This is a genomic window from Rhodococcus sp. PML026 (genome assembly GCF_000963615.1).
Lineage (GTDB): Bacteria > Actinomycetota > Actinomycetes > Mycobacteriales > Mycobacteriaceae > Rhodococcoides > Rhodococcoides fascians.
This window is the reverse complement of sequence record NZ_KQ031370.1, coordinates 57672-115022: the sequence shown is the minus strand read 5'-3', so window position 1 is coordinate 115022 and position 57351 is coordinate 57672. Positions and strand designations below refer to the sequence as shown.

Genomic DNA, 57351 nt, shown 5'->3' with positions numbered 1-57351 from the left:
CCGGAAGACGACTGCACCGGAGGTCAAACCCCAGAAAAATCATGACGCCCACGTCTGAAATCGATAGGCAGTCCGCGCCGTCACCACCGCAACCCGGGCGCACTGGCATCATTGAGACTGGACGCCTTCGCCCCGTGTCATGTCCGCGAAGCCCTCCCATGAACATGCACAGCAGGCAGCGTAGTCATTGGTAACCTGTTCGTGGTTGGACAGAGTGCGCCGGACCCTTTCTGCGGTGCATTTATTGCCGCAGGCCGGGCATCGTCTCCAGAAGTCGCTGGTTGGAATCGTCCAGTACTCGAGCACGGCACTTCACCTCCACTGTCAATCAAAACGTTTGCGTACAGCAGTACGGCTCATGCTCAGCCGCTGGCAGGCGCGCTGATGTGGGCCTCGAATGCTGCGAACCGGAGGCGTGCGGCCACTCAGGCCCGATCGGCGAGCCAAAGAACGTGCCACACGAGCCGGAAGATTCGACGGGTCGGCGGCGCGCACGACCCCCGAAACGACGGGCCCGTCGGCCGAGGTGTGACAACGGGGCCCGTCGATTCGGGTGCGCTCTCGATGCTTGCTACTCGACTACCTCCGAACGCGCCGCTTCCCGCTCGATATCTTCCTGCTCGCGTTCGCGAATTGTTTTGTCTGCGTTGCCTTTGCTGTAGGTGAAGTAGATGACCACACCGATTGCCATCCAGATCACGAACCGCAGCCAGGTCTCGACGGACAGGTTGACCATCAACCACAGGCACGCGATGACAGCAACGATAGGAATCCACGGCATCAGCGGTACTTTGAACCCGCGCTTCAAGTCGGGGCGGGTTCGCCGGAGGACGATGACGCCGATCGAGACCAGCACGAAGGCGAACAGCGTTCCGATGTTGACCATCTCTTCGAGTACGCCGATCGGGAAGAACGCGGACAGAACTGCGATAACGAATCCCACGATCAGCGTGATGCGTAGCGGCGTGCCGCGCTTGCCGGTACGGGCCAGACTGCGGGGCGCCAAGCCGTCGCGCGACATCGCGAACAACACGCGAGTCTGGCCCAGCATCATCACCATCACCACGGTCGTCAGGCCGGCCAGTGCGCCGAACGAAATGACGTTCTTCACCCACGTCAAGCCGTTCAGCTCGAACGCCGTCGCCAATGTGGAGTCGTCTCCGGCCAGTTCGGTGTAGTTCACCATTCCGGTCAGCACGAGGGTGACGGCGACGTAGAGGACCGTCACGATCGCCAGCGAGCCCAGGATCGCGCGGGGTAGAGCCTTTTGCGGCTCCTTGGTTTCTTCGGCCGTGGTCGCCACGACATCGAACCCGATGAACGCGAAGAACACCAGGCTCGCTGCGGCTAGGAGGCCGTACCACCCGAATGTGCTGCCGCCTGCACCTGTAACGAAGGAAAAGAGCGACTGGTGAACGCCTTCCGTCGTCGTCCCCCCCTCAGCGGGCGGAATATACGGGGAGTAGTTCTCGGCTTTGATGTAGAACGCGCCGACGACGACGACCAGTATCACTACCGCGACCTTGATGGCGGTGATGATCAGCGACACGCGGGAGGACAGTTTGGTACCGCTGGCCAGAAGGCCGGTGATGATGACGACGATGAGTAAGGCACCCCAGTCGATGTCGACACCACCGATCGTCACGATCGGCGACGCGGAGCCGAGAACTTCACCGAGATACAACGACCAACCCTTCGCCACGACGGACGACGCGAGGGCGAACTCCAGAATGAGATCCCATCCGATGATCCAGGCGACGAACTCACCGAATGTCGCGTAGGAGAACGTGTATGCGCTGCCGGCCACCGGAACGGTGGAAGCGAACTCGGCATAGCACAACGCGGCGAGTCCGCACGCTATCGCGGCAAGGACGAATGCGAGAGATACCGACGGACCCGCCACGTTGCCTGCGGTTCTCGCGGTGAGCGTGAAAATGCCCGCTCCGACGACCACGGCTACGCCGAACACCGTGAGGTCCCAGGACGACAGGTCCTTGCGGAGCTTGGTGTCGGGTTCGTGGGTTCCCGAATGGACTGCTCGACCGATTTGGTTCGAAAGATCCCGGTCTTTCGGGCATAGCTCGACGGACGCTTCTCATCCACTGTTGTGTTCTACCTGTCGACTTCGAGTTGTTCGAGCACCTGGTCCACGCGGGTCTCGCACGGCATCCACTCGAACTGTGTTGGTAATCACATTCTATCCGACTTCCGTTCTGATGCAATGCTTTTCGAAGAAACCAATAGATTTCAGCGGGCGGCGAGGCGCTCCTGGACGATGCTGTGCGCAGCATGACCCGCCAGCACTCCCTGATCGCGCTGGCGACGCAGAATTTCGGCGACCGTCGACCCGACACGTTCGACCCGGGCCGTGATCTCGGAGCGCGAGCTACCGTCGATCTCGCCCGCTACCTGAATGAGACCACCGCTGTTCGCGACGTAGTCGGGAACCCATACGACCCCACGCTGACGCAGTGTCTCCTCGACGCCTGGCTGTATGAGTTGGTTGTTCGCTGCGCCGCATACGATTACAGCGTTCAGGGCGCGGACACTCTCGTCCGTCAGCGTCGCTCCCATCGCACAGGGTGCGTAGATCTCGATATCGGTGTCGATGACCCGATCGGCGATCCGCACGTCGGTGAATTCTGCTTGCACATGCTGCAGCACAGCGGCATTCACGTCGGTCGCAGTGACGGTCGCACCGGCCTCGACCAGTAGCTTGATGAGGTTGTAGCCGACCTTCCCGGTGCCTTCGACGCCCACGCGGCGGCCCCCGAGATCCGTCGATCCCCAGTTGGCCTGGGCGGCCGCACGCATGGAATGAAACACACCGAGTGCGGTCAACGGTGCGCTGTCGCCCGATCCCCCCGCTGCCGTCGTCCGAGACACCACGTGATCGGTCGAGCGTCCGATGACATCCATATCGTCGGAGGTGGTTCCCACATCACCTGCCGTGATGTACCGGCCGCCGAGCGTCTCGACGAATCGGCCGTACGCTTCGAGCAGCTCGGGCGTCTTGACGGTCGCGGGGTCGCCGATGATGACTGCTTTGCCGCCGCCGAGATGAAGGCCGGCAGCAGCCGCCTTGTACGTCATGCCGCGCGAGAGCCGCAGCACATCGGTCAGAGCCGACTGCTCGTCCCGGTACGGGAAGAACCTCGTCCCACCCAGGGCATTGCCGAGTGCCGTCGAGTGAATGGCAATGATGGCCTTCAAGCCGGTTGCGGCGTCCTGACAGAACACCACCTGCTCGTGCGGCGAATCGTCGGCGAAATCGGGACGACCGAATACTCCCGTCGATCCGAAGGTATTCGTGCGGTGATCGTCGATCAGTGTCATGATTCCTGTCCTGTGTCGGTGTACTAGCGGGTCGTCGGGAGAGCTGTTGTATCGATGGACAATTCGGTGAGGCGGGCGCGGTAACGATCGACGTTCCCGAGCTTGACGTCCTCGTAGCCGCGCACGATGTCCGCTGCCACCGCGGCCTGGGTTGCCGCGTCGTAGTTCTGTTCGGTGAGATGATCGGCGGCGTCGAGCACCATCGACTCGTAGTGGTCGATCAGTGCTCGTTCCAGCCGCCGAACGTGTGCGTACCCGAACGGGTCGAAGACCGTGCCGCGCAGCTTCTTCCCCTTGGCGAGAACGCGCATGGGTAGATGCAGGTTGGGGCCGAGCCCGATCTTCTTGGTGCGTCCAAGGGCCTTCAGCGCAGGTGGATGCAGCTTGTAGGTGAGCTTCTCTCCCCCGGGCACCTCCGACGACACCGACGCGAGGAACGCCGGGTCGGTCAGCAGCCGGGCCACCTCGTACTCGTCCTTGTAGGCCATGAACTTGAACAATCCCTGTGCCACGGCCTCGCTGAACTCGGTGCGGTCACCGACCGTGCGCTCCTTGGCCCATACCTGCTCGACGACGGCCAGATACCTGGAGGCAATTTTCTCGCTCTGGTAGGCGACGAGCTCGCCGGCGCGGCGCTCGACGAGTTCGCGAACCACACCGTCGACAGTGATCGAGTTCAGTAGCCGCTCCGGCGCCGGTGTGATCGTCCGAGTGGCCAGGGGAGCCGCCTGCGTCATCGCGGCTCGGAACGCTGCAGGATCGTCGGCGGCGACGCGACCCCAACGGAACGCAGCGTGGTTCGCCTGCACCGCAACACCGTTGATCGCAATGGCTTCTTCGATAGCGTCGGCCGGGATCGGCAGTCCGCCGACCTGGTAGGCCGCTCCGACGAGGAGGAAGTTCGCTGCGGCGGTATTGCCGAACAGCGTCTCCGCAGCCGCCAGCGCATCGAAGCTCACGAGCTGCTTGGACAGCACGTCCAGTCGGTCGAGCAGACCGCTCTCGTCCGGGTACGAGACGGACGGGTCGTAGACCATCTCGCCCGTCGCCGTCCGGCTGGTCGATGCAACCGTGACCGTCCGTGCGGGATCGGCGACGCCTGCGTTCTTGCCATCGGCCGCGGTGAGCAGATCGAACGCCAGGATGCAGTCCGCCGAGGCGGGGCTGATGCGATTGGACGGTTCGGCGCGGTGTGGACTCAGTCGCAGGTGCGAGGTGACCGGACCTGCCTTCTGGCTCAACCCGGTCTGGTCCAGCCCCTCGACGTGCAGACCCGAGCGCAAGCCTGCCATGCCCAGCACCTGGTTGACGGTGACGATGCCGGTCCCGCCGATGCCGGCGAGGAAGATGTTGTGCGTCGCCTCGACTGTCGGGAGCACGACGTCCGATACCGACGGCGGCTGTGCCACAGCCTTCTTCACCGTCGCCACCGGCGACTCGGGGAGCTCGACGGTGACGAACGACGGGCAATCGCCATCGAGGCAGGAGTAGTCGGTGTTGCAACTGCCCTGATCGATACGGGTCTTGCGGCCGAACTCGGTGTCGACGGGTTGCACCGAGAGGCAGTTGCTCTTGACACCGCAGTCGCCGCAGCCCTCACACACGGCCTCGTTGATCACCACGCGCGTCCGTCGCGCCGGCAACGTGCCCCGCTTGCGTTTACGACGCGCCTCCGCGGCGCACTGCTGGTCGTAGATCAAGACGGTGACACCCGTGGTGTCCCGCAGGAGCCGTTGCGCCTCGTCGAGCCGGTCCCGATCCCACAGCACGGTCCCGACGGAGAACGACGCACCCCGGTGGCGCTCGGGTTCGTCGGCGCAGACGATGATCTTCGCGACGCCCTCGGCGGCGAGTTTGTGGGTCAGGTCGGGCACGCTCAGACCCGCCTCCGCGTCCTGAGCGCCGGTCATGGCGACGGCGGAGTTGAACAAGATCTTGTAGGTGATGTTCACCCCGGCGGCGATGCAGGCCTGCACAGCAAGCTGCCCGGAGTGGAAATACGTTCCGTCACCGACATTCTGAAAGATGTGCCCGACGTCGGTGAACGGGGATTGTCCGATCCACTGCGCCCCTTCGCCGCCCATCTGCGTCAGACCTGTCACCTGAGAGTCGGTACGCGAAGACATCGTGACCAAGGTGTGGCAACCGATTCCGCCGCCTGCCAGGGAGCCTTCCGGAACAGCCGTCGATCGGTTGTGCGGGCACCCCGAACAGAAGTACGGGGTCCGCTTCGAAGACAGAACGGTCAGCTCGAGCGGCGGCGGCGGTGGAACGATGATCTCCACACGACCGGACAGCAGCGTGCGCAACGGCTTTCGCAGCCGCGCAGCGGTCAGCTCCCCGTCCGCGGGGATCAATACGGTGCCGGAGGACGCGCGTTTGCCGACGACTGCCGGGGCATGGCCTGAGCCGTACAGCGCATCCTTGACCTGTGCCTCGACGAAGGACGTCTTGTCCTCGACGACGAGCACGGTCTCGACGCCACGTGCGAGCTGCCGGACTTTCGCCGAACCCAGCGGGTACGGCATTCCGACACGCAGAATGCGGATCCCGGCGTCGACGAGCTTGTCGTCGTCGAGACCAAGTTCGCGCAGGGCCTGTCGAACCGAATCGTAGGCGGTTCCCACGGCAACGATGCCCAGCCACGCGTTGTCCGGATCGATCTCGATCGAGTCGACGTCGTTGGCGGCGTTGAATGCTTCGACCATCGCCCACCGCGGGCCGTAGAGGTCGGCTTCTGCGAGAACGCTGTCCGGCGGCGGACCGGGAACACGTTGACGGTAGGTCCACGGCCGCCCTTCCCACTCGATCGACGGGGAGACGATCTCGAAGTCGGAGAAGTTGCGATCGAGCGTCCACAACCCGTCGGCGACGTCGGCGTTGATCTTCATGGCCGACCAGCAACCGGACAGCCGGGACAGGGCGACGCCGTACAACCCGAAGGCGATGATCTCTTCGGCGTTGCGCGGGAAAAAGATCGGCATGGACAGTGCAGCGAGCGAGCGTTCACTGGCAGCGGGGACGGTCGACGACTTGGCCGCCGGGTCGTCGCCCACCAGTACCAACGCACCTCCGGCCGGGTGTGCGCCGTACATCGCGCCGTGGCGCAGTGCGTCGCTGGCGCGGTCGAGGCCAGGGCCTTTGCCGTACCAGACGCCGACGACGCCGTCGTGGGTCGCGGTTCCGCTGGGGAGCTCGAGTTGGCTGCCCCACACCGACGTCGCGGCGAGCTCTTCGTTCATGCCGGGTACGAGCCGGACGTCGTGGACCGAGCCGAGCTCGGGGATGCCGGCGAGCAGTCGATCCAGGCCGGCCAGCGGACTGCCCTGGTAGCCGGAGACGAACGTCGCTACCTTGCGGCCGGCCCGCTGGTCGCGGGCGTGCTGCTCCACCAGCTGCCGGGCGATGGCCTGAACACCGGTCATGAGTGTGGGCCCGGAATCGGTCCGGTAGCGATCCGTGGGATCGAAATCAGGCTGGACCGTCGTTACGTCGTCGAGCTGGGTCATCGAACGGTTACCTCACATCTGGCACAAGAAGCTGCTCTAGTTGACCTATCGGTCCCGCAACCATGTACCTGCCCAGCACCACGGTCAACTGATGCGAGTACAACTAAGCAGAACGCGCAGACAGTGATCTGGAACACCTTCGGAGGTCTACGAAATGCTCACCATCGACCAGTTGGACGCCAAGCTCATCGGGCTTCTGACGACGGACGCCCGCGCCGGGATCGTGGAGCTCGCGGCAACCCTCGGAGTCACGCGCAACACCGTTCAGTCCCGGATCAAGCGGTTGGAGGACACCGGGCTGATCCGGAGCTTTCGGCCCGAGTTGAATCTGGCTCTGGCCGGGATCGACGTTCAGGCCTTCCTCGCGCTCGAACTCGAACTCGAACAGGGGTATCTCAGTTCCGTCGTAGCGGCGCTGAGGGATATCCCCGAAGTGCTCGAGATCCACGCGACGACCGGGAGGGAAGATCTGCTCGTTCGCGTCGCGACGCAGGATCACGCGAGTCTGCAGGAGCTCATCGAGAAGGTGCTCGGCATAGTCGGGGTGTGGCACTCGAGCACCACCGTGGCGCTGACGACGCCCCTCCCCTACCGCACTCAGCCACTGCTGCAGGCGATCACGAGCGACGCCGGGTGGGGGCGATCGACACCGCGGGCATAAGACTATGCGCGGGATCCCCAGATAAAGGCTTACCGACATGCTCTGGCGAATTGGGTGCGGCCTTGTACCCCAGGCCGGGGTGTAGCTCCCCCGCGTAATCTGTCGCTTCCACCGACCGCGAAATCGAACAGCAGGATGGGCAGAATCCCGGCGTTCGAAGACCCCGTCGGCCCATTCCGAGTCCCAGCGGCGCGCTCGCGTCGTCTGCCAAAGCCGAAGTCGTTCCCCGGAAGCAGGCCGCGCGGCGATACTCGGACAACGGCGTCGTCGGACAGCTGAATATGAACGACCCCGCGCCGCGTGTTTCGACTGAGAGACTCTCTTTATGTCGTACGTAAGTGGCTCATCCCAATCGGGGGTGTAGGAGTTGGGGTCTGAATCCGCCGGTCTCGAGCAGGCTTCGGGCGATGTAGTTGGTCAGGTTGCGGAACCCGAGTGCGGAGCCGCGCAGGTGTTCGAGCCGTCCGTTGAGCGCCTCGGTCGGCCCGTTGCTGGTGCCGGGTCGTTCGAAGTAGGCGAGCACGTCGGCGGCTCGCTTCTTCAGGGTCCGGCCCAGGGTGGTGAGCTCGGTGAGCACCTTGGGGACGCCGGCGCTGAGGTCGGTGATCAGCTTCTCCATGAGCTCGCGGCCACGTTGCCGGTCCTCGTGGCGATAGGCGGCGATCATGCGCTGGTAGACACCCCAGGTCGCCTCGACCTCGACGTGAGCGTCATCAACGAACAGCGCGCGTAGCCTGTCGCTCTGCTTGTCGGTAAGCAGGTCCGCGCCGGTGTGCAGCGTGCGCCGCGACTTGTAGAGCGGGTCGTCCCTGAACCCACGGTGCCCGTGGATCGCGAGTTGGACCCGGCGCCGACACCTGTCGAGGGCGTCACCGGCCAGGCGCACGACGTGGAAGGGATCCATCACCGTGACCGCGTCCGGGATCTCCTCCGCAGCGGCGGTCTTGAACCCGGTGAAGCCGTCCATCGCGACCACCTCGACCGCGTCACGGAAGGCGTCGTCGCGGTCGGCGAGCCAGGTCTTGAACGCCGCCTTCGACCGGCCCTCGACCATGTCCAGCAGCCTTGCTGGGCCGGCGCCATCGCGGACCGGGGTGAGGTCGATGATCACGGTGACGTACTTGTCGCCACGCCTGGTGTGGCGCCAGACGTGCTCATCGACGCCAATGACCTTCACGCCCTCGAACCGCGTGGGGTCGTTGATCAGCAGCCGATTGCCTTCGGCCAGGACCGCGTTGTTGGCGGTGTCCCACGCGACCCCGAGTCCCTCGGCGACACGGGCGACGGTGAGGTGTGCGACCACGATCCCTTCCAGCGCCCACCGCAACCCGGTGCGCGAGAGCTTCGCGCGTGGCTCCGCCGCGGCGCTGGTGTCTTGGCGCCACACGTGTCCGCAGTCGGCACAGCGGTAGCGGCGCACTACAACTTCCAGCACGGTCGGTCGCCAGCCCAGCGGCTCGTGGGCCAACCGCCGGATCACGGTGTCACGAGCAGCGCCTTCGCTGCCGCACCGTCGGCACCACTGATCTGGTTCCACCACGCGGCACGCGAGGACCGCACGATCCGGTTCAAGTCGTTGCCCGGTCACGCTCAGACCGAGGCCGTCGAGTCGAGCGAAGGCGGTCAGGTCAGGGCGGCCGAAGCCGGCCGGCGGGGTAGCGTCGGACACGTCGAGGTCTTTCGGATGGATGGCGTAGGAACCTCCATCGTCGGGAGACCTCGACGTCTATCTGCGGACCGACGCGCCCGGCCGACCCACACCCTCATCTGGGAAGAGCCCTGAGAGACGTCTTCGACGACGACGGGACCGGCGAGGAGCAAGGCGCGGTGAGCTAAAGAATGGAGCTTGCTCGGCTTCGACGCCGCCGCGAGCTCCGGTGAAACTCCGGTAAAACGGTCGGTACTGGTCGGTCGTCGTCGGTCACCACCGGATGGCAGCGTCCCCCACGCTCGGCGTTTGTGCAGGTCAGCGGCTCGTTCACCCAGTGGGCGCATCAAGCGATAGACGCAGAGCCGACGTGATTAGGTCGTCGGTTCGGTTCTGGTGGTCGCGCGATGCGCTGGCCTCACGGCTCTGCCCGACACCGACGTCGCTCTCCTCTGCGACGGACCCCTCGCCGGCTGAGCGCTCGCGGCCGGCATCCTGTCCGTGTGCCGAAAGGCCTCGCTCCGCTCGGCAACGCAGCGTGGCGTTGTGTCGCGACCTGGACGTGCGAGGTGTCAACGGTGCGTCGGCGCAACGATCGTTGTGTGCGCAGCGAGATGCTCCATGCCGCACGCGCGGCGCGCACGAACGCAACGCCCCGGAACGCCAACGACCCGTCATCGCTGCGACGCGCAACGCGTCTCCCGTCACGGCAACGGATCGCAACCACGACCCCGCCCACGGCGCCTCGCGGGACGGAGGGCAAGTTGACACAGTTGCGCTGCCATGGAGCCGCGCTGGCTCTCTCGATGACCACCGGTGAAACAGTGCCGCTCCAGGCTTGCGCCTGGTGTTGCCTGGCCTCCTCGTGATCGGCCCGTCGGGGATCGTCAACGTGGTGCGGGTGTCGAGGCGGTCGGGTCCGACGGCTCGGCGGGGCGCGATCGTCTCGTGCGTTGGCGGACTACGGGAGCTTGGACGCGAGGACGTCGGCCGCCAGGATCTCGGGTGCTGCGCCGAGGAGGTGCTGGTTGGCCATCAGGGCTGCGACGATGGCGCCGTTGGCGTGGGCGTCGCGAGCGGCCTCGTCGGGGAATGCATCGAAGATCCAGAAGGTGTCGGCGTGGGTCCTAGCCGCGAACCAGACAATCGTTCCTACTTCTTCGTTGGCGAGTGCGACAGCGCCGGCGAGCAGAACGGCGAGCGCGTCGTGCTGTCCATCGGCCGCGACGATCTTGGCGACGAAGGCATACGGAAGTGATGCGGGTGTGGACATGAGGGGTTCTCCTTGAAGTCGGGGTTCTTCGTGGGGCGAGTTCAGCGTATGACGAGCGAGGGCCGGTGGGGAGTGGCGTATACGACAGTATTGCTATTGTTCGCGCCATGCGTATCGGACTGATCGCGATCGACGGCTGCTTCGGTTCGGCTGTCGCGTCGGTCATCGACATCGTGCGGGTGGCCGACGGAGCCCGCGGCGATGTCGACCCGCGGATCGACCCGATCGAACTCGCCATCCTCGGACCGAAACGGCGAGTGACCACGACGGCATCGATGACCCTGTCGGTAGACCACCCGCTGTCGGAGTCCGGAGAGTTCGACGTGGTCGTCGTCCCTGCGCTTGGAACCCTCACGGCCGCCGCTACCAACGACGCCCTCCAGAGCCGAGATGCACGTTCGGTCATCGCCTCACTCGGGCGCCTCGACGACGCGACCACCCGGATCGCCGCGGCGTGCACCGGCGTGTTCGCCGTCGCCGAGACTGGACGGATGCATCATCGGCGAGCGACGACCAGCTGGTTCCTGGGGCCGGAGTTCCTGAAGCGCTATCCGACCGTCGCCCTCGATCTCGACACCATGGTCGTGGTCGACGGGAACCTCGTCACCGCCGGCGCCGCGTTCGCCCACATCGACCTCGCGCTCTCACTCGTGCGATCGATCAGCCCCGACCTGGCCCAACATGTCGCCAAGCTCCTCATCATCGACGAGCGTCCGTCGCAGGCGGCCTTCGTCGCCTACGAACATCTCCGGCACGAGGACCCGATCGTCGTCGAGTTCGAACGCTTCGTGCGCGCCCGCCTGGACGAACCGTTCAACGTCGCCTTCGTCGCGCAGTCGCTCGGCACCAGCCGGCGCACCCTCGAACGACGAGTCCGTGCGGCGCTCAACCTCACTCCGCTCGGCTTCGTCCAACGGCTTCGCATCGAACGAGCGCGGCACCTCTCAGCAACCACGGACCTCACCTCCGCCGAGATCGCGCTACGGGTCGGCTATGCGAACGCCGAGACTCTGCGCTCCCTCCTGCGCAGGGAGCGACGCCGTTCCTGACCTATCGCCATGCCTGTAGCCGGTGTCCTAGCGCTCGGTTGGAACCACCTCTCAGCACGTCGCGTCGACTCTCCTGCGTCGCCCCTGGACGACCCACTCGACACGCCCGCAGCACAGGCCATGTGACGTGCCCCGGCTTCCCGGGCGGTCGGGGTTGGGTGGCTGTGATGTCGCTGCGTTCTCGTCGAGGGGGTCAGCAGACCCGATCAGGGTCGATTGGGATGAGCCGCGAAGGCGGTCAGGTCAGGGCGGCCGAAGCCGGCCGGCGGGGTAGCGTCGGACACGTCGAGGTCTTTCGGATGGATGGCGTAGGAACCTCCATCGTCGGGAGACCTCGACGTCTATCTGCGGACCGACGCGCCCGGCCGACCTACACCGTCATCTGGGAAGAGCCACGTAAGTGCACATGATTCTGACCTGCACGTCACTTAGTGGCAGTGTCGATGCACCGTCCGCTTTCGACCCAAATGGCGCGCCAGGAGATCCGCCAGTAATCGGTCGCACGGATTTCGACGTCGGCGAGGGTGGATCAGGCTCTGATGATTGTTGACTCCGCCTGCACCCGTAACCTGTGCTGGTTCAATCGGAAACCATCGTCGTCGATGTCTGTCCATTTCCTCAGAATTGAGCAGCGCAGGCTATGGACCTTGTTCGACCGGATGGCTACCATTCCTACGCAACAGATCACAAGTCTGTGTTTCTGCGCCGGCGAACCACCTGCGTTCCGGTCGCGACAAGCGTAAGACGAACATGACGGTATGACTCCGGCTTTGTGGGCCGAGCCGCTTCATCGAACTTGAAGTAGCTGTGAGGTCGGCACAGGCGGGTAAGAGCCTTGCTCCACCTGTGCAGTCGGGGTTGCGCATCGACCGGACTGGGCCTTCTAGTGAAGCTGGCAACGGTCGACGGAATGGGGATGGGTGCATACGATCCGGTCGCAGCGTTACGGTGAGCCACCGCGGTCGGGTCGGCATCGCAAGAGCTCTTTCGGCCGAGCCTCCGCGGCACTGTCGGACTGGTTCACGCAACCGTTCGACTACGACTGGATAGTACTTCATCACTCCACCCGTCATTTGCGCGGACTTCTCGGTGGGGTCATCGCAGCGGGGACTCTGTCCATCGCTTTTATCTCGACGGTCATGTTGTTCAGTTTCCATGGTCCCACGAGCGAGAGCGGTAGAACCTGGATTGTCGTGATGCTGGGAATTCAGGTCGCGGTTGCAGGTGCCTGGCTGGTGCTGCCTCTGCCCAATGGTCGGAAAAGGCTGGTACAAGTCTTTGTTATGTTCGCCATTTTCGGGGACGTAGGATTGACCTCCGTTCTGGCCTTCTACGATGATTTCGGGCGTTTGACCGGGTGTGTTCTCTTCTCGGTGACGGGGGCGTTTGTTGGATATCTCATGAGCCCGCGATGGCTGGCGGCGCACCTCACATGGTCAAGTGTTTTTACACTAATTTTCGGCTATCTGGCATATCTTGGTCAAAATGAGGACCCAGCAACGATTCTAGCTACGACATGCACCGTACTCGTGGCTACCAACGGCACACCGGTATTCGCTCAAGTTGTGTGGACCCTGATCTCGCGCGACGCCCGGCAGTCGACACTCGACCCCCTCACTGGCGTCTTCAACAGGAGAGGCGCAGACAACGCACTACTCGATTTGTGGGCGGAGGCCGAGGAAAAACAGCTTTCTCTTGTAGTTCTCGTAGTCGATATAGATAAGTTCAAACGGGTCAATGACAATCATGGGCATGCCCGTGGGGATGAGGTCATTCAACTGGTTTCAAATCGTTTGGCCGCACTGGCAGGTAGACGAGGCGTTGTGGCACGAACGGGCGGCGAGGAATTTCTGGTGGCGTCCACTGGCGCGGAATGCGATCTGCATGAATTGATCCATCTGGTCAAAACAGGGTTGTATCATCCGACAGATCCGGTACCTGTGACAGCAAGCATCGGCGCAGCAGTGCTCCCAGTCAGTTCGATGTCGCCCGGTATCGGGGCCTCGACCATTGTGCGAATGGCCAGAACGGCGGATGCTCACATGTATCGCGCAAAGGAGTCGGGGGGAAACAATGTTTCGATGACGGTGCTGTGAGTACGCCCGACGACCACCTCGAAGTGTGCGAGCCGGGTCCGAACTGACGCGTGCCGGGTCAGTGTTGCTGTTGCCCAGGCCGAATCAGGCCCCTGGACGTTGCTGCTGCCACGGCCGAGGTTCGTGAGTCGACGCCCAATTTCGGGTAGATGTGGGCCAGATGGGACTTGACGGTGGCCTGACTCAGGAACAGCTGCTGGCTGATCTGCACGTTGGAATGTCCGTCTGCCACCAACTGCAGCACTTCGATCTCACGCAACGTCAGTGTGCTGCCGGGTGTCCGCATCCGGTCCATCAACCGCGATGCGACGGCAGGCGCGAGCGCCGACCCTCCTGCTGCTGCCGTGCGCACCGCTGCAGAGAGATCATCGGGCGGTGCGTCTTTGAGGAGGTAGCCCACCGCGCCGGCTTCGATGGCAGCGAGAATGTCGGCATCGGTGTCGTAGGTCGTCAATACCAGGACATACGGTGCGCTGGGGAGGGCGGCAATGCGGGCGATGGCGTCGACGCCGTGCATTCCGGGACCGAACTGCAGATCCATCAGCACCACGTCGACCTCGAGCTCGGCTGACAGTTCGATCGCCTGCTCGGCTGTCGTCGCTTCGGCGATGATCACGAAGTCCGGCTCGGTCTCGAGTACCGCGCGCAATCCTGCGCGAACTATCGGATGGTCGTCGGCCATGAGGAGGCGGATCATGTTCGCACCTCCAACGGCACAGTGATGGCGATGGCTGTGCCCTCGCCAGGTTTCGATTCCACCGCCAGGGTGCCGCGCAGTGAGTCAGCGCGAGCCCTCATCCCGGGCAGCCCGAAACCACGATCCCCAGTGCTGACGGTGTCGGGATCGAAGCCCCCACCATCATCGACGACGTCGAGCGCCACCTCGGTGTCCATGTAGCTCAGGGTGACCGCCACCCGGGTGGCATCAGCATGCTGCGTGGCATTCGCCAGAGCAGACTGAGCGATGCGCAGCAACGCAACCTCGTGTGCTGTCTGGAGAGGTACCGGAACACCCGACAACTGCCAGTCGACCGGTAGTCCGGTAGCTGTAGAAGTGCGGGCGCACAATCGTTCCAACGCCGAGGGAAGTGAGCGGTTCTCCAGATCCGGCGGTGTGAGCGCACGAACGAAGCGGCGGGCCTCTTCGAGGTTGCTCGACGCTGTCTCTCGGGCCTGGACGACATGCCTGTTCGCCTCGTCGGAACCCGCCGGGAGCAGGCGCTCGGCCGCGCGGAGCAACAAATGGATGCTGGACAACCCCTGAGCCAGGGTGTCATGAATTTCACGGGCCAGCCGTTCACGTTCAGCGAGGACCCCGGCCTCGTGTTCCGCCGCCGCCAGTTCTCCGCGGGCAGCCGTCAGCTCCTCGATGAGCGCGCGCCGCTGTTCGCTCTCTCGATAGAGCGCCTGGTAGCCGAGTACGACCGCGATTGCGACCGCGGCACCGAGCGAGGGTCCGATTACCGCTCCGACCGCGAAACCTCTCTGATGCCAGCTGAACCCAGCGATCGCCGTGATGGTCGTGACGACAACGGCCGTCATGCCCCACTTCGTCTGCAGGAGATGGAGCTCGAGAAAGAACAACGGGAACGCCAGGTACACGGCCTCGGGGCTCACCACGAGCAACGCCGTCCACACCGCCCAGACAGCCACGAGCCATCCCGCGGCGATCGACCCGGAGTGACGCACTCTCGGCCAGGTTGCGCCCACCGCGTACACCACGCCCAGGACCACGGCAAGAACGACGACCGCCATCAGGTGCGGTACGCGCTCCTGGACCGCACGCACGATCGACAGCGTCAGCAATGCCCCCAGCAACAGATGTAGGCAGCCGCGCAGGATGCGCATGACAGGGGTGAGCGACGACGGATCCATATCAGTGTCCAGGCTATGCGGTTCGCACTCGGCCGGCATCGGCCGAAAGGTGTAACCGGCTCTGATCCTTCCGGCTCTCAGGATGCACTCTCCCGGTCGATGCCCCCGCACCCAGGCAGCGGCGAGAGTTGGACTCAGTCACCGGGTACTTGATCCGGTCGTCTGCAAGAAAGGCAGAAAAGACGTGTTCGTCGCTTGGAGAGACCTACGATTCGCCAAAGGGCGGTTCGCCCTGATGGGAACCGTCATCGTGCTGATCACCATGTTGGTCGGCCTGTTGTCCGGACTCACCGCAGGATTGGGCAGAGAAAGCACGTCGGCTATCACCGACCTGCCGGCTGACCATCTGACATTCTCGGCACCGACAGGGGGCAAGGCGGTGTCGTTCACCGACAGCACCGTCACCGAATCCACCTGGCAGCAGTGGGCACAAGTGGATGGAGTTCAGCGAGCCGAACCACTCGGCATCACGACCACCAAAGCCGAGGCCGGCCCGCGCAGCGCCTCGATCTCCGCGTTCGGCGTGCAGCCAGGCTCGACTCTGGCACCGGAATCGGACCGAATCCGCACCGGCAGCGCAGTACTGTCTACGTCGGCCGCCGACGAGCTCGACGTCGGAGTCGGCGAAGACTTCGTCCTCGGTGGACAGCGGCTGACGGTCGCTGGTGTCGACGGCGACGCCTCCTACAGCCACACCCCGGTGATCTACATGGACTTGCAGGCCTGGCAGACCCTGTCCGGCGGAGCGTCCGACGGCCCGCTGCGAGCGACAGTGGTCGGGTTGAGCACTGTCGCCGACGCCGACCTCCCTGCGGCCGACGAACGGATCGGCACCGACACGGTGCCCACCGCAGACGCCAAGTCCGCAGTCGGCTCCTACAGCTCGGAAAACGGCTCGCTGCAACTGATGCGCGCCTTCCTCTTCGCTATCTCTGCACTTGTCATCGGGGCGTTCTTCACCGTGTGGACCATCCAGCGCAGCGGCGACGTCGCGGTACTCAAAGCTCTCGGAGCATCCACCGCATATCTGCTTCGAGATGCGCTCGGTCAAGCCGTCGTACTGCTGACCATCGGCACCGTCGTCGGAACGGGGTTGGCCGCAGGAGTGGGCGCACTCGTCGGCGGCACCGTGCCGTTCGTGCTCGACATCGGCACCGTGGCGCTACCCGCGCTGATCATTATCGTCCTCGGCGCAGTCGGCGCCGGACTATCCATAAACCGAATCACCTCCGTTGACCCCCTCACCGCACTCTGGAGCGCACGATGAGCCTGCATCTGACCAACATCACCCTCACTTACCCCGACGGCGACGCCCGGCTGACCGCGCTGGACAGCGTCGACCTACACGTCGAGAAAGGCACGATGACTGCCGTCATCGGCCCGTCCGGCTCCGGCAAATCCAGCTTGCTCGCCGTGGCGGCCACCTTGATCACACCCGATACCGGACGCGTCGTCATCGACGGAACATCCACTGTCGCAATGACCCGCGGACAATTGACGACATTGCGGCGCACCAAGATCGGGACGGTCTTTCAACAGCCCAATCTGTTGCCGTCGTTGTCCGCCGTTGAGCAACTGCAGGTCATCGCCCACCTCGATGGGCACTCTCCCCGCGGCGCAGCAATGCACGCGCTCACGCTGCTCGACGCTGTTGGCCTCGGCGATCACGCGCACAAGAGGCCGCATCAACTCTCCGGTGGGCAACGACAGCGGGTCAATATCGCTCGAGCCTTGATGAGCAACCCCGCGGTGCTGCTGGTCGACGAACCCACCAGCGCTCTCGACCACGAGCGCGGAGCGGCGATTCTCGATCTCATCACCACTCTGACCCGCACCAACGGCACTGCGACGGTGGTGGTCACCCACGACCGCGCACATCTCTCCGACATGGACGATGTCGTGGAAATCGTCGACGGCCGGTTACTGGTCAACGCTCAGGCCAGGTGAGCCGGCTCGGCCAGTGGACACACTGTGCGTACGTCGCCGGTGTCACCGCATTCGTCATGGAAGCACCCACCGGCCGTGCGGCGAGACCACAACTGGGATGATTGAGATGGCTGATCCGTTCGAGGACGAGGTGCACATTTCCGCCGGCGCACTCGTGTCCAAACGGATCCACCCGAATGATGCGGTAGTCGGATGCGAAAGAGAAACGACGCGGTCGAACCAGTGAACGGATCGGGCGAACCCCCTGAATGTCTGTATGGGTGTCGATGACGCACCGATGGTTGGTGATGTCGGACTAATTCATCGACGTCTTCTCCCCCGAAGTTCGCGAGTCTGACGTAGGCAGAGGTGGCTGGAAAGACTGCACCTGTGGGCAACCGCACGTCTGTCTTCACGCGTCCACATCGAGATGGGGACTCGCCATGGGCAGCTGCTTGTCACTCGATGAGATCGGTCAGGGCACTACCCGTCTCTGACCCGATGAACTCGAGAAGATCCTCCAATAAGGTATCCGCACGAGCCTCGACGTCGGCGAGGGTGGAATCGATGTCTCCGAGAAGGTCGTGGGCGTTTCTGCGTGCGCGTGTTCCGCGTTCGTAGTAGCCGGGGTCGAGTACGACCGTCGATGCGGGCTCTGGTGCGATGCACGAGTCTGAGAGCTGTGTCCTCACCCGGGAGCGTGTGTGGTCAGGTGCGCGCCCGTCCAGGTGCAGTCGCACGATGTCGGCTATTGCACGCGCGGTGAGCGGGGTCATGGGCAGCGGGGTGTGGCCCCACCGGTCTATCGGAGTCAGCAGTGGCTGTTCACCGTCCGGATCAAGATACTGCTCGTATCCGGTGAGTGCAGTGCCGGCCACCGCGTCGATGGCGTCTGCGAGCATGCGGTTGCTCGGATAGCGGTCATGGTGGCCCAACACCTCGCACCAGCGTCGATACACCCGCTTTGGGGACGCGCCTGCTTCCCCGGGTTCCTGTGCGGTGCTGGTGCGGATGCCGTCGTCTGTCTCTATGCGAAGGGTATCGATCTCAAGGTCGGCGGTGATGTCGCATACCCGCAGGGCTGCAATCTGCGTGTAGGGCAGGCCGGTCGACGCCAGAGTAAGGATCAGTGCGTCTCGGCGCGCGAACAGTGCAGCTGGCCAACCGGATTCGGGCAGACTGGCGATGATGCCGCCGGTCAGGGCAGCGAGACCGTGCAGGCGTGTGGTGCGGGCTTCGTCGAGAGCAGCTCGTACGGTCTCTGCGCGTCCCGGTGGCGGTAGGGCGTGCCGGTGGTGGGCGGCGTCGATGACCGCGATACGGCGGCGTTGGGTTGCCGGCGCGGCAGGGTGAGCACGGAGGAACTGCGCGAGTGATTCTGGTGGGGCCGGTAGTGCCAAGTGATCGTGGGCGGTGCACCAGTCCTCGAACAGTGACCAGATGTGTCGATCCCGCTCCGGTAGAGCTACTTTGATGGTGTTCGACGCTCGTATCGAACGGCCGCGGACGTCGTGGTCAGCATCTGGGTCGATCCCCGTCGGCCCGCCGCTCGCTGGCCCATCCGCGTGACTGGCGGAGTGTCGATATTCAAAGTTGCAGTGTTCGGAAACGGTGACACTTCCTCCCCGGTTTGGCTGTTACAACAGTTTAGGCACCGCTCGCCCAGCCTTGGTGACGTCGAGCCGAGGTGGACGCCCCCGTAGCCCAAGCATCTTCAGATCTGCCCGCCGTCCGCCAGCGGGCGCGAAACCGTTCCGTACGAGCCCGTCCATTCGCACCGTCACGTCAATCGGAGGCTCGTTGCGGCGGTGGACGTGATCGAAGGCGGATGTTGAACCGGCTAGCCATACCGTATTGTGATACGGTATGGCTATGAGCGAAGCCGCAGTGCGCAACCGACGAGCAGGTGGCCCCAAGCGTCTCCTCGTGCTCGATCAGGTGATATCGACTATGGCGGTCCGCGGATACAGCGGCACCAGGTACGCAGATATCTCCGAGGCCTCCGGTATCGCAGTAAGCACCTTGCAGGGCTACTTCGGATCTCGCGAGGACATGTTGATCGAAGCTTTCCAACGCGCCACTTCCGTTGCCGTTGAAGCCATGCGCGAATTCACGGCGCAATTCGATGACCCATGGAAACAACTGGTGGCGATGGTGGACCGTGGCCTTGCAACGGATGTTCCGACCTGGCGGATGCTCATGGAATTCTGGACGGCAGCCGCCCACGACACCGAACTCCGGCAGCACGCCACAGCATTGGCGACCCAGTACCGAGAACCCTTCGCGGACGCTGTTCGTCGAGGAGTGGAGAGCGGTCAATTCGACCCGCGCTTCGATGTCGAGTCCATCGTCGAAGTCGCAGTGGCAAACATCGTCGGCGTGCTGTACCCAACGGTACTCGGCCACCTGCCTCTTCCTGCAACGAATTACCGCGACGTAGTCATCTCCCAGTTGGCGTACGTCCTCCAAGTCGATACCCACGAAACTTCCGGCAACCCGCCGGCGCTCGGCGATCAAGAAGGGTGACACCCATGTCCCACTCAGTCATCAACCCCAGTGAGCTCCACGACCCAATTCCCTACGGCTACAGTCACACTGCGGCAGTGCCGGCCGGTACTGGCCTAGTGTTCGTCTCCGGTCAGTACGGATCCGGAAAGGACGGCATGGTCGTCTCTGCCGACTTCGCCGGCCAAGTGAAACAAGCATTCGCCAACCTCGGCGTGGCCCTGGCTTCGCACGGGCTCGACCACAGCAACATCGTCCAACTCAGAACCTACGTCGTCGGCCCGGATTTCGAGAAGCTCGGAATCATCGGAAGTGTTGTCCATGACAGCTGCGGGGAGCTGCCACCGACACAGACCGTAATCGGTGTGTCGGGTTTGGCCATGCCCGACATCCTGTTCGAGGTCGAAGCAGTCGCTTCCTACCCAAGCGCCGAATCGTAGACGCAACCCCATTTGGGGGCCACCGGCGACGTAACCTGCCCACTCGTCGGTGTATCCGAAAACAGGGACAGGTAGTCGAGACCCGATGCCCGGATCGAACCTGGTCGAAATGCTCGATGGTAGGACCTTGAATGTGTTGTGTAAGTGCACATTCACTGTTTCAGCTTGGCGTTCATGATTCGTCTTGTTGCTCTTCGGAACGAGCGAGCAGGTAGTCGGCCCAGTCTCTGAAACTGACATCACTCGTGTCAGTTTCAGAAGTCAGCTGCACTTGTTCAGAAGTGGGTGTCATACAGCCACTGTTAAAGGTAGACCTGCAGTCCGTCTCGAGCAGTCGCGGTCTTCCTACACGAAATGCGAACGTTCCCCTTTCGCCCGCGGCGGTGAACCTTCCCATTCATCACCCTCGCATCGATGATTTATACCCCTAGGGGTACTTGCATACCCCCCTAGGTATATGCAACAGTAGGTACACCCCGCCAGGAAGGATTGCCATGTGCTACCCCGTCGCATGCCCGACATGCGGTAAGACCACCTGGGCCGGCTGCGGGCGCCACATCGACAGCGTCATGAAGAATGTCCCACGGCCGCAGCAGTGCACCTGCTCGTCGAGCGAGGCACCCGATCCAGCTAGGCGCACCGGCTTTTTTCACTCCCTGTTTCATCGCTGACACCTCACCTTTAAGTCTTCGAGGAAGCTTTTGGGCCTTCGTGGCCTTGTCATATACCCCCACCCGTATTTAGGAGAATGCTATGTCCGTTCCCGCTACCGCGGCGGCTACCGACCGACACGACCGTGACCGGCCACCTGCACCTGGCGCACTCGGCCGCCTGGGGAGCGCGATGGTCACGCGTCGCCGCTGGGTGTTCGGTATCTGGCTGATCACCCTAATCGCCCTTGGATCAGCTGCACCAACGGTGTTTTCGTCGTTGGCCGGGGCCGGCTGGCAGGCCAACGGATCCGAATCCGTCCAGGTACGCGAACTCGCCCAGCAGCATTTCGGCGGCAACTCCTCTGCAGCAGTGCAGGTCGTCGTTCACTCCGACACCGCCTCGATCGACGACCCGGCGATGCAGCAGACACTCACCGACGTCGCGGCTGTGTTCGACAGCGACACCCGCTTCGGCGAGATCGTCGCCCCCCAGCCGGGCATGACCATCAGCCCCGACCGTCACACCGGCATCCTCATCGCCGGCGCAGACGCGAGTACCGACGACATGGTCAAAGCCGTCGACGAGGTCAAAGGCGAGCTGACCGCACTGTCCGGCAACGGTATCGAGATCTACCCCACCGGGTCGTCAGCACTGTGGTCGGACTTCAACAAAGCCAACCACGACGCCATGATCCAGGCCGAATTGTTCTCCTGGCCGGTCACTTTGGCGATCATGGTGCTCGCGTTCGGCTCTCTCGTCGCCGCGGGATTGCCGCTGCTACTCACCGTCGCCGGCCTGGTCGCATCCGCAGGCGGACTTGTTCTGCTCAACGGCGTCACGCCGATCTCGGTGTGGGCGATGAACTTCGCGATGATGTTCGCCCTCGCCCTCGGAATCGACTACGCCCTGTTCATCGTCGCCAGGTTCCGCGACGCACTGCGCAACGCCGATCCACGGGCTGCGGTCGCCGAAACCATGGACACCGCAGGCAAAGCCGTGGTCCTATCCGGTCTGACGGTCCTGGTAAGCCTCTCGGCCGTCCTGCTCGTTCCCGCACCGGCGGTGCGCACCATGGCCGTCGGCATCATGCTCGCTGTCACGTTCGTGCTGATCGCCACCATGACCCTGCTCCCCGCAACCCTGGGTGCACTCGGACCCAAGGTCAACGCCGCATCCTTGCCCTACGCCAAGCGCCAGCAGCACCGCTCCCCGAAATTCGCAGCCTGGGGCGAACTACTCCACAAGCACCCCTGGCCGTTCGCTCTGGTCTCCGTCGGCATCCTCATCGCGCTGGCTCTTCCGGTCCTCGGACTGAAAGTGGCAATGCCCTCGATCTCCGTCGTCCCAGAAGACGCACCGGTTCGGCAGGGCTACGAACTCGTCCAGGCCCAGTTCGGTGACGGCGCGCCCGGCGCACTGCAGATCGTCGTGCCAGCGTCGGATGCGGCCGCGACCGCCACCGCAGCCACTACCGTCGACGGAATCTCGATGGTCACCCCGCCTCAACCTGCGTCCGATGGCTCGAACTATTCACTGCTGCAAGCACTTCCCACCGTGGACCCTTCGGACGAGAGAATGGGCGCCATCCTCGGTGACCTGCGCGCGCAGCTGCCGGAGTCGGCGTTGGTCGGCGGTGCGCCGGCGGAGAACCTCGATCTGCAGCAAGCACTGAACGACTACCTACCGCTGGTGATCGGCATCATTTTGGCGCTCGGTTTCATCCTGCTGCTCGTTGCGCTCCAAGCACCGCTGATCGCGATCCTCGGCACCGCCGTCAGTCTGCTCTCGACCGCCGCAGCGTTCGGGGTCGCGAAGCTGATCTTCCAGGACGGGCACGGTGCGTCACTGCTCGGCTTCACCCCACAAGGATTCCTCGACGGCTGGGGTCCGGTGTTCTTCTTCGCGATGATCTTCGCCATCGCCATGGACTACACCGTGTTCCTCCTCGCCACCGCGAAAGAGCACTACGAGAAGACCGGAGACCCGAAAGCCGCTCAGGTCGACGGGCTCGCGCACTCCGGCCGGGTCATCTTCGCCGCCGCCGCGGTCATGGTCGCAGTGTTCTTCACCTTCGCACTCTCCGATCCGCTCCCACCGAAAGAAATGGGCATCATCCTCGGTGTCGCAGTACTGCTCGACGCCTTCCTGATCAGACTGATCCTGCTGCCGGTCCTGCTGCGTCTGACCGGGCACGCCGCATGGTGGTCACCGGCTTGGCTACGCAAGGTGCTGCCGTCGATCAGCTTCTCGCACTGACACCCCACCGCACCGAAAGGAGCACTCATGACCGACCCCAACACCACCCACTCGTCCGCGTTCGCGGGATGGCCGATCGAACGTATCGTCCCCGCCCTCGCTGCCGGTGTCACCGCCACCGGCCTGGCCCTCGGCGAACTCCACGCACCGCAGTGGCGACTGCTCAGCGCGTTCGCTGCCGCGAACCTCGCCCTCTACGCAGCGGTCGGATGGTGCCCGGCCAGCGCACTCCTCACCAGGGTGGGCGTGCCGAGTATTCGCCGTCCCCGAATCGGGTAGGCACACATCACCGCAGTTCTACGACCGAAAGGAACTTCCCTCATGAACATCGCACTCTCGACCACCCTGACCGACACCGACTTCCACACCGCAGTCGACGCCGTCAAAGCCTCCCTCGCAGATCAGGGCTTCGGTGTTCTCACCGAAATCGACATGCAGGCCACGCTGAAGGCCAAACTCGACGAGGACATGGAGCAGTACCTCATCCTCGGTGCCTGCAATCCCACCCTCGCGCACCGCGCCGTCGGAGTCATGCGCCAGATCGGCTTGCTGCTGCCGTGCAATGTCGTCGTCCGCGCCGACACCGCCACACCCGGATCGGTCATCGTCGAAGCAATGAACCCCGACATCATGGTCCAAGCCACCGGCGAACCTGCACTCTCCGACGTCGCCGCAGAGGCCACCACCAAGCTCCAGGCCGCCATCGACGCACTCGGTGGCCAGGACACAGCCCACAGCTGATGACCCTGACGCTGGCCCTGGTCCTCGGCGTCGCCGTCGGCATCCTGCTCGGCCTCCTCGGCGGCGGCGGGTCAATCCTCGCCGTCCCGGTTCTTGTCTACGCCCTCGGAATGGACCTGTCGGAGGCGATACCGACATCGTTGCTGGTGATCGGTGTCGCCTCGGCGACCGGGGCCATCCCCAAGGTGCGGGCGAAGCTCGTCGAATGGCGACTGGCTGCGATTTTCGCCGCCACCGGTATCGTCGGCACCCTGGTCGGCAGCACCCTGGGCAAGCATCTGCCCGAGGCCGCAGTGATGATCGGCTTCGCGATCGTCATGATCATCGCCGGGGCGCGGATGCTGCGCAGCACCGACGATGTTGGAACCGCCTGCAAGACAGGAAATTCCGGGATCGACTGGCGACGATGCGCACCACGGTCCATACCGACCGGGTTCGGTGTCGGTGTTCTCACCGGACTGTTCGGCGTCGGCGGAGGATTTCTGATCATCCCCGCTCTGGTGCTGCTGCTGGGAATCGAGATGAGTGTCGCTGTCGGAACGTCGCTGGTGGTCATCGTCGCCAACTCCGCCGCCGGACTGATCGCTCAGGCCGACGGGCTCGGCGGAAACTGGGCACTGACAGCCACGTTCGCCGGTGCTGCGATCGCAGGCTCGCTGGTCGCCGGAAAACTGAGCACACGCATCGACACCGACAAGCTGCGAACGTGGTTCGCCTACCTGGTGTTCGCCGTCGCAGGCTACGTACTTGTCGACACCCTCGTTCTGTCATGACCGACTGCACACACCGAACCGATGCCCCCGGGGGTAATCTGGAACGACTACCACCATCACACACCCTCAGGAGACCGCAATGATCGGCGACGAAGACAGCATCGCATTGGTACTCAACCGTCTGCGCCGCGCACACGGCCAACTCGCCGGGGTGATCGGCATGATCGAGAACGGACGCGACTGCAAAGACGTCGTCACTCAACTCGCCGCCGTCTCCCGCGCCCTCGACAAAGCCGGATTCAAGATCGTCGCCACCGGCCTCCGCGAATGCATGACCGGCGACACCGCAGACAACAAAGAACCCATGACCGAAGCAGAACTGGAAAAACTCTTCCTCGCACTGGCCTGAACGACACATTTCACGTCAGAAACGAGGCCGACCCGACAACACCGTAGGAGTACCCCATGAGCACGACCGATCCAGATATCGCCATCATCGAAACCTCGAGCCTGGGCGACCGCAGCTATCTCATCAGCCACGACGGCGTTGCAGTGGTGATCGATCCCCAACGTGACATCGACCGCGTCCTGGCACTGGCCGCGGAGAAGAACGCCACCATCACCCACGTACTCGAAACCCACATCCACAACGACTACGTCACCGGCGGACTTGAGCTTGCACGCGCCACCGGAGCCGAATACGTTGTCCCCGAGGGAGACCCGGTCGAATACGAACGGCGCGCAGTGGGGGACGGCGATGTCGTCGACGCGGGATCGGCGACGTTTCAGGTCATGCACACCCCTGGCCATACCCATCATCACGTCAGCTACGTACTGCAACTCGGAGACGAACCGATCGCGATCTTCACCGGTGGCTCGATGCTCTACGGATCGACCGGCCGCACCGACCTGCTCGGCTCCGAGCACACCGACGAGCTCACCCACGCTCAGTTCCATTCGGTCCGTCGAATCGCCGCCGAACTGCCCGCTGATGTCGAGGTCTACCCCACCCACGGATTCGGTAGCTTCTGCTCCGCCACACCCACCAGCGGCGACTCGTCGACCATCGGTGAACAGCAACAGTCCAACCCTGCGCTGACGCAGGACGAGCAGACGTACGTCGACGAATTGATCGCAGGATTGTCGGCCTACCCCGCGTACTACGCCCACATGGGCGTCATCAACACCGAAGGTCCGGCCCCGATCGATCTGTCCACCCCAGAGCCCGTCGACCCCGACGAACTACGCAGGCGCATCGACGACGGCCAGTGGGTCGTCGACCTCCGCGCACGAACTGCCTTCGCAGCCGGGCATCTCGACGGTTCCCTCGGCTTCGAGCTGTCGACGACATTCGTCACCTACCTCGGCTGGCTCTACCAGTGGGGTGCGCCGCTGACCTTGATCGGCGACACATCCGATCAAATCGACGAGGCCACAAGGGAGTTGGCACGTATCGGCATCGACCACCCCTCCGGCTCCGCTGTCGGAGAGATTCATTCGCTCGCCAGCGACGGGCGCGTACGGTCCTACGAAGTGTCCGACTTCGCCGGACTCGCCGCAGAGGACTCGGACATTGCAGTGCTCGACACCCGTCAACAGTCCGAATACGCGGACGGCCACATCCCCGGTGCGATCAACATTCCCCTCCACGAACTGCCGCACCGACTCGCAGAAGTTCCCGACGGCAAAGTGTGGGTGCACTGCGCCTCCGGCTATCGCGCCTCGATCGCGGCCTCACTACTCGACCGGGAACATCGCAGCGTGGTGCTCATCGACGACGACTACAACCGCGCAACAGATCTCGGACTCGACACCTCGAAGACATGACGAAATGCTTCGACGACCGAACGCGACGAGACAGGCGTACCCCCAGGGGGTATATGTTGGTATCATCGGCCGCATGCACTCAGTGAATCGGCACGGTCGACGGGGCACAGCTCCGACGGCAGCTTTACTGATTGCACTGACGGTGTTCGGTGTCCTGTTGATGCATTCGGTGACACCGATGTCGATGCCCGTGACCGGCTCGATGTCCACATCGATGAGCGGCGGCCATGCCTCGTTCGCAGCACCGTCCCACACGGACGCCACGGTTCCGGTGATGACCGGGGAACATGACTGCCCGTCGGGGCACCAGATGATGCATCCCTGCGTCGGCACGACGGTGTCGTGGCCCGCGCTGACGGTCCCGGCGATGAGCGCAGCCCTCGACCTGGCGCCGACATCGGTGAACCGGATCATTGGACGGGCCGACTCCACGCTTGAGCGTGCGCCGCCGTGGACGTTATGGGAGTTGGACAGATCGGTGACCTTGCGAGTGTGACAGGGAGCCCGGCAGACGCGTGTCTGTCGGCGGATCGAACGACATCCAATTCTCTGCACTACCCACTCTTGCAAGGAGTTTCCTCATGCGTACCAAAGTCATTGCCTCGATCGCTGCTGCCGCCGCGAGCGCGTTCCTCGTCGTCGGCTGTAGCGACAACGCGGCCGATTCGTCGATGGACGGCCATGCGATGGGATCGATGTCCTCGGCACCGATGTCCTCGGCCCAAGCAAGCGCGTCCGCAGAGTTCAACGATGCCGACGTGATGTTCGCGCAGATGATGTACCCGCATCACGCCCAAGCAGTCGAGATGGCCGACATGGCGAACGGCCGCACCGACAACCCGGAGGTGCTGTCGCTGGCATCGGCGATCGCCGCCGCGCAACAGCCCGAGATGGACCAGATGACCACCTGGCTCACCGAGTGGGGCCAGCCCATGCCCGACATGGACAGGGGTGACATGGGTGACATGGGTGACATGGGCGGGATGGACCACAGCTCCGGCAGCGGCATGATGACCGCTCAGGACATGGACGCGTTGATGGCAGCGTCGGGACCGGAATTCGACCGCCAGTGGTTGACGATGATGATCGCCCACCACACCGGCGCCATCGAGATGGCCAACACCGAAATCGCAGACGGTTCCAATCCTGACGCCCTGGAGATGGCCCGCAGCATCGTCGCCACCCAGCAGCAGGAAATCGACACCATGCAGCGGCTGCTCGGCTGACCCGGCCCGCTATAGACAACGATGGCCGCATCCTCTCCGGCGGAGAAGGTGCGGCCATCAACGTTCCACAATTGTCAGGGCTGCGTTCCCGGTACGAGATCAGCTCTCACAGTGACGGTGTGCGCTGCGACGGAGGGTTGGAACTCCCCTCGTTCACCGCTCCGGTGATGGTGTCGGGTGTGAGGTCGAGTCGACGCAGTAATTGTGCGTTCGCAGCGACGATGATCGTCGACAGCGACATCAGGATCGCGCCGATCGACATCGGCAGCACGAACCCGACCGGCGCGAGCACTCCTGCCGCGAGCGGAACCGAGATGAGGTTGTATCCCGCTGCCCACCAGAGGTTTTGCTTCATCTTTCGGTACGAGGCGCGCGAGAGTTCGATCACCGACAACACCGACCTCGGGTCGTCGCTGGCGAGGATCACTCCGGCCGATGCGATTGCGACGTCGGTGCCGGCCCCGATCGCGATACCGACATCGGCCTGCGCCAGAGCCGGGGCGTCGTTGACTCCGTCGCCGACCATCGCCACCGTACGGCCTTCGCTCTGGAGTTCAGCGACGTTGTGCGACTTGTCTTCCGGTTTCACCCCGGCGAAGTAGCGGTCCACACCGAGCTCGGTGGCGACGGACTTCGCGACGGCGTCGGCATCACCGGTGATCATCACGACCGCGATTCCTCGCGCGTGCAGCGCGTCTACCGCAGTGCGTGACTCGGACCGGATCTCATCGGCGAGCGCGAGGGCACCGATCACGGCCCCGTCGGCGAGGACGTGCAGGATGATCGCCCCGTCCCCGCGCCACCGGTCGGCGACAGCGAGTTCGGATCCGTGTTCCTGCTCGAGCAGTGCCGGCCCGCCGACCTGGATCCGGACGCCGTCGACGTCGGCTGCGACCCCGACGGCGGGGGACGACTGAAAGCCGGCTGCAGCCGGGACCGTCAGGTTCCGCGCGCGTGCGGCCTCGACGATGGCACGGGCGAGTGGATGTTCGGAATCTGCTTCTGCGGCAGCGGCCAGCGCGAGAACGTTGTCGGCGGTGCGCCCGCCGGTCACCTCGACTGCGGTGACGGTGGGTTCACCCTTGGTGAGGGTCCCGGTCTTGTCGAACAGCACGGTGTCCACCGTGCGCATGGTTTCGAGTGCGAGCCGGTCCTTGACCAGAACACCGCCGCGGGCGGCGCGTTCGGTGGCGATGGAGACCACCAGCGGAATCGCCAGTCCGAGTGCGTGCGGGCAGGCGATGACCAGCACGGTGATGGTGCGGATGACGGCGTCGTCGGGCATCCCGACCAGAGTCCACACCGCAGCGGTGATGATCGCGGCACCGAGAGCGAACCAGAACAGCCAGCCAGCGGCGGTGTCCGCGATGCGCTGAGCGCGCGAGGTCGAGTTCTGGGCGTCGGCGACCAAGCGGCCGATGCCGGCGAGGGCGGTGTCCTCCCCTACTGCAGTGACCTGGACGCGCAGACCTGAGTCGGTGGCGACAGTGCCGGCGACGACTTGATCGCCGTCGCTGCGGCGGACGGTGCGTGATTCCCCGGTGATCATCGATTCGTCCATGCTCGCCGATCCGGAGACGATGGTGCCGTCCGCCGGTACGCGGCCGCCGGGGCGGACGACAACGACATCACCGAGCTGCAGCTCGGACGGGGGCACCGGCACCACATCGTCGCCCTCGACGCGTTCGGCGACATCCGGGAGCAACGCCGCCAACGAGTCCAGAGCGGAGGTGGTCTGGGCGAGTGATCTCATCTCGATCCAGTGCCCGAGCAGCATGATCACGATCAGCAGGGCCAGTTCCCACCAGAAGTCGAGCTGATGATCGAGCAGGCCGAGGCTCGCTCCCATCGACGCAATGAATGCGACGGTAATCGCCAGGGCGATGAGCAGCATCATTCCCGGTGCACGGGAACGGATTTCGCTGACTGCTCCGGAGAGGAACGGAGACCCGCCCCAGGCGTACATCACCGTTCCGAACACCGGAGAGACCCAGGCAATCCACGCTGCGTCGGGCAATGAGTAGCCGAGGAGCATCGCGAACATGTTCGAGGCAACGATCACCGGAACGGCAAGGACCAGCATGACCCAGAACAGGCGACGAAACATACCGACGTGATCACCGTGACCGGTGTGCCCGCCGTGCTCTGCGTTGTGCCCGCCGGTGTCGTGGTCCGACTGCGGAGTCGCCTTCTCTGCCCCGTCCGTGTGCATTTCGGGTCCTTCTTCATGCCCGCTGTGCTGCAGTCTGTTCGGCGGATCCGTCCGCGCGGAGTCGACGTCGGAGTGTGTGTGATCGTTCATCGTGCAGTCCTCTCATCCATCGAGTTCGATATCCATTCATCCCATGAACTCGTGGGTTCTGGTTCGGCTGTGTATTCGGCGTCGAGGGCGACAATGATCTGCGCCTGGACGAGCGCGGCTGCACTGGTGACCGTGAATGTCCCTGCCGCCGCCGATAACGCGACAGTGTCCATTCCGATCACGGCGTTGACGTCGTTGCGGACCGACGGCTCACAGTGGCCGTACATCAATACCGGCGTAACTGACAGTGCGTGATGATCATGCGTAGCTTTCGACATCTCGGACAACATATACCCCATAGGGGTATATGTTGATCAAGTCGAACCATACCCCTTCCTGATCCCATTGGGAAGAACCGTCAGGGTGTTGTCAACGCGTGAGCGCCAGTCGGCTGGCCACCAGGTGCACCCGCGGTCGCTGTCATGCTCACGGACGGGCATGGATGTCGATACCGATTCGGTCAAGGGGCGCATGCATCCGCGGCACAGCTGAGCCTTACAGCGACGGGCGTACCTGCACACGCGCGTGGATCATCGGCGTTCGCTGCGATTTCCGTTACGAGTCTTCTCACCGACTGGAGGCAGGGCAGGGCGAATTACGCCGTGTCACGGCGCGCATGGCGAGCCCGCGTGTCGACTCTCGAAGATCGCGGAACTGCTCGTTCGGTCGATCGCTGACGCCGCAGATCGGACGGTGGAGCGATACTGTCTCGTTCACCATGGGGCTGCGGCGCCGCCGATGTAGCGTTGAGTAAGTCGTAGATGGGTGTATCACTCACGTTCGGTTCCACTTTCGATCTGATCGTTTCGGTGCGCCTTCGAACGCGCCGACAGTTGCCGCTCACCGGCCCCGGGCGAGCCCTGCCCTACCGGCCAGCCGGCGCGCACCGACATATCCAGTCCGCAAACTCGGTCACATGCGGTGAAAATGCCTGCCCGTCACACCGCAGTTGCTCTTTACCGAGTGTCGGCACGCTTGCGCAGCGCAGCGGTCGCCAATTCTGCGACCGCTGCGCGATAGAAATCTCGATCTATCTCCCCGGCCGCGAATCTACGATCGAGGATTTCCTGCGCGTCCTCCCCCGATTGCGGGCGAGCGGACATCAGCCGAACCGCACCCCAGATCAACAGAGCGATCACGACCAGCCAGAACGCGGCCATTCCTGCCATCATCGTCCATCCGCCACTCATGGTGCCCATATTCATCATTGCTGCTCCTCACTCTCGCACCAGCCACCTGCTGACCTGCGGAGTGTGGTCATCCCGCAGCTCCTACTATAACGCTTAGTAGTTCAGCTACTATCGAGCATAGTAGTTGACTGCTGTCGAGACGCCGTCGCCCGGACAGGCGATGATGGAGGCAACCTGTGGGAAAGAAATCCAGCAAGTCGCGATCGAAAGCGCACAAACGACGAACCACGGCGACACGATCCGGGGGCGGCCCACCGGCTCCCCACCCCGGTGCCATACGTACTGAGCCCCAGCCAAGGCATCCCCTCTCAGCGGTGGCCCCACATTCTGCGGTCAGCGTCGCCGCCGCCGATTATCTTCGAAGCAGGGGCCACTCGCCCGGCAGCGGTGCACTCCATCCCACTGTCGCCCGGGCTTTCGCGCCGGACTCCACTACCCCACCGCGAGCGTCGGCCCAGGCCGCAGAACCGACGATCGATACTGCAGCGCCGCCGGAGCGCCCACGTGCCCGCACGCCTGAAGCTGTTGCGCCCGCACCGCAGAGTTACGCACCCAAGCGCTCACCAGCCACCAGTTGTACCGATGAGATTTCCCAGGTCGAGCCGCTGGGGCTTGCGGTGACGTACTGGGGTGTCGGCGGGGCCGATGCCGAGCCCAGCCACGACGTGGCGATTCGCTTCACTGGATCGCGGGTGGAAGTCGAGGGCCATGCATCGACCGAGAAGGTCGGTTTCGATCGGACTCTGGTCGTGAAATCACGTCCTGCCGCTGGAGGCCGGTTCGCCGCGACCACCCGTATTCAGGGCATTGCCAGCGGGGAGTGGGAGGTGAGTGCGCGACGCATCGACGGGGGCGCAGACAGTAGCGAACGGCAGCAGAACTCTGTGCTCACCGCGCGCACTGCGCTACTGACATACGGTCCCGCTGTGCGGGTGTGGAGTTGGCCGGCGTTGGTAGCCGCGGGAGCGGTGGTTGCATTGATTGTTCAGGGATTCCTGCTCTCACGCATGGATGCCAATGTTGCTGCTGCTGTTGCAATTTCAGCTCTGAGTTGCGTTTTGGGATATATCGGTGCCAAGGTTTGGTACTTGATCTTGCACCGTCGACCGATATCTACTTTCATCCGCGCAGGAGCGTGCATACAAGGCTTCCTCCTCGTTTCGCTCGGCACCTTGGTCATCGGCGGAGCACTCGGGGGTATGGACGTCGGCGCAGTCCTGGATGCAACCACCCCGGGATTGTTTCTCGGCATGGCGATCGGTCGTCCGGGATGCTTCTTGGCGGGCTGCTGTTCGGGGCGTCCGACTCGATCTCGGTGGGGCCTGTTTTCGTCCGATCGCACCCTGGCGACGAGGAGGATTCCGGTTCAGCTCTACGAGGCCGCTGCAGCCCTGTTGATCGCGGGAGTTGCGCTCGCCGCGGTACTTCAGGTCGACCTTCCCGTCGGAGGGCTGGTCTTCCTGGGGAGTATTGCCGCATACACATTGGTCCGGCAAGGCCTGTTTCTGTTTCGAGTGGACGCGCACACTCGTCGAGGCCGACTCACTGTCTCGCTCATCTGCTGCGCGGTCCTCATCGGCGTCCTCGCAGCGTCGCAGGTGCTCTCGTGATCACCGAACGTATTTTTATGCGTGTGCCTTTCGGTGATCACCTCGATGCGATGGCACCGCATTCGGTGTCCCGATCGACGCTCCGTAGTCCGGCATCGATACTGACTGTCCTCGTCCTTGCACTCGCTGGATGTACCGGCGGCGAGGTCTCTGAGCCCACCGCGTCGATGCCCGTTGCTACACGGGCGGAACTGCTCGATCCCGCTGACTTCGCCGCCGCAATCGCCGATCCCGCCCGAGTCACGATCAACGTCCATACCCCCGACGAGGGCCAGCTCCCGGGAACCGACTCGAGCCTTCCCTTCGACCAGATCCGACAACAGGCCGCGACGTTGCCGCCCGACCGGACCACGCCGCTGGCGATCTACTGCCGTACCGGGACAATGAGCGCCACCGCTGCGAAAGAACTGGCCTCTCTCGGCTACACCGATGTCGTCGAACTACAAGGCGGCATGCTCGCGTGGCGAAACACCGGACGAACCATCGGAGAATGATCACGCACGTTCCGCACCACCGCCCCCGAAGGTCGAGCACCAGAACCGATCCGGTGAAATCGAATGCCGAGATCGTCTTGGTCAGGGTTTACCAGGTCGGGACCGGACACTTCGCCGATGGTCCCGCTACTGCCGGGAAGTGAACCTATCGGTTTGCCAGCGGGCGCAAACGACGTCGAACGGGCCCCGGCCTGTACCGGCGAATCAGAACCTCGCCCGCTGTCACCCTCAGTGCTACCAGCGCAGGCGTGCCCTCGCCCCAGGTTGCCTTCTCCTCGGCGGTGGTTCGGCTCCGTCGGCCGACTCGCTCACGATCGACAACGTATGGACGTGCTGGCAGCGCGCGATGTCAGGCGAAGAACGAGACGGCCGGTCGTCGGAAGACGCGGGCGGCCCCTACACCGAGGCGTACAAGCGTGAGCGCCGCCGTCAAGGTCGGGGTTGGGTGGTCCTGATGGCGGGTGTCGTGATCGGTGCGACCCACGTCGTAATTCATCTCGGGCAGCTTCGGTTTCTTCCGAGCGCCGGATGGCAGGATCTCGCGGTCGGCTATCCGATGGCGATGGTCCTCGCGCTCGTCGGTCTCATGATGATCGCTTCCCGCACCCGAAAGCCGAGGGGCGAGTATTGCGGACTCGCTCCCGTGATCTGTAGTGCCGCGCGGGGCATTTCATCCCACCGCGCAGGATGCCAACGTCATGGCCCCCAGCAGGGCCACTACTGGTAACGCAGGCAGGGCAACGGCGGTGCACGCTACGAACGCCCGCGCCCACCGGAGGGGAGCATGCGGGATCACTCGGTCCACGGCGAGACGATCGAGCCGCACAACGGTGGCATCGGAAACCATACCGAGGGCGGGCAGAGGAACAGGGTGCGGGCGCAGCGAAGTCAGAGCGCGCCGCACGGGGTCTCGTCCGTGCGAGCGGGCTGCGCGGGCGTCCGCGTCGAGTTCGACCAGAGCGCGCACGAGCGAAGGTGACGCTCGCATGATCGGTAGCCACGGAAACGCATAGGCCACCGACTCGGCAATGCCTACGAGCAGATGATGCCGGCCATCGATGTGTGCACGTTCGTGTGCGAGGACCGCCTCGACTTCAGCAGGCGTCAACTGCGTACGCAGCCCCTCGCTGGCCACGACCATCGCCGGTCGTCCCGCGACGCTGTACGCGAGAGGACTGTCCAACGGAAGCCACAAGGTCGACGCGGGTTGATTCGAACCGGAAAACCCGACGCCTCCAGCGATGATGCGCAGCAGATCGATGTGCCGCTCGTACACTCGCCGTCGCTCACACACTGCGCGCCTCAGGTGGACGATCCAGCGGACTGCGCCGCAGCCCAACATCGCAATCCCGACAACCCCGACGATGGCCTCGACGCGGGCAGGTATGTCGCCCTGAAGGGCGAGCCAGCATTGGTGTGCGATGTCGACCAGGGTCGTCACGCCCCCATGACTGGGGATCGCACTGAGCACGACCGGTACCGCAATGCTGACCAAGGTGCCCACAACGAGCGCCGACCACGTCAAGAGCGTGACGTGCGCATCGATACCTCTGTCGATCATCGACCTCATCAGCAATGGCGCGGCAGCCGCAACCAACAGCCCACCGAGGGCCCACAGGAGTACGGCAGTCACCTCTGACGCTCTTTCAGACCGCGGGTGAGCACCTTCGATTCGTCATCGGAAGCGCCGCGGGCGAAGTGCAGCAGCACGCTCGTCGGGTCGCCGGTCGATTCGAGAAGTATTCGCAAGGCGTCGGAGGCGGCTTCTTCCCTGCTTCGGGTGGCTTCGTACCAATATGCCCGTCCGTTGCGTTGTCGGTGTACCCAGCCTTTACGGTGCAAATTGTCGAGCACCGTCTGAATCGTGGTGTACGCCGGTTCTCGACCGTCCTCGAGTTGATCGATGACATCACGAACCCGGACTGCGGCGCTGGTATTCCACACCACGTCCATCACCAGAGCTTCGAGCTCTCCCAAACCCTGCATGAGTGCCTCCTAGGCGCGTGTTCACTCTATCCCGTCGAACGAGCCAGCTACGTGATCCTTCGGTAGCGAGCACCCTGGTCCGAGAGGTTTGCATGCCTCGAATACGAATGCGGCCGTAGGCTCACGCCAGGTAGGACACCGATGTCATCATTCCCGCTTCCCCGTGATAGAGGTTGTGGCAGTGCAGAAGCCACTGGCCGGGATTGTCGGTGTCGAAGTCGACTTCGACAGTTTGGTTCGGCAAGACCAGCGAGGTGTCCTTCCGGGGGCCTGATCCGGCACCGTTGACAACCTCGAAGGTGTGTCCGTGCAGATGCATGGGATGAAACATCGTGGTGGCGTTGACGAAGCGAAGTCGTACTCTTTCGCCTTCGCGAACGTCGAGGGGGGTGTGCTGCTCGTACGTCTCACCGTTGAGCGTCCAGGTGTACCCGCCCATCTCCATCCCGAGAGCGATGTCGTACGTGCGATCCGGCTCGCGTGCGGACAAGCGGACCGTATCGAGCGACATCAGTTGATCAGCCATCACCGGGGCTGCAGAGAGTTCGGCAGGCCGGACTGAGGACTGCGGCGCGGCGCCTGGCCCGGTACGCAACACAGCGAACCCGCTCCCGTCCTTACCTTCCGCGGCGGCGACAATCGGAAACGCCCCGTCCTGCAAGGTGATGATTGCGTCGTAACGCTCTCCCATCCCTATCAACAAGCATTGCGCCTGCTCGGGCTGAACCGGAAATCCGTCGCTGTGAGTAACAGTGAGAGGATGCCCCCCCACTGCGAAACGGAAGGCCGTGTCGGCAGCTGCGTTGATGATGCGCAGGCGCAGCCGCTGGCCCGGCCGTCCGCCGAGCACGATGGGGTCGGCGGCGATCTTGCCGTTGATCAGGTAGTACGGGTAGCTCACGTCGCCGGTGTCGCCACCGAGAGGCGACTGGGCGGTGGGCGCGCTCATCGACATGCCGCCCATCGACATGCCCTCGCTGCGCAGCCGTTCGAGTTCTCGATCGGGGTCGCCGGCTACCCCGTCGAGCCAGTCGTCCAGGACCAGGACGGCTTCGAGGTCGTAGTCCGAGCCGTCGGCGGGGTCCTCGACGATCAGCGGTGCATACAGTCCTCTGTCGAGTTGGGTACCGACGTGAGGGTGAAAGAAGTACGTGCCCGCGTCGGGCACGGTGAAGTCGTAGCCGAACGAGTCACCGGAAGCCACAGCCGGCTGAGTCAGGCCCGGCACTCCGTCCATGTCGTTGCGCAAGGCGATTCCGTGCCAATGGATCGTCGTCTCCTGCTCGAGGCGGTTGTCGAGCTGTGCGCGCAACACATCACCTCGGCTCAGGCGAATCTCGGCACCGGGGAGTCTGTCGCCGAAAGTCCAGGTCTGTACCTGCACTCCGCCGAGGTCGATCGTGCTCGACTGAGCTCTCAAGGAAATATCGACTTGTCTGCCGACGGCCGAGCGCCGCGCGTCCTCGGCCTGTCCCACCACATCGGAGTCCGGTCCGACAACTGTCGCTGCGGACGAGCCATTGCCGCATGCCGCCAACACGACGGCACTCGTTCCGGCCGCGCTCAGCGCGAGAAAGTTGCGGCGCGTGAGCGAGAACGCACCTGCCCGCTGCCTGGTCATACACATCTCCCAATTCTGTAGAAGTCCGTCCGCCGGCGGGCGTTCGATCCTCGCCGCGTTGCTGGTGCTGGTGCTCGTGCTCGTGCTCGTGCTGAGATCAGCGCACAAGCGCTGTTACCGCCTCCCGCACCTGACTCGGGTCGTAGAACACCGGCGTCGAGGTGATGCGCTCGATCGTTCCATCGCTCTGGACCAAGAAACTCAGGGGCAGGACAGGGGGCGCGTCAAGTGTCTGCAACGCCGCGTCGGCCTGATCGAACGAGGGATAGTGCACTCCCAGCTCGGTGAGCAGGCTCAATGCCGCATCGGCATCGTCTTGGACGTTGAGACCGACGACCCGAACCGCATCCGGTTCTGCGGCGTACTGGGCCAGAACCGGAATCTCCTGTCTACACGGACCGCACCACGACGCCCAGACATTGAGCAATGTGGGTTGCCCAGCCAGGGAGGTCCCCAGATCGGATAAGTCCGACGTTCCCAAGCATCGTGCGGACGTACCGACGAGCTCGCCAGTTACGGGGGACGGAACCGGCGACGAGGTCGGGCACGGCTCGAGGGCAGCACGGGTAGCGATCACTGCCGACGGGAGATCCTCGTCCTCGACGTGAGGTGCCGATCCTGCGGACCCCACCGACTGGGTCGAGGGATCTCGAGACCACAATGCCAGCGCTCCAACAACTGTCACGATGACGATGATCGCAAGTAGGGACCAGCGTGTCGTCACCCGCTGCACCCTGCACCTCTGTCTCGTTCACCTCGACGATGTCTTCCGGTCTGTCAGCGTCATACTACACGATCTACTATCTTCGATAGTAGCAACGTGGATCCTGCACGCCGTCAACGCTTTCGCGGCCCCTTCACCCTCGGGCCTCACAGTGCCAGCACACAGCTCTCCGGCCGTTCGCCGAAGACGACCGTCCCCATCGAGGCGCACGATGAAGGCCGTCCAGCGACGCCGAGTCCTTCTGGCGCAGAAGATATTACGTACATGAACTTCGGCTCCCGAGAAACAACCCGACGATCGAAATGGGTCGCAGGGTGCGAATGTTACCGATGTAATTCACTGTGACTGATGGTGCTTGTGCGGAAAGGGTGTAATAGTGATGCGGCGTGTCGCCTTGACTCGAAGGCGACCTGAATTACTGCCAGGTATGCAGTTGCCGTCCAGGAGGACCACCGACATGAGACCTCTGCCCTCGTCCTCGTACATGGCGCACCGAACTCGGTGGGGTACTCGCATCCTCGTCGGTACCGCGTTCGTGGGAGGCATCCTCGCGCTGGCACCCACGGCGTCTGCAGCCCCGGACGCCGATCCGGCTGCGCCGCCGCCTGCCTTCCCCGCGCAGGCCCAATCGGACCCGCACGTCCAACAGGAGGTCCTCGATCTCGTCGTCGGCGCACTACGCGAGATTCGCGCCAACGGCGCTCTCGACGACCTGGCCGGCCCACAGAGCCGCATCGTCTCCTGCCTCGTGGGCACGATCGGAGCCACCGATACAGCTGACGGACCAACGGGAGCCCTTTCGCGACTGATCCCCTGTCTCGCGCCGATCGACGACATCGACCCCACAGTTCTCCCCCGACTGGTGTCGTCGATGGACGTCGCCACACTTGCATCCACACTCGCGGCCGCCGAGACTCCCCACGATCCGGCCACCCCGCACACCTCGTCGCGCGGACATGCGGCGGTCCCACCCGGCAGGTCGAACGCCGAGCCCTCGACCGAACAACCGACCGCCCAAGGCACCCAGGACACTCAGGACACTCAGGACACTCAGGACCCCGAGTCGGCCGCCGACCCGTCGACGCCCGAACTGCCCGCGCTCGAACCCGACGCCACTGTGCCTGAAACGTCGGCACCCGGCACGTCATCTGAAACAACGACACCCGAAACCACGACACCCGAGGCGGGCGATCATCCGTCGGCCGCCCCGCAATCCCCTACCGGCACAACAGGGTCGAGCAACGGAAAGTATCGTGCGCCGACAACAGGAACGTTGACCTCGACCTTCGGCGACGGCCGCGCCCATCAAGGAATCGACATCGCCAACTCCACCGGTACACCGATCGTCGCCGTTGCGGACGGCGACGTGATCAGCGCAGGACCGGCCCAGGGCTTCGGACTCTGGGTGCGCATACGCCACGATGACGGCACCGTAACGACCTACGGGCACAACAACGACAACCTCGTGACCGTAGGTCAACGCGTCACTGCTGGTGAAGAAATTGCGACGGTAGGAAACCGGGGTATCTCCACCGGTCCACATCTGCACTTCGAGGTCGACACACCCGCCGGCAACAAGGTCGACCCCAGACTTTGGCTCGCGGAACGCGGAGCCACCATCACCGGTTCGGACCGTGACTCGTAGTCGAGCCTCGACCGCACGGCCCGCCGATGGGAACGAATTCCGGACTGTTGCACTGACTTCGGATGCGTCTCTGCGGTCTCGTTTTCACCATCAGACCTGAACCCTCGGTGCCTCGACATGTTCAGCGGGCGCGCAGTACGATCGCCCGCATTCCGGTAAGTTCGCCGTACCTACTGCGAGCCCGAGAGGTGAAACGGGGGCCTACGACCGAACAGCCGCGTCGGACAGCGCGACACCCCGAGAGGCGAGCCACTCCTGAGGATCGACCTTGCTCCCCGCCGCGTCGACGACCTCGAAATGCAGGTGAGGCCCGGTCGATTGGCCACGATTGCCGACAGTGGCGATCTGCTCACCGGCTTGCACTCGTTGCCCCACGGTCACCAAGGTTTGATCGATGTGCCCGTAGACCGTTGTCGTTCCATCGTCATGCTGAAGACGTACCCAGAGGCCGAAACCGTCTGCAGGACCGGAGTCGAGCACGGTAGCGTCGGCTGCCGCGTAGACGGGAGTTCCGATAGCGTTGGCGATGTCGAGCCCGGTGTGCGTAGTCCCCCATCGTGGACCGAAATCCGAGGTCAGGGTCCCGGCGACCGGACGAACGAACAGTGGTCGCAGCGCCGCTGCATCACGCGCAGCGCTCTCCTCTGCCCTTCGTTGCCCCTTCGCCAACTGCTCGATCGCATCGTTGATATTGGAGATCTCCGGTATGGCGAGGATCTGAGGCAAGTATTCGGCCACCGGGTCCTGCATCGGTGTCGCTTCGTGCACGGGGACTGCCTGCGCCTGGGCGGGACTCGCATATTGGGCACCCGCCGTGACCAGAGCGCCCGCTGCCACCGCAATACCGACAGCGACACTGCCGCGGCGCTCGGTGGCGCGCGCCCGAGCGCGATGCCGCCCTCTCGGCGTCACCGCCACTCCCGGCACGTCACAGTCCGACAACTGTCGACGTCGGTCGGTCATGCGGGTCATACGGTGTTGTGCCACAGCAGAGTCCTCGGTAATCGAATGGAGCGAGGCGTAATCATCGACGTGCGCACCTCACTGATGTATCGAACGGATCACGACGCGATAACGAAAAGATACACGACGAGTGGGGTAATTACTATCATGGTTAGTAGTTCGATGTCCCCCGCAGTGGTTTCGTGCCTCACAGCGCGGTAGCACCGGACGTCGACGGTCGGAGACCATCGGCCGGCGAACGCTGCCTTCTCCATGCGAGAGCACACCCCACGACAGCAAGAACGACCGCGGCGTACTCCGGAAGCGGTCCCAGCTTTGTCGCCCACGTCGATCTCGTTTCCAGGGCAACATCAGCGACCAACGTCTGCGCAGCGAACAAGCCCGAACGATCTGCGACCTTCCCCTGTGGGTCGATGACGGCACTGACCCCACTGGTCGCCGCAACGAGAACAGTCCTGTTGTGCTCGACCGCCCGCAGCCGCGACATCGCCAACTGCTGGTAGGTCATATCGGTGCGCCCGAACGTCGCATTGTTGGTGGGGACCGTGATCAGCTGCGCCCCCGCACGCACGGAGTCGGTGACCAGCTCGTCGAACGCGACCTCGTAACAGGTGGCGACGGCCGTCGGAATTCCGGCGATATCGACGACACCGTCGCCCGACCCGGGAACGAAGTTACCGGCCTGCGAGGCGTAGGAGGACAACCTCGTCATCACAGATCGCATCGGGAGATACTCTCCGAAAGGAACAAGTTTGCGTTTGTCGTGTCGCTCCCCCGGTCCGAGTACCGGATCCCACACGATCGAGGTATTCATCGAGGTGCCGTCGTCGTTACCGAGCACAGCTCCGACCAGAATCGGCACCCCGACCGACCGCGCTGCAGCGTCGATCCCGGCAGTGGCGTCGGCGTTGCGCAGTGGGTCGATATCGGATGCATTCTCCGGCCAGATCACCAGGTCGGGAGCGGGCACCCTGCCGGCGGTGATGTCGTCCCCGAGCTGCATTGTTCGCTCGATGTGATTGTCGAGAACTGCTCGACGTTGCGAGTTGAAGTCCAGACCCGACCGCGGAACGTTGCCTTGAACAACGGCGACCGTCGCACGCGCTGCGCCTGCATCGTCAGCGGGAGTGAGCGCGAAAGCCAGAGCCGGCACGATCACCACAGTGGCCACCGACCCGACTGCGAATCGCGGCGTCGGCGGGCGTACCTGGCGGACCACACTGGCCAGTGCCGCGCCGATCACTGCGACTGCAAAAGATACACCGGGCGCACCGGCGAACGCGGCAAGCGAGAGCAGAGGGCCGTCTGCTTGGGCGAAAGCTAGTTTCCCCCACGGAAATCCCCCGAACGGAATCCGTGCGCGCAGACCTTCGGTGGCGGTCCAGATCGCGGCGATCCACAGCGGTTCGAAGCGCAACCCGGACACTGCGGCCGCTGCAGCGCAGAACAGTGCCACTGCTATCGCTTGGATCGCCGCGAGCGCCAGCCACGGCGGGGCACCGACGTAGACACCCACCCAGGGCAGCAGAGGCAGAAAGAACGCCAATCCCGACAGATACCCGTAGAAGAACGCCGCCCGGATGGAACGGCCGCGGATGACGAGAACAAGAACCCCGACACCCAACGGCGCGAGGAACCACAGCGACCGAGGTGGAAAGCCCGCGTACAACAGCACACCAGCAGATACCGCACACGATGACCTGCCTGCTATCGCGGTGAACACACGGCGACGTCGGGTTCGTCGGTGACGGTTCACTGTTGTTGCGCTGGACTCGATATCGAGCATGCCTGCATGGCTCTTTTCTCATGTACGGCATAGCGCCACCTGACCACCCTCGGTTACTACTATGCACGATAGTAGTAACAGCGGTGAGCCCGGACCGGCTCCCCCGCCGACACCGCGCCTCTGCGACGTCGATGCATACCCCGGGATATCGACCGCGCACCTTCGCTGTGCCCTTTGTCCTTCGCGGTGCCCTTCGTGGCCGGGCATCGACCGGTGCACGGACCACCCTCGGCTCGCACAAGATGCGTGCTGGACCCCGGGATGGAGACTGGCTTCTACCGCGCCGCAGCACGCCGACATATGCGGGTGCATCTGCTCTGGCGGCCATCATGATCACCGCCCCGATCGTCCTGGCCGTGTTCGACGTGACCAGAAACATGTGGTGCCTGCGGGCGGGCGGTGTGACCGCCCGATTCGGCGGCGGCACATCAGGGGCACCCTGAATGGGTTTGGGCCAACCCAGTTTCCGGCTGCTACCGTCGAGGCGTTGTGAGAATCTCTGCGCTGGGCCCGCCGCGCCTGCGGACGGTTATCGCAGTCGCCGCTGTCCTGTATTTGTTGGCTCACACCATCGCTCAATGCGGCATCGCCTGGGAACAGGACCATCACAGCGACGGCGTACACATCGTTTCGTCCTCGTCTCAGGCCGCCGCGGAACTCTCCCCCAACCACGCGCACATCGACGACGGATCGCCCCACATGGCGCACGATACGAACACCGTCATCGCAATGCCCCGATCCGACAACCCGCCCCGCCCATCGACCATCGCCGCGGTCGCAGCGATGGCCTTCGCTGTGGTGTTGGTGGCGATGTCTGCCCCGCGCATTTCGCGAGCCCCACCGGATCTACCCATTCCGATCCGGCACGGCCGAACCGTCTTGAACGAACTCTGTATCAACAGGTGCTGATCAGCAGCCCGCGGGCCATCCGAGGACTTCTCCTCTCATGGCCCAGTTCGTGCTGCCCATCACTCACTTACTGCGCTCCTCGCAGATCACATACAGGGACTACTCATCATGAACAGTGCTGTTCGCTCCACACTCGTGCCACCGTCCTCCGCCGGCCACATGTTGGCGACCGCCAAGAACTGCCCGGAACCGAGCACAATGGTCGGCAACACGCCCGTTCTGTGGATCGGTGAACCGTTCGCGGACTCCGGCCGCGGCTTCTGGGCGAAACTCGAAGGCAGCAATCCCGGTGGGATGAAAGACCGCCCCGCGCTGCACATGGTCGAAAAAGCCAAGGCCCGCGGCGACCTCGCTCCCGGCGCGATGATCATCGAATCCACCAGCGGAACCCTCGGCCTGGGTCTGGCCCTGGCCGGGATCACCCATCACCACCCCGTCACCCTCGTCGCCGACCCGGGACTGGAACCGATCGTGCACCGGATGCTCGCCGCGTACGGTGCCCGCGTCGAACTGGTCACCACACCGCACCCCGACGGCGGCTGGCAGCAGGCCCGGCGTGAGAAGGTCCGTGAGCTCCTCGATACACATCCAGGGTCGTGGTGCCCGGATCAGTACACCAACCCGGACAATGTCGAGGCGTACGAGTCGCTCGCTCACGAACTCATCGCCCAGCTCGGACGCGTCGACACCTTGGTTTGCTCGGTGGGCACCGGAGGGCACTCCGCCGGGGTGGCCCGGGTGCTCCGGCAGTTCTGCCCCGACCTGAAACTGGTCGGTGTCGACACCATCGGATCGACGATCTTCGGGCAACCCGCCAGCACTCGGCTCATGCGCGGGTTGGGTTCGAGCATCTATCCCGACAACATCGACTATCCCGCCTTCGACGAGGTGCACTGGGTGGCCCCGCACGAAGCGGTGTGGTCGTGCCGCACCCTGGCGGCGACGCACCACGCCAGCGGCGGCTGGAGCGTCGGGGCCGTCGCCCTCGCGGCCGGCTGGATCGCTCGCACCAGCCCGCCGGAGACCCGGGTCGCGGCCGTCTTCCCCGACGGACCGCAGCGCTACTTCGACACCATCTACAACGACGACTACTGCACCGAGCACGGCCTGCTCGACGTTGACCCGCCGACCGAGCCGACGACCATCGCCCACCCCACCGATGAGACTGTGACGTCGTGGACGCGGTGCGCCACCGTCGTCGATCCCACCGTCGTCGATCCCACCGAGAGCGTTCGATGAAAACTTTTCTGACCAAGTTCCGTAGCTTCGACCGGCCCAGCCAGGTGTTGATGGTCAACCAGTTCTCCATCAACGTCGGTTTCTACATGCTGATGCCGTACCTGGCCGGGTATCTGGCCGGTTCCCTGGGCCTGGCGGCGTGGGCGGTCGGGCTGGTGCTGGGGATGCGGAACTTCTCCCAGCAAGGGATGTTCCTGCTCGGCGGCACCCTCGCCGACCGCCTCGGATACAAACCCCTGATCGTCGCCGGCTGCCTGCTGCGAGTTGCCGGTTTCGTACTGCTCGCGGCCGTGGAATCGCTGCCGGCGATCCTGCTCGCCTCGGCCGCGACCGGGTTCGCCGGTGCGCTGTTCAACCCGGCCGTGCGGGCGTATCTGGCCGCCGACGCAGGGCCACGGCGGGTCGAGGCGTTCGCGGTGTTCAACGTGTTCTATCAGGCCGGGATTCTGCTGGGCCCGTTGATCGGTCTCGCTCTGACCACCCTCGACTTCCGAGTCACCTCACTGGCAGCGGCCGCGATTTTTGCTGTTCTGACGATCGTGCAGATTTGGACGCTCCCCGCGCACCGGGCCGAGACGACCGGGGCCACGACATCGGTACTCGAGGACTGGCGGGTGGTGATGGCCAACCGACCCTTCGTGCTGTTCGCGCTGGCGATGATCGGATCCTACGTGCTTTCGTTCCAGATCTATCTTGCGCTGCCGCTGCAGGCTGCGGTGGTAGTCGGTAACGGCAGGTCCGACACCGCTCTGGTGACCTCGTTGTTCGTGGTCTCCGGCGTGGTCGCGATCGCCGGGCAGTTCCGGATCACGTCCTGGTTGTCCCGCAGGTGGGGTTCGGGGCGAAGCGTGGTGGTCGGTATGGCAATCATGGCGCTGGCGTTCCTCCCGCTGATCGTGCTGCCGAGCCCGGCCGCGCTGGGCGGGTGGGCCGCCGCCGGTGCCCTGGTGTTCACCGCTGCACTGTTGGCGGTCGGCACCGCCGCGGTGTTTCCGTTCGAGATGGACACGGTGGTGACCCTGTCGGGCGGGAAGCTGGTGGCCACCCATTACGGGTTCTACAACACCATCGTCGGGGTCGGCATCCTGCTCGGCAACCTGGGTACAGGAGCCGTCTTCGGGCTTCTCAGCGACGCGCATCTGGGTGCACTGATCTGGGCGATACTGACCCTGGTCGGGGCGGCATCTGTGGCCGCTCTCTATGCGCTCGATCGATCCGACCGGCTCACCCCACCCCCCACCGAGACCACGGTGACCGAAAGCGGCGAGGTACCGGCCACCGGCTAGCGGCAGTGCACGCCGAGAAGTGGCCTGCATTGCCCACACCCGAGACCTCGACGATGATTGCCGAACACGAGGGTATCGACGCGGCACCGTTCACGACTATCCACCGACCGGTGGCCCGCATTCACACGAATGCGGGCCACCCACACCTCAGGCGGGGGTACTGCGGTGACGTTGGAGGCGACGGACGACGGGGTAACCCGTGACCACCCCGAGGACGATACCGATTTGCATGAGCATCCAGAACGCAGCATCGGTGGCCGGTGGCATGGTCTCGGTGTAGTACAGCAGCAGCATCCAACCACCCATCCCGAGGTCGAACGCCAGTACGGTCAACGCAGCGACGCCGACCGCAGCCAGGACAGAACGCCGAATGGATTGCCTGCGCACCGACTACCGGTGTGATGGCCGAACGCTCGTATACGAAGAGCATGATCGTGGCCAGTATGGCGATGACGATGATCATCACCCAAAGAACACTCTGTCCGCACGAGATTCGACGTCGGCAAGGACGGAAGCGACATCATCGAGAAGATTGTGGGCATCTCTGCGCGCGCGTAATCCGCGTTCGTAGTAGCCGGAGTCGAGGACGCCCGCCGATGCAGGCTCTGGTGCGACGTTCGATTCTGGGTGCCGCTCCCGCATCCGAGGGCGGTGTTCCGGTCAGTGCCCAGGGTCATGCCGTAGCACCGGTGCGGCACATCTCGTTGCATACCGTAGGGGGGTATGGTAAATCTGTAAGTGGGTCGCGACGACCTCGATCACATTCCGAATCGAAGAAAGAAGGGCATCGATGAACACCACCGTCACCGTCACCGGAATGACCTGCGGGCACTGCGTCTCCTCGGTCCGAGAGGAGATCAGCGGCATCCCCGGTGTGACCGCCGTGAATGTCGACCTCGCGAGCGGCCGAGTCGATATCGACTCGGACACCCCGATCGAGCAGACGGCCATCGCCCACGCAGTCGACGAGGCCGGCTACCAGCTCGCCTCCTGATCGACACCAGACCCGGACAGGAGATTCGCACGATGAACGCATCATCGAAGTTCGTCGGATTCACCATCGCCCTAGCCGCGGTCTTCGGGCTCGCCTTCGGAGCCGGGGACGCCTTCGGCCCCGAAGGTGCCGCACCACCCGACACACACGACACCTCGACTCACGACGCCGCCGCGGTGTCCACTGCGGGCGGGCCCGTCGCCAATCAGAGACCTGGAGGATTGATGGTCACCGACAGCAGATACGCCGCGGTGCCCGCCGCCTCGGAGCCGATGCCCGCCGGGCACGGACACTGACACACCACCACACCCCGAGAGGAGCGACGATGAATCCCGTCACGCACCACCCCACCGCCGACGGCCGGGTCGAACTCGACATCAGTGGTATGACCTGCGCCTCCTGCGCGAACCGGATCGAGAAAAAGCTCAACAAGCTCGACGGTGTCACCGCGACGGTGAACTACGCCACCGAAAAAGCACGCGTCGACTACGTCGGTGATGTCTCGACCGAGGATCTCGTGGGCACCGTCGAGCAGGCCGGCTACACCGCCACGGTCCCCGCGCCCGCCGCCTCCTCCACCGACCCCGACGCGGCCGGGCCAGCCGAGATCGACCCCACCGCCTCGCTGCGCCAACGCCTGCTCATATCGCTGGTGCTCAGCGTGCCGGTGATCGCGATGGCCATGGTTCCGGTACTGCAGTTCACCAACTGGCAGTGGCTTTCCCTGACCCTCGCCGCACCCGTGGTGGTGTGGGGGGCATGGCCGTTCCACAAGGCCGCCTTCACCAATCTGCGGCACGCCACCTCAACGATGGACACCCTGATCTCGATGGGCACCATCGCAGCACTGGGGTGGTCGTTGTATGCCCTGTTCTGGGGCACCGCCGGAACGGCCGGCATGACACACCCGTTCGAGCTGACCATCTCCCGCTCCGACGGGGCCGGCAACATCTACCTCGAGGCCGCAGCCGGAGTCACCACCTTCATCCTCGCCGGCCGCTACTTCGAAGCACGCTCCAAGCGACGCGCCGGTGCCGCCCTGCGTGCCCTGCTCGAGCTCGGTGCCAAGGAAGTCTCCGTCCTGCGCGAGGGTGTCGAACAGCGCATCCCCACCGATCAACTCATCGTCGGTGACGAGTTCGTCGTCCGCCCCGGGGAGAAGATCGCCACCGACGGCGTGGTCGCCGACGGCTCTTCCGCGGTCGACAATTCGATGTTGACCGGCGAATCCGTGCCCGTCGAGGTAGGACCCGATGATCTGGTCGTCGGCGCGACGGTCAACGTCGGTGGCCGAATCGTGGTCCGGGCGACCCGCATCGGCTCGGACACCCAGCTCGCACAGATGGCGAAACTCGTCGAAGACGCTCAGACCGGTAAAGCCCAAGCTCAGCGTCTGGCCGACAAGATCTCCGGAGTCTTCGTCCCGATCGTGATCGCCCTTGCCGCGGCGACACTCGGCTTCTGGATCGGCACCGGCGGTGGGATCGCGGCCGCGTTCACCGCAGCCGTCGCCGTCCTGATCATCGCCTGCCCGTGTGCCCTCGGCCTGGCCACCCCGACCGCGCTGATGGTCGGCACCGGCCGCGGCGCTCAGCTCGGCATCCTGATCAAGGGTCCCGAAGTGCTCGAATCGACCCGCCGTGTCGACACCGTGGTACTCGACAAGACCGGCACCGTCACCACCGGCAAGATGACTCTGCTCGACGTGATCACCGCCGACGGCGAGGACACCGCGCAGGTGCTGCGCCTGGCCGGTGCACTCGAAGATTCGTCCGAGCACCCCATCGCCCAGGCCATCGCCAAAGGTGCCCGCGAGAAGGTCGGAGCCCTGCCACCGGTGGAGCAGTTTATAAATATCGAAGGCCTCGGGGTGCAGGGCATAGTCGACGACCACGCAATGATCGTCGGACGGGCCCGCCTCCTCGCCGACCGGGCGCAGCAGCTGCCGGACGAACTCGAAAGTGCGATGCGTGCAGCCGAATCCGAGGGCAAGACCGCCGTCGCAGTCGGTTGGGACGGTCGGGCTCGCGGAGTACTGGTCGTCGCCGACGCGGTCAAACCCACCTCCGCCGAGGCGATCGAGCAGCTGCGGGGCCTGGGTTTGACGCCGATCATGCTCACCGGCGACAACGCAGCCGCCGCGCGTGCCATCGCCGACCAGGTCGGCATCCACGAAGTGATCGCGGAGGTGCTGCCCGCAGACAAGGTGGACGTCGTCAAAAGGCTGCAGGAGCAGGGCAAGGTAGTGGCGATGGTCGGCGACGGCGTGAACGACGCCGCCGCGTTGGCGCAGGCCGACCTCGGTCTGGCGATGGGCACCGGTACCGACGTTGCGATCGAAGCCAGCGATCTGACGTTGGTGCGCGGTGATCTGCGCGCAGCAGCGGATGCTATCCGCCTGTCCCGCCGAACGTTGGGCACCATCAAGGGCAACTTGTTCTGGGCGTTCGCCTACAACGTGGCCGCCCTCCCCTTGGCTGCGGCCGGGCTGCTCAATCCGATGCTGGCCGGTGCAGCGATGGCGTTCTCGTCGGTGTTCGTGGTCAGCAACAGCTTGCGGTTGCGCCGGTTCAAGTCCCTCACCGGATAACCGCGCGGGTAGAACAAGCACCCAAAAGGCTGGGGTGGGCGTGGCATGCAGGCGCGCCACCCCACCCCACCGCTACAACCCCGATGCAGCCTACGAAAGGAGAGGGCCATGTCCTTCGTGACAACGACCTTGGTGCAGATCACCCGGCACCCGGCGACCCGAGCGGTGGCCCGCTGCGCGGTGATGTGCGCTGCGGCGGCGGCCCAGCGACGACTCGACGGACCGACCCTCTCGCGCCATACCCCGGGCGGACATAATCGAGGATGCTCGGCATGACACTCGGATTCCAGGAGGACACCATGGCCACTCCCGCGGCCGCGCAGGCACCCGCCGAGACCGACGGCCATGATCACGCCGCGCACGGCTACATCACCGAAAAGGACGCCTACCTCAAACGCCTCAAGCGCATCGAAGGCCAGGCCCGAGGACTGCAGCGCATGGTCGAGGAAGACAAGTACTGCATCGACATCCTCACCCAGGTCTCGGCGATGACCAAAGCCTTGCAGGCGGTGGCCATGGGCCTGCTCGAAGCTCACATCAGCCACTGCGTGGTCGACGCCGCCATCGCCGGCGGTCCCCAAGCCGACGCGAAGATCAAAGAGGCCACCGACGCGATCTCACGGCTCGTCCGCTCCTGAGCACCGGCAGTGCGAAGCCATTCCTCGCCGTCCACTCCCGCGTGCTTGTCGGAAACCTCGGCGAGGCGGCGCAGGCAGAGACCGTCATGACCGAAACCGTATCGGCGATTCTGCGCGATCGCCGAGTCCTCGCCACCGTGGCAGCGCTGGCAATACTGGCAGTGGCTGCCGCCCTCGTACCCCGCCCGTCGATCATTGTGGTGCGCGAGTGGGCGGAGTCGATGGGCCCGTCGTTCGTGGTGGTGTTCTTTCTGACCCAGGCGGTGTTGACGATTGCCCCGGTACCGCGCACGGTGTTCACCCTCAGCGCCGGACTGTTGTTCGGTCCCGCCACCGGGGTCGCCGTCACGATCGCCGCCACAACTGTCAGCGCTGTGCTGGCGTTGCTGCTGGTGCGCGCGCTCGGGCGCACCGCGGTGCAGGAGCGGCTGACGAATCCTGCGGTCAAGTCCATCGATGCCCGGTTGGCTCGGCGGGGGTGGCTGGCCGTCGGGTCCTTACGGCTCATTGCCCCGGCACCGTTCGCCCTGGTCAACTACTGCTCCGGACTCTCCGCGGTGCGCCTGCTGCCCTACACGACGGCCACTGTCGTGGGGATTCTGCCCGGTACGATCGCCGCGGTGCTGTTCGGGGACGCTTTGACCGGGCGAACGAATCCGGCATTGATAGTGGTGACGTCGGCCTGCGTGGCCGCCGGGGTGGCAGGATTGCTGGCCGACGCCCGCCTGCCGGTGTCGCAGGCACAGCCCAACACCGCAGATGGCGCATCGAGAAGCGGTCGCCTTCGTCGTCTGTTGCTGCCGGACCGCGGATAGGACGTGGCGAGAAATCCTACAATTTTGCTGCGCCTGCACCGCCAAAGCCAGCGGAGTTGCCGAACTCCTGACCTACGCGAGAAGTAGGGCACGCGCGTTCCCCGCGGATTCGCAGTCGAAGAGCCCACACCATCACCCCCACCGACATCACTCCGATTACGGGCTGCACGGGTGCCCATAGATCCAGAGCACCGCTCACCCCGACCGCCACCACTACCAGTTTGTTGCATATCGGACATCCGACTGCCAACAACGACAACGCATTCGCACTGACCCCTACACGGGAAGAAACCGACGACGCCAGCCCAGTGCTCACGTATGTCGCAAGAATGAGGCCACTGAGAACTGCGGTGGCAATCCACACCGGATAGTTCCACCACAACACCGGGGTCATTCGAACGTAGAACGCAGTGTGGATGATCCCGGTGGGGATCGCCACGACCAGCGCGGCCACCGTCGCGCCCAGTAACGCGGCCACCCAACGCCGCGCCGGCCAGTCACGCATCGTCACAGTCGTCATCCCTCTCCCGGTCAGCGGATACCACCCCACCATCTACTATGAATGATAGTAGTTTGCAGGTGCGGTGAGTCGGCGTCAATCGACGCCGACTCGCCGCCCATACGGCACAGGCGTCGAGCGTCGACGCGAGCCTCAGCCGACCGTGAGGAACCGTCTACGACTGCCGATACCCGACAATGGTGACCGGCGAGGCCGGACACAGTCCCATGCGGCTCTCGCCGCGCTCCGTTTCCTTCGCTGGTGACGCAGGGAACCCACACCGACCCCAGAGGATTTCTTCTGTGCATTCTTTTTCAGGCCCGACGCGGCGTGTCCGCGCTACCCTGATCGCCTCGATCATCGTTGTTGCCGCGGCATTTTCGGTAAATGCTCCAGCTTCGGCGGACCCTGCTGCACCCCCGGTGAACGCATCCGAAGCCGTACGACAACTCGCTGAACTCAATGCGACCGCCTTCACTCTCACCGAGAGCATGTACGCCGCGCAGGACACCCTCGATCGTCGCCGCGGCGAACTGAGTACCGCAGTTCAATTCGCCCACGAGACCTCGGCGGCGGCTCGGGAAGCCGAAGTGGCCGCATCTGCCAACCGTCGAGCACTGGCCACAGCTGTCGACGCCGCGTACAAAGGTGTACCGCAATCCCCTCTCGGGGCCGTTCTGGTCGCGGACAGCCCACAGCAACTACTCGATCAGATGGTGTTGTTGGACCGGATCCTCGCCGATCGAGCCGCTGCACTCGCCGACTCGACACAGATCGACGACGAAGCGCGAGACCAGCTCGAACAAGCCCGGCAAGCACAGGCGTCCGCTGCGGTAGCCGAGGCGGACGCCGCACGTACACAACGCGACCTCGAGCAACGCCAGACCGACCTGGCCGATCAGATCGCCAAAATCACCGACCAATTCGCCGCCCTCACCGATGCGGATCGAGCTGCCATCGTCAGCCCCGGCACCACGAATCCTTCCGAGCTACCCGCCGCCGTCTCGGCTGCGAGTGGAACATCAGCGGAGGCGATGCGCATCGCCCTCGACCAACTCGGCAAACCCTATTCCTGGGGAGCTACCGGGCCGGGGTCCTTCGATTGCTCCGGACTGATCTACTTCGCCTACAAACAACTGGGACTGACCGTTCCACGCGTGGCCGCAGACCAAGCACGAGCGGGCACACCTGTCTCCCGCGAATCAGTGCAACCGGGTGACTTCATCTCTCTCTACTCACCGATCGGACACATCGGGATCTACATCGGCGACGGGAAATACGTCAACGCCCCCACCGGCGGCGACGTCGTCAAAGTCGCGCCCGTTCCCTGGGATGAAGTGACCGCAATCAACCGGCCCATCGCCACCTGATTCGATGTCCACGGTCCGGACGCCGCGACTGCGAGGAGACCGGATGCCCGTGTGGCAGACCGGTAAGATCGAACCGGTGAGGACTTCAGCCACGGAACCTATGAACCAGAAGTGGCTCCTAGGTGCTGTTTGCGCTTCGATAGTGCTGTTCGGAGTCCTTCTCATGCATTCTGCGCCGATGTCGTTCGCAACGGCGACGAGTATCGGCGAACACTCGATGACCTCGACGGTGAGCGCTCCACCTGCCGTCGACGAGCATTCGGGAGCATCATCTGCGACAGCATCGGAGAGTGGTTCCGCAGCACACTGCGGGAACGGCTGTGGCGATCACAGCTCGGTCATGCATCTGTGTCTGGCTATCATCGGTGCTGTCGCGGCGTTGGCCGTCTTACGGGCAATCGTTGTGGGCTTCGCCGGTTCTCTCGTCCACGCTGCGCGGCTGTCGGCAGTTCGTCGTCGAACCGGGCACCCGCCGCCCTGGACCATTTTCACTCTCTCCGAATTGTCTGTGCTTCGGATCTGACAGGTGACTCACCGTTGTGTGAGACACAGATGTCGACGGGTCAGTGTGCCTGTCGATCCGAACCACCCCACCATAATTTCAGGAGTTTGTTATGCGTTCGAATCGATCTACCCGTTTCACGATCGCGATAACGGCGGCTTCCGCTGTCGCCGCCGCAGTTCTCGCTGGCTGCAGCAGTAACGACGGCGAAATGAACATGCCCGGCATGTCGAGCAGCGATACACCGGCCTCGTCGTCCTCCGAGAATTCCGCCGAAGCATCGGCCGAATTCAACGATGCCGATGTCACGTTCGTCGAAGGGATGTACCCCCACCATGCACAAGCGGTGGAGATGGCTTCACTTGTCGACGGCCGAACCGAGAATGCTCAGGTCATCGAGCTGGCCCAGGCCATCGAAGCAGCTCAAGCACCGGAGATGGAGCAGATGAATGCCCTGCTCACCGCATGGGGACAGCCCGCAGCGTCCGCCGACATGGGCGGAATGGACATGGGCGGAATGGACATGGGCGGTATGGACATGGGGAGCGGTGGCATGACCGGCATGATGAGCCAGGAAGACATGGACATGTTGTCGGCCGCTAACGGAGCGGAGTTCGACTCCATGTGGCTCACCATGATGATCGAGCACCACAAGGGGGCAATCGAGATGGCTCAGATCGAGTTGGCCGACGGCTCCAATGCTGATGCCAAGGAGCTTGCCTCCACAATCATCGATGCGCAGCAGAGCGAAATCTCCACAATGGAAAGTTTGCTCGCCCAGTAACTCTCAATTCTGGGAACTATCAACCGTAGGGCGGGGCTCGGCTAATACCGAGCCCCGCCCTTCGGTTTCGAAGGACCTGGCCCTTTTAGCTGCCACACCGATCAACACGGCCCCGGAAACATGCCCTCCCCTGCTGATGCACCCGCCTGCGGGGTCCTTGGGACACGCAGATCCGCGGTAGGGACAGGGGGCGGCTCTCGGATCGGGTCGTCGCGGCCCGGCGGGGGCGCGCCGTCGACAGAGAGTGGGTTCGATACCACCGGCACTGGCAGTTGGGGAGGCGTGGTCTTGCACGTGCGGCTGCTCGGTTTCCTTCTCAGATGGGTAATACAACCGAACTGACGAATTCATTGCGTATCCAGGCAATGAACAGACCCCACACCCCCGTCAGCAGGGCGACACCGACGGCGATCATGATCACTCCGCCTGCCACTTTGATTCTCTGCGAGTTCCGCCGTAGCCAGCCGACACCGCGCATCGCCGAACTCGAGCCGAACGCGAGGACCACGAACGGTAGACCGAGTCCCAGACAGTAGGCGACGATGAGAGTGACGCCGCGCGCTGCGGTTGCGCCTTCAGTGCCAGCGGCAACGGACAACACCCCGGCGAGCGTGGGGCCAAGGCACGGCGTCCAGCCGAGCGCGAACACGCCACCGAGCAGCGGCGCTCCAGCAAGAGACGAGATGGTTTGCGGCGCGAATCGAGTGTCGCGTTGGAATGCGGGAATGAACCCGATGAACGTCAAGCCCATGATGATCGTGATGGCACCGCCGACCTGCTGAAGCACCTGTTCGTTGATGCGCAGGGTGCCGATGACCCCGAAAATCGAGGCGGTGGCGAGGACGAAGACGATGGTGAAGCCGGCGACGAACAACCCCGCTGCACCTGCCACGCGCCAGCGGCTTGCCAGCTTCGGCGGTGCTTCACCAGTCGAGGCGGCGGCGAGCGACGGCACGTCGGCACCTGCGATGCCCGCCAGGTACGACAGGTAGCCCGGCACCAGGGGCACCACGCACGGTGACGCGAACGAGACCAGCCCGGCGAGCATACATGCGGCGATCGCCAGTACCAGAGGTCCGCTCGATGCCAGATTTTGGAACGTCGAGCCAACGCCGCCTTGGGCAAGAAGAACAGTCATTCGTCTGCTATCCGTTCGACGACAGGGAGCAGGTCTTCGGCGAGGAGGGCACGCATGAACACTGCCGCCACCCGGTGCTCTCGATCGAGTACCAGCGTCGAGGGAATCACGCTGGTCGGGTAGTTCCCGCCGAGGGCGATCAGCGTCCGCATCGAGGGGTCGTAGATCGAGGCGTAGGAGACATTGTTGTCGACAACGAAGTCCTGCGCTTTGTCCTTCTGCGGATCTCGAACATTGATACCGAGGAACTGCACACCGCGCTCGCGGGTTGCTTCGTAGACCTCTTCGAGGTCGTCGGCTTCGCCGCGGCAGGGGCCGCACCACTGACCCCAGAGATTGATCACGACCACCTCGCCGTCATAGTCCGACAGAGCGGTGTTCTTACCTTCCTCCATCAGATCGGGTCCGGCGAGTTCACCGATGGTTCCGCGCGTTTCGGGGGGATCGTAGACGATGTCGGTTTGACCACCGGGTGCAACGAAATCGAAGCTACCTCCGGAGGGCACGGCGTCGGCGCCTGCGGAACATCCGGAGACCAGGAGTACAACGGCAAGGATGGATGCCGTTGCCGTGGCGGGCAGACTGCTCTGTTCGCGTGTGCGAGCCCCCGTAGGGCGGCCGAGTCTCATGAAGTCGACGCCTTTGCTGCAGTACGGATCTGCGCCGATGTCTCGAACATCGTGGGATCGGTGACGCGGTCGATGCCCCAGTCTTGGCCGGTGACGAAGCTCGGGGCACTGTGACTTCCCTCTCCGGAATGCACTACGGACACGAGGCAGTCAGTTGATTCGGATCGTGGTCGTGGCTCCTGGATCCTGGTCCGGTCGATACCCGGTCGGCAACACCGGCCGGGTCGACGCGGGATTGACGCGACCGGTGCCGCATGACCTCGCCGAAGCACAGGGCGGCGGCTAGCAGGCGACATCAGTTCAAACCCGCGTACGAATGCAGTCCGGAGACCACCATGTTGATGATGAACAGGTTGAACAGCATGGCCACGAATCCGGCGATGTTGATCCACGCGGCCCGGGTGTCACGCCACCCGCTGGTGGCCCGGGCGTGCAGGTACGCGGCGTAGATGATCCACGCGATGAATGAGACCGTCTCTTTCGGGTCCCAGCCCCAGAACCGACCCCACGCGGCCTCGGCCCAGATCGCGCCGAGGATGACACCGATTCCGAACAGGGGAAACGCGAAGATGGTGGTCTTGTACGCCAGCACGTCGAGCGAGTGCGCCGAGGGGAGACGAGCGACGATCCGGCCCACTCTGCTGTCGGGGACGGCGTTGTTGTTGGGATATCGGATCCGGATCAGGAACAATGTGCTGGCTGCACCGGAGATCAGGAACACCCCGCTGCCGAGCGAGACGACGGAGACGTGCACGGGGAGCCAATACGACTGCAAGGCTGGTACGACGGGCGCCGCGTTGGCATAGAGCACAGTTCCGGCAATGAAGAGCAGGATCAAGGTCGGCACGAGGACGAACAACCATAGTGTGCGCAGTTGCTCCGAGCGCAGCACGATCAGTCCGGCAAGTATGCCGGCCGCGCATGTGACGGAGACGAATTCGTACATGTTTCCCCACGGCGGGCGGCCAGTGGCGATCCCGCGCAGGACGATCGACCCGATATGCAAAGTGAGTGCGAGCATTACCAGGGCGAGTCCCGTGCGGCCCAGGCGTTCGGACGGGGCTCTTCGCTCGGGGACCGGCACGTATCCCGGTGTCGATGATGTCGCTGCGATCAGTTGCGGATGCAGACTCGAGGCCCGGCTCAGAGTCGCTGTTCGTGTCGTTGCGAGTTGTGCGATGAACAGGATCGCGGCGAGAAGGTAGACCACGAAGGCGGTCTCGAAACTGATGTCGCTCCAGCGGGCGAGGTTGTCGTCGATCGGCATGGCGCTACACCGTTTCTGTATCGAGGGTCTCGGAGTGGTTCTTTGTCCGCGGCGTCCAGATTTCGGTGCGGAGGGTCTCGAATTCGGGTCCCCATCCGGCGTGATCGGTACGGGCGAGCCCGCCCATCTCCACGCTCGATCGGCCTGTTTCGGCCGGGAGTACACGGAACCAGACTCGACGTCGCTTGATCACCAGCGAGACCAACAGTCCGGTCATCATCGTGATCGCGAACACGAGCACCCACAACTGTGCGGGGTCGTATCCGACCTGCAGGTTGGCGAACTCCTTGGCGCCGTTGAATCGAATGTTGGTGCCGTCGGTGAGGGTCGTCGATTCACCGGGACGCAGGTTCACCCGATCCTGCTTGACAAGTCGGCCCTGGTTGATCATCTCCTGGTCCAGGGAGAAGATCGACTGGGGTATGCCGGTGTCGAGGCCGGTATCTCCTTTGTAGATATCCACTGCCACAGCAGGATCGACCAAGTCCGGGAAGCGGGAGGAGAGCAGGGTTCCGTTGAATTGCGCAGTGGGAGCGAAGAGGCCTTCGATGGCGATCTGGCCGCGGCGTCGCTCATCGGCGGTGGCATAGGTCCCGCCGGGTGGATCGAAACGCAACGCCCCGCTACTCAGGAAC

General features: G+C 64.1%; 53 protein-coding genes and 1 pseudogene (1 of these 54 cut by a window edge). 32 read left to right on the top strand and 22 right to left on the bottom strand.

The features are described 5' to 3' along the window. Positions 1-571: 571 nt before the first annotated feature. From VF34_RS05095 to VF34_RS05085, 3 genes and pseudogenes are all read right to left on the bottom strand, one after another. Positions 572-2103: pseudogene (locus VF34_RS05095) on the bottom strand (amino acid permease). Positions 2104-2247: 144 nt separating this feature from the next. Further along, positions 2248-3336: a Glu/Leu/Phe/Val family dehydrogenase gene (locus tag VF34_RS05090; RefSeq protein ID WP_032375664.1), complete on the bottom strand. Its 1089-nt coding sequence runs from the start codon at positions 3334-3336 to the stop codon at positions 2248-2250. 23 nt (positions 3337-3359) lie between these two features. Further along, positions 3360-6845 (bottom strand): indolepyruvate ferredoxin oxidoreductase family protein, encoded by a 3486-nt coding sequence (locus tag VF34_RS05085; protein ID WP_045840991.1) that lies wholly within the window; start codon positions 6843-6845, stop codon positions 3360-3362. A gap of 154 nt (positions 6846-6999) precedes the next feature. Between VF34_RS05085 and VF34_RS05080 the strand changes: the two genes are divergently transcribed. After that, a complete protein-coding gene (locus VF34_RS05080) occupies positions 7000-7506 on the top strand; it encodes an Lrp/AsnC family transcriptional regulator (RefSeq protein ID WP_045840990.1) in 507 nt (168 codons plus the stop codon). A 343-nt stretch (positions 7507-7849) separates the two neighbouring features. Here VF34_RS05080 and VF34_RS05075 read toward each other — a convergent pair whose 3' ends face one another. Then, the gene (locus VF34_RS05075; RefSeq protein WP_032401348.1) at positions 7850-9175 is read right to left on the bottom strand and encodes an ISL3-like element ISPfr2 family transposase; all 1326 of its coding nucleotides are present in this window, start codon (positions 9173-9175) and stop codon (positions 7850-7852) included. A gap of 940 nt (positions 9176-10115) precedes the next feature. Next, entirely contained in the window at positions 10116-10427 is a 312-nt protein-coding gene (locus tag VF34_RS05070) for a putative quinol monooxygenase (RefSeq protein ID WP_045840989.1), read from the bottom strand. A gap of 107 nt (positions 10428-10534) precedes the next feature. On the opposite strand from VF34_RS05070, the gene VF34_RS05065 reads away from it, so the two are divergent. Beyond that, complete coding sequence (locus VF34_RS05065; RefSeq protein WP_027504856.1) at positions 10535-11476, top strand: GlxA family transcriptional regulator; 942 nt, start codon at positions 10535-10537, stop codon at positions 11474-11476. 1196 nt (positions 11477-12672) lie between these two features. Then, the gene (locus tag VF34_RS24560) at positions 12673-13572 is read left to right on the top strand and encodes a GGDEF domain-containing protein (RefSeq protein WP_230593580.1); all 900 of its coding nucleotides are present in this window, start codon (positions 12673-12675) and stop codon (positions 13570-13572) included. A gap of 58 nt (positions 13573-13630) precedes the next feature. Here VF34_RS24560 and VF34_RS05055 read toward each other — a convergent pair whose 3' ends face one another. Further along, positions 13631-14269: a response regulator gene (locus VF34_RS05055; protein WP_045840988.1), complete on the bottom strand. Its 639-nt coding sequence runs from the start codon at positions 14267-14269 to the stop codon at positions 13631-13633. Next, positions 14266-15447 (bottom strand): sensor histidine kinase, encoded by a 1182-nt coding sequence (locus tag VF34_RS05050; RefSeq protein ID WP_045840987.1) that lies wholly within the window; start codon positions 15445-15447, stop codon positions 14266-14268. Before VF34_RS05050 ends, VF34_RS05055 begins: the two co-directional genes overlap by 4 nt. Positions 15448-15682: 235 nt before the next feature. On the opposite strand from VF34_RS05050, the gene VF34_RS05045 reads away from it, so the two are divergent. Together VF34_RS05045 and VF34_RS05040 are read left to right on the top strand one after the other, a co-directional pair. Beyond that, complete coding sequence (locus tag VF34_RS05045) at positions 15683-16714, top strand: ABC transporter permease (RefSeq protein ID WP_197077432.1); 1032 nt, start codon at positions 15683-15685, stop codon at positions 16712-16714. After that, the gene (locus tag VF34_RS05040) at positions 16711-17394 is read left to right on the top strand and encodes an ABC transporter ATP-binding protein (protein ID WP_032401344.1); all 684 of its coding nucleotides are present in this window, start codon (positions 16711-16713) and stop codon (positions 17392-17394) included. The genes VF34_RS05045 and VF34_RS05040 overlap by 4 nt, the downstream gene beginning before the upstream one ends. Before the next feature lie 437 nt (positions 17395-17831). Here the strand turns inward: VF34_RS05040 and VF34_RS05035 are convergent, their stop codons facing one another. Further along, positions 17832-18773: a hypothetical protein gene (locus VF34_RS05035; protein ID WP_052061716.1), complete on the bottom strand. Its 942-nt coding sequence runs from the start codon at positions 18771-18773 to the stop codon at positions 17832-17834. Positions 18774-19245: 472 nt separating this feature from the next. Here VF34_RS05035 and VF34_RS05030 point away from each other — a divergent pair, with 472 nt between their 5' ends. The 10 genes from VF34_RS05030 to VF34_RS04985 all read left to right on the top strand — a co-directional run bounded on the left by VF34_RS05030 (position 19246) and on the right by VF34_RS04985 (position 27735). Next, positions 19246-19899 (top strand): TetR/AcrR family transcriptional regulator, encoded by a 654-nt coding sequence (locus tag VF34_RS05030; protein WP_230593575.1) that lies wholly within the window; start codon positions 19246-19248, stop codon positions 19897-19899. 5 nt (positions 19900-19904) lie between these two features. Beyond that, a complete protein-coding gene (locus VF34_RS05025; RefSeq protein WP_006898173.1) occupies positions 19905-20318 on the top strand; it encodes a RidA family protein in 414 nt (137 codons plus the stop codon). 753 nt (positions 20319-21071) lie between these two features. Then, positions 21072-23228, top strand: a complete 2157-nt coding sequence (locus tag VF34_RS05020) for an MMPL family transporter (RefSeq protein ID WP_082079146.1) — start codon at positions 21072-21074, stop codon at positions 23226-23228. Positions 23229-23255: 27 nt separating this feature from the next. Further along, positions 23256-23507 (top strand): YgaP-like transmembrane domain, encoded by a 252-nt coding sequence (locus tag VF34_RS05015; protein WP_032374049.1) that lies wholly within the window; start codon positions 23256-23258, stop codon positions 23505-23507. Positions 23508-23549: 42 nt separating this feature from the next. Further along, a complete protein-coding gene (locus tag VF34_RS05010) occupies positions 23550-23969 on the top strand; it encodes a DUF302 domain-containing protein (RefSeq protein WP_032374050.1) in 420 nt (139 codons plus the stop codon). Beyond that, positions 23969-24742 (top strand): sulfite exporter TauE/SafE family protein, encoded by a 774-nt coding sequence (locus tag VF34_RS05005; protein ID WP_032374051.1) that lies wholly within the window; start codon positions 23969-23971, stop codon positions 24740-24742. Before VF34_RS05010 ends, VF34_RS05005 begins: the two co-directional genes overlap by 1 nt. Before the next feature lie 79 nt (positions 24743-24821). Further along, positions 24822-25091, top strand: a complete 270-nt coding sequence (locus tag VF34_RS05000) for a metal-sensitive transcriptional regulator (protein WP_027494148.1) — start codon at positions 24822-24824, stop codon at positions 25089-25091. A 56-nt stretch (positions 25092-25147) separates the two neighbouring features. Next, positions 25148-26509: an MBL fold metallo-hydrolase gene (locus tag VF34_RS04995; RefSeq protein WP_032374052.1), complete on the top strand. Its 1362-nt coding sequence runs from the start codon at positions 25148-25150 to the stop codon at positions 26507-26509. 73 nt (positions 26510-26582) lie between these two features. After that, the gene (locus VF34_RS04990; protein WP_027494146.1) at positions 26583-27005 is read left to right on the top strand and encodes a DUF6153 family protein; all 423 of its coding nucleotides are present in this window, start codon (positions 26583-26585) and stop codon (positions 27003-27005) included. An 85-nt stretch (positions 27006-27090) separates the two neighbouring features. Further along, positions 27091-27735, top strand: coding sequence for a DUF305 domain-containing protein (locus VF34_RS04985; protein ID WP_045840985.1), 645 nt, complete (start codon positions 27091-27093; stop codon positions 27733-27735). 106 nt (positions 27736-27841) lie between these two features. Here the strand turns inward: VF34_RS04985 and VF34_RS04980 are convergent, their stop codons facing one another. Next, positions 27842-30037 carry a heavy metal translocating P-type ATPase gene (locus VF34_RS04980; RefSeq protein ID WP_032401336.1) on the bottom strand — a complete coding sequence of 732 codons (2196 nt, stop codon included), beginning with the start codon at positions 30035-30037 and terminating at the stop codon, positions 27842-27844. A gap of 956 nt (positions 30038-30993) precedes the next feature. Further along, complete coding sequence (locus VF34_RS04970) at positions 30994-31245, bottom strand: SHOCT domain-containing protein (protein ID WP_032401334.1); 252 nt, start codon at positions 31243-31245, stop codon at positions 30994-30996. A 296-nt stretch (positions 31246-31541) separates the two neighbouring features. On the opposite strand from VF34_RS04970, the gene VF34_RS04965 reads away from it, so the two are divergent. Together VF34_RS04965 and VF34_RS04960 are read left to right on the top strand one after the other, a co-directional pair. Next, positions 31542-32837, top strand: a complete 1296-nt coding sequence (locus VF34_RS04965) for a prolipoprotein diacylglyceryl transferase family protein (RefSeq protein ID WP_230595438.1) — start codon at positions 31542-31544, stop codon at positions 32835-32837. A 17-nt stretch (positions 32838-32854) separates the two neighbouring features. After that, positions 32855-33331, top strand: coding sequence for a rhodanese-like domain-containing protein (locus tag VF34_RS04960; RefSeq protein WP_231578189.1), 477 nt, complete (start codon positions 32855-32857; stop codon positions 33329-33331). A gap of 670 nt (positions 33332-34001) precedes the next feature. On the opposite strand, the gene VF34_RS04955 is transcribed toward VF34_RS04960, so the two are convergent. The 4 genes from VF34_RS04955 to VF34_RS04940 all read right to left on the bottom strand — a co-directional run bounded on the left by VF34_RS04955 (position 34002) and on the right by VF34_RS04940 (position 37623). Next, positions 34002-34964, bottom strand: a complete 963-nt coding sequence (locus VF34_RS04955; protein WP_032375712.1) for a M56 family metallopeptidase — start codon at positions 34962-34964, stop codon at positions 34002-34004. Beyond that, positions 34961-35317: a BlaI/MecI/CopY family transcriptional regulator gene (locus tag VF34_RS04950; RefSeq protein WP_032375711.1), complete on the bottom strand. Its 357-nt coding sequence runs from the start codon at positions 35315-35317 to the stop codon at positions 34961-34963. Before VF34_RS04950 ends, VF34_RS04955 begins: the two co-directional genes overlap by 4 nt. A gap of 121 nt (positions 35318-35438) precedes the next feature. Further along, on the bottom strand, positions 35439-36938 hold the full coding sequence (locus VF34_RS04945; protein WP_032375791.1) for a multicopper oxidase family protein: 1500 nt from the start codon (positions 36936-36938) through the stop codon (positions 35439-35441). Between the two features lie 97 nt (positions 36939-37035). After that, on the bottom strand, positions 37036-37623 hold the full coding sequence (locus tag VF34_RS04940) for a TlpA family protein disulfide reductase (RefSeq protein WP_080733473.1): 588 nt from the start codon (positions 37621-37623) through the stop codon (positions 37036-37038). A gap of 496 nt (positions 37624-38119) precedes the next feature. Between VF34_RS04940 and VF34_RS24555 the strand changes: the two genes are divergently transcribed. Then, positions 38120-39307: a M23 family metallopeptidase gene (locus VF34_RS24555; RefSeq protein WP_230593571.1), complete on the top strand. Its 1188-nt coding sequence runs from the start codon at positions 38120-38122 to the stop codon at positions 39305-39307. 201 nt (positions 39308-39508) lie between these two features. On the opposite strand, the gene VF34_RS04930 is transcribed toward VF34_RS24555, so the two are convergent. Next, the gene (locus tag VF34_RS04930) at positions 39509-40270 is read right to left on the bottom strand and encodes a M23 family metallopeptidase (protein ID WP_176460367.1); all 762 of its coding nucleotides are present in this window, start codon (positions 40268-40270) and stop codon (positions 39509-39511) included. 187 nt (positions 40271-40457) lie between these two features. After that, positions 40458-42056, bottom strand: coding sequence for an apolipoprotein N-acyltransferase (gene lnt / locus VF34_RS04925; RefSeq protein ID WP_080733460.1), 1599 nt, complete (start codon positions 42054-42056; stop codon positions 40458-40460). Positions 42057-42298: 242 nt separating this feature from the next. Here lnt and VF34_RS04920 point away from each other — a divergent pair, with 242 nt between their 5' ends. The 4 genes from VF34_RS04920 (at position 42299) to VF34_RS04905 (ending at position 45490) form a co-directional block, all read left to right on the top strand. Beyond that, positions 42299-42499: a hypothetical protein gene (locus VF34_RS04920; protein WP_141215005.1), complete on the top strand. Its 201-nt coding sequence runs from the start codon at positions 42299-42301 to the stop codon at positions 42497-42499. Positions 42500-42545: 46 nt separating this feature from the next. Then, positions 42546-42965 (top strand): putative copper homeostasis (lipo)protein LpqS, encoded by a 420-nt coding sequence (locus VF34_RS04915; protein WP_230593569.1) that lies wholly within the window; start codon positions 42546-42548, stop codon positions 42963-42965. Positions 42966-43073: 108 nt separating this feature from the next. Next, a complete protein-coding gene (locus VF34_RS04910) occupies positions 43074-44204 on the top strand; it encodes a PLP-dependent cysteine synthase family protein (RefSeq protein WP_032375708.1) in 1131 nt (376 codons plus the stop codon). Then, positions 44201-45490 (top strand): MFS transporter, encoded by a 1290-nt coding sequence (locus VF34_RS04905; RefSeq protein WP_032375707.1) that lies wholly within the window; start codon positions 44201-44203, stop codon positions 45488-45490. Before VF34_RS04910 ends, VF34_RS04905 begins: the two co-directional genes overlap by 4 nt. 147 nt (positions 45491-45637) lie before the next feature. Here the strand turns inward: VF34_RS04905 and VF34_RS04900 are convergent, their stop codons facing one another. After that, positions 45638-45877 carry a DUF4396 domain-containing protein gene (locus tag VF34_RS04900; protein ID WP_032375706.1) on the bottom strand — a complete coding sequence of 80 codons (240 nt, stop codon included), beginning with the start codon at positions 45875-45877 and terminating at the stop codon, positions 45638-45640. Positions 45878-46280: 403 nt separating this feature from the next. Between VF34_RS04900 and VF34_RS04895 the strand changes: the two genes are divergently transcribed. From VF34_RS04895 to VF34_RS04875, 6 genes are all read left to right on the top strand, one after another. Then, positions 46281-46484, top strand: coding sequence for a heavy-metal-associated domain-containing protein (locus tag VF34_RS04895; RefSeq protein WP_032375705.1), 204 nt, complete (start codon positions 46281-46283; stop codon positions 46482-46484). Positions 46485-46516: 32 nt separating this feature from the next. Next, a complete protein-coding gene (locus VF34_RS04890; RefSeq protein ID WP_032375704.1) occupies positions 46517-46780 on the top strand; it encodes a hypothetical protein in 264 nt (87 codons plus the stop codon). Positions 46781-46809: 29 nt separating this feature from the next. Further along, positions 46810-49074, top strand: a complete 2265-nt coding sequence (locus VF34_RS04885; RefSeq protein ID WP_032375703.1) for a heavy metal translocating P-type ATPase — start codon at positions 46810-46812, stop codon at positions 49072-49074. Positions 49075-49182: 108 nt separating this feature from the next. After that, on the top strand, positions 49183-49350 hold the full coding sequence (locus VF34_RS24895) for a hypothetical protein (RefSeq protein WP_155288777.1): 168 nt from the start codon (positions 49183-49185) through the stop codon (positions 49348-49350). Between the two features lie 23 nt (positions 49351-49373). After that, the gene (locus VF34_RS04880) at positions 49374-49712 is read left to right on the top strand and encodes a metal-sensitive transcriptional regulator (protein ID WP_032375786.1); all 339 of its coding nucleotides are present in this window, start codon (positions 49374-49376) and stop codon (positions 49710-49712) included. A gap of 86 nt (positions 49713-49798) precedes the next feature. After that, positions 49799-50527 carry a TVP38/TMEM64 family protein gene (locus VF34_RS04875; protein WP_045841173.1) on the top strand — a complete coding sequence of 243 codons (729 nt, stop codon included), beginning with the start codon at positions 49799-49801 and terminating at the stop codon, positions 50525-50527. Positions 50528-50543: 16 nt separating this feature from the next. Here VF34_RS04875 and VF34_RS04870 read toward each other — a convergent pair whose 3' ends face one another. After that, positions 50544-51047, bottom strand: coding sequence for a hypothetical protein (locus VF34_RS04870; RefSeq protein ID WP_176457804.1), 504 nt, complete (start codon positions 51045-51047; stop codon positions 50544-50546). A gap of 401 nt (positions 51048-51448) precedes the next feature. On the opposite strand from VF34_RS04870, the gene VF34_RS04865 reads away from it, so the two are divergent. The 3 genes from VF34_RS04865 to VF34_RS04855 all read left to right on the top strand — a co-directional run bounded on the left by VF34_RS04865 (position 51449) and on the right by VF34_RS04855 (position 53682). Then, the gene (locus VF34_RS04865; protein ID WP_032375702.1) at positions 51449-52396 is read left to right on the top strand and encodes an NlpC/P60 family protein; all 948 of its coding nucleotides are present in this window, start codon (positions 51449-51451) and stop codon (positions 52394-52396) included. A gap of 4 nt (positions 52397-52400) precedes the next feature. After that, on the top strand, positions 52401-52919 hold the full coding sequence (locus VF34_RS25835; RefSeq protein ID WP_353852273.1) for a DUF6153 family protein: 519 nt from the start codon (positions 52401-52403) through the stop codon (positions 52917-52919). Positions 52920-53124: 205 nt separating this feature from the next. Beyond that, positions 53125-53682, top strand: coding sequence for a DUF305 domain-containing protein (locus VF34_RS04855; RefSeq protein WP_308051299.1), 558 nt, complete (start codon positions 53125-53127; stop codon positions 53680-53682). Between the two features lie 316 nt (positions 53683-53998). Here the strand turns inward: VF34_RS04855 and VF34_RS04850 are convergent, their stop codons facing one another. Further along, positions 53999-54820, bottom strand: coding sequence for a cytochrome c biogenesis CcdA family protein (locus VF34_RS04850; RefSeq protein WP_032375700.1), 822 nt, complete (start codon positions 54818-54820; stop codon positions 53999-54001). Next, positions 54817-55449 carry a TlpA disulfide reductase family protein gene (locus tag VF34_RS04845; RefSeq protein WP_080736598.1) on the bottom strand — a complete coding sequence of 211 codons (633 nt, stop codon included), beginning with the start codon at positions 55447-55449 and terminating at the stop codon, positions 54817-54819. Before VF34_RS04845 ends, VF34_RS04850 begins: the two co-directional genes overlap by 4 nt. Before the next feature lie 154 nt (positions 55450-55603). On the opposite strand from VF34_RS04845, the gene VF34_RS24550 reads away from it, so the two are divergent. Next, positions 55604-55735 carry a DUF3703 domain-containing protein gene (locus VF34_RS24550; RefSeq protein ID WP_080733457.1) on the top strand — a complete coding sequence of 44 codons (132 nt, stop codon included), beginning with the start codon at positions 55604-55606 and terminating at the stop codon, positions 55733-55735. Between the two features lie 9 nt (positions 55736-55744). On the opposite strand, the gene ccsB is transcribed toward VF34_RS24550, so the two are convergent. Together ccsB and resB are read right to left on the bottom strand one after the other, a co-directional pair. Next, entirely contained in the window at positions 55745-56716 is a 972-nt protein-coding gene (gene ccsB / locus VF34_RS04840) for a c-type cytochrome biogenesis protein CcsB (RefSeq protein ID WP_032375699.1), read from the bottom strand. Between the two features lie 4 nt (positions 56717-56720). After that, positions 56721-57351, bottom strand: partial view of a cytochrome c biogenesis protein ResB gene (gene resB / locus VF34_RS04835; protein ID WP_052061714.1) — the end only. The gene runs 1022 nt beyond the window's last position; 631 of the gene's 1653 nt are visible here — the last part of the coding sequence; its start codon lies off the right edge, out of view; the stop codon is at positions 56721-56723.

Excerpts from the sequence above, each read along its gene's own strand:
- VF34_RS24895 (WP_155288777.1), top strand. The coding sequence starts at position 49,183 with ATGTCCTTCGTGACAACGACCTTGGTGCAGATCACCCGGCACCCGGCG.
- VF34_RS05025 (WP_006898173.1), top strand. The coding sequence starts at position 19,905 with ATGTCCCACTCAGTCATCAACCCCAGTGAGCTCCACGACCCAATTCCC.
- VF34_RS24560 (WP_230593580.1), top strand. The coding sequence starts at position 12,673 with ATGCTGGGAATTCAGGTCGCGGTTGCAGGTGCCTGGCTGGTGCTGCCT.
- VF34_RS04910 (WP_032375708.1), top strand. The coding sequence starts at position 43,074 with ATGAACAGTGCTGTTCGCTCCACACTCGTGCCACCGTCCTCCGCCGGC.
- VF34_RS05090 (WP_032375664.1), bottom strand. The coding sequence starts at position 3,336 with ATGACACTGATCGACGATCACCGCACGAATACCTTCGGATCGACGGGA.
- ccsB (WP_032375699.1), bottom strand. The coding sequence starts at position 56,716 with ATGCCGATCGACGACAACCTCGCCCGCTGGAGCGACATCAGTTTCGAG.
- VF34_RS04880 (WP_032375786.1), top strand. The coding sequence starts at position 49,374 with ATGGCCACTCCCGCGGCCGCGCAGGCACCCGCCGAGACCGACGGCCAT.
- VF34_RS04885 (WP_032375703.1), top strand. The coding sequence starts at position 46,810 with ATGAATCCCGTCACGCACCACCCCACCGCCGACGGCCGGGTCGAACTC.
- VF34_RS05030 (WP_230593575.1), top strand. The coding sequence starts at position 19,246 with ATGAGCGAAGCCGCAGTGCGCAACCGACGAGCAGGTGGCCCCAAGCGT.
- VF34_RS05020 (WP_082079146.1), top strand. The coding sequence starts at position 21,072 with ATGTCCGTTCCCGCTACCGCGGCGGCTACCGACCGACACGACCGTGAC.
- VF34_RS04930 (WP_176460367.1), bottom strand. The coding sequence starts at position 40,270 with ATGACCGACCGACGTCGACAGTTGTCGGACTGTGACGTGCCGGGAGTG.
- VF34_RS05015 (WP_032374049.1), top strand. The coding sequence starts at position 23,256 with ATGACCGACCCCAACACCACCCACTCGTCCGCGTTCGCGGGATGGCCG.
- VF34_RS05055 (WP_045840988.1), bottom strand. The coding sequence starts at position 14,269 with ATGATCCGCCTCCTCATGGCCGACGACCATCCGATAGTTCGCGCAGGA.
- VF34_RS04895 (WP_032375705.1), top strand. The coding sequence starts at position 46,281 with ATGAACACCACCGTCACCGTCACCGGAATGACCTGCGGGCACTGCGTC.
- VF34_RS04890 (WP_032375704.1), top strand. The coding sequence starts at position 46,517 with ATGAACGCATCATCGAAGTTCGTCGGATTCACCATCGCCCTAGCCGCG.
- VF34_RS05045 (WP_197077432.1), top strand. The coding sequence starts at position 15,683 with ATGGGAACCGTCATCGTGCTGATCACCATGTTGGTCGGCCTGTTGTCC.
- VF34_RS04970 (WP_032401334.1), bottom strand. The coding sequence starts at position 31,245 with ATGATGAATATGGGCACCATGAGTGGCGGATGGACGATGATGGCAGGA.
- VF34_RS04995 (WP_032374052.1), top strand. The coding sequence starts at position 25,148 with ATGAGCACGACCGATCCAGATATCGCCATCATCGAAACCTCGAGCCTG.
- VF34_RS04985 (WP_045840985.1), top strand. The coding sequence starts at position 27,091 with ATGCGTACCAAAGTCATTGCCTCGATCGCTGCTGCCGCCGCGAGCGCG.
- VF34_RS05085 (WP_045840991.1), bottom strand. The coding sequence starts at position 6,845 with ATGACCCAGCTCGACGACGTAACGACGGTCCAGCCTGATTTCGATCCC.
- VF34_RS05065 (WP_027504856.1), top strand. The coding sequence starts at position 10,535 with ATGCGTATCGGACTGATCGCGATCGACGGCTGCTTCGGTTCGGCTGTC.
- VF34_RS04960 (WP_231578189.1), top strand. The coding sequence starts at position 32,855 with ATGCGTGTGCCTTTCGGTGATCACCTCGATGCGATGGCACCGCATTCG.
- VF34_RS05010 (WP_032374050.1), top strand. The coding sequence starts at position 23,550 with ATGAACATCGCACTCTCGACCACCCTGACCGACACCGACTTCCACACC.
- VF34_RS04950 (WP_032375711.1), bottom strand. The coding sequence starts at position 35,317 with ATGCAGGGTTTGGGAGAGCTCGAAGCTCTGGTGATGGACGTGGTGTGG.
- VF34_RS04905 (WP_032375707.1), top strand. The coding sequence starts at position 44,201 with ATGAAAACTTTTCTGACCAAGTTCCGTAGCTTCGACCGGCCCAGCCAG.
- VF34_RS05070 (WP_045840989.1), bottom strand. The coding sequence starts at position 10,427 with ATGTCCACACCCGCATCACTTCCGTATGCCTTCGTCGCCAAGATCGTC.
- VF34_RS04945 (WP_032375791.1), bottom strand. The coding sequence starts at position 36,938 with ATGACCAGGCAGCGGGCAGGTGCGTTCTCGCTCACGCGCCGCAACTTT.
- VF34_RS05040 (WP_032401344.1), top strand. The coding sequence starts at position 16,711 with ATGAGCCTGCATCTGACCAACATCACCCTCACTTACCCCGACGGCGAC.
- VF34_RS04875 (WP_045841173.1), top strand. The coding sequence starts at position 49,799 with ATGACCGAAACCGTATCGGCGATTCTGCGCGATCGCCGAGTCCTCGCC.
- VF34_RS04855 (WP_308051299.1), top strand. The coding sequence starts at position 53,125 with ATGTCGAGCAGCGATACACCGGCCTCGTCGTCCTCCGAGAATTCCGCC.
- VF34_RS24555 (WP_230593571.1), top strand. The coding sequence starts at position 38,120 with ATGAGACCTCTGCCCTCGTCCTCGTACATGGCGCACCGAACTCGGTGG.
- VF34_RS25835 (WP_353852273.1), top strand. The coding sequence starts at position 52,401 with ATGTCCACGGTCCGGACGCCGCGACTGCGAGGAGACCGGATGCCCGTG.
- VF34_RS05000 (WP_027494148.1), top strand. The coding sequence starts at position 24,822 with ATGATCGGCGACGAAGACAGCATCGCATTGGTACTCAACCGTCTGCGC.
- VF34_RS04920 (WP_141215005.1), top strand. The coding sequence starts at position 42,299 with ATGCGTGCTGGACCCCGGGATGGAGACTGGCTTCTACCGCGCCGCAGC.
- VF34_RS04850 (WP_032375700.1), bottom strand. The coding sequence starts at position 54,820 with ATGACTGTTCTTCTTGCCCAAGGCGGCGTTGGCTCGACGTTCCAAAAT.
- VF34_RS04870 (WP_176457804.1), bottom strand. The coding sequence starts at position 51,047 with ATGACGACTGTGACGATGCGTGACTGGCCGGCGCGGCGTTGGGTGGCC.
- VF34_RS04990 (WP_027494146.1), top strand. The coding sequence starts at position 26,583 with ATGCACTCAGTGAATCGGCACGGTCGACGGGGCACAGCTCCGACGGCA.
- lnt (WP_080733460.1), bottom strand. The coding sequence starts at position 42,056 with ATGCTCGATATCGAGTCCAGCGCAACAACAGTGAACCGTCACCGACGA.
- VF34_RS05050 (WP_045840987.1), bottom strand. The coding sequence starts at position 15,447 with ATGGATCCGTCGTCGCTCACCCCTGTCATGCGCATCCTGCGCGGCTGC.
- VF34_RS05005 (WP_032374051.1), top strand. The coding sequence starts at position 23,969 with ATGACCCTGACGCTGGCCCTGGTCCTCGGCGTCGCCGTCGGCATCCTG.
- VF34_RS05080 (WP_045840990.1), top strand. The coding sequence starts at position 7,000 with ATGCTCACCATCGACCAGTTGGACGCCAAGCTCATCGGGCTTCTGACG.
- VF34_RS04845 (WP_080736598.1), bottom strand. The coding sequence starts at position 55,449 with ATGAGACTCGGCCGCCCTACGGGGGCTCGCACACGCGAACAGAGCAGT.
- VF34_RS04980 (WP_032401336.1), bottom strand. The coding sequence starts at position 30,037 with ATGAACGATCACACACACTCCGACGTCGACTCCGCGCGGACGGATCCG.